Below are 55,257 nucleotides of genomic sequence, written 5' to 3'. Positions count from 1 at the left end.
GAACTCCAGGACGTCAAACAGGGAATTGCGGACCTGACGACCCAGAAAAAGCGACTGGAGATCCAGAAACGCAGGCTCGAAGAGAACGTCGAGAAACACAACAGTCAGGCCCGCGAGGCCGTCCAGCAGGACCGTGACGACCTCGCCCGCCAGGCACTCGAAAAGAAGAAATCAAAGATGTCCCAGATCGAGGAATTGGAGGGACAGATCGCCAATCTCCAGGATACACAGGACAACCTCGTCGAGAAAAAGAACAAACTCCAGGGTCGCATCGAGGAGTTCCGAACCAAAAAGGAAACCATGAAGGCGCGCTACGAGGCCGCCGAAGCCTCCACGCGCGTCTCGGAAGCGATGACCGGCGTTGGCGACGAGATGGACGATGTCGCCCGCTCTATCGAGCGCGCCGAGGAGCAGACCGACGAGATGGAGGCCCGCTCGGAAGCGATGGACGAACTGGAGGATTCGGGTGCCTTCGAGGACGCCCTCTCGGATAAGGACAGCATCGACCGCGAACTCGAAGAGCTCTCCTCAAGCCGGGAGGTCGACTCCGAACTCGACACGCTGAAAGCCGAGATGGGGAAAGCACCCGCCGAGGAAGAACCGGAGACCGACACCGAGGAGTCGACCGACCTCGACGAGGAACTGAACGCCGACGGCGACGTCGACGTGGATGCCGAACTCGAAGACGCTGAGGTCGAAGCCGAGCTGGACGAACTCAAAGACGACAAGTCGTAACGCTCGACTGGCCAGCACTGTCGACTGTCCCTCAGTCCGAAGGCTCCGGACTGTTTTGGGGGTCTCGCCCGTCGGTAGCGACACCGGATGAGCGAGTCAACGCCGAGTGATCGTCTCGAACAGCGGACTGAAGGCAGCAACTACTGGATGTCCCTGCTGATCCATGTCAACCGATGGCTTCTGGTTGCAGTCATCCTCGGCGCAGTGTTCTGTCTCCTCGTCGTTGCGAGTCAGCTTGGACTGGCTTCCCTCCGCCAGATCGCGGCCACCGAAACGGGTCTCAGATGGCTATTTTCGCCGTTCATCGGCGCGATTATCACTGGTACATCTATCGTCGTCACGATCAACCAGCTCGTGCTCTCACAGGAACTCGGTGCTGTCGGCGACCAGCGGGATCGAATGCAGGAGGCAATGGAGTTCCAAACCGATGTCGAATCGAAACTCGGGGTCGGTGTCAGTGAGCCGGAGCCCGCGGCGTTCCTCGCTGAGCTCGTCAGCGGAATCGAAGACCGAGCCACCCGACTCACCGAGGCAATGGTGGCCGACCATGATGCGGATCGTACCGAACTGGTCGAAGGGTTCGTCGACGACGTCACACGGAACGCGGAGACAGTGAGGAACGAACTCGACGGCGCACAGTTCGGGAAGTTCGATGTGATGGCCGCAGCGCTCAACTTCAACTACTCGTGGAAAATCTATGCGGCCCGCCGGATACGCCACCGACACGGCGAAGCGCTGTCAAGCGAGGCGAGCGAGGCGCTCGACGAACTGCTCTCGCTGTTGAAGTTCTTCGGCGAGGCGCGCGAACATTTCAAGACACTGTATTTTCAGTGGGAGCTGATCAATCTCTCACGGGCACTGCTCTACATCTCGGTGCCCGCACTAGCGGTAGTCGGTGTGTTTCTCATGTTCATCGACGCAACCACGCTCTACGGCACGACGCTTGGTGTCGACAATCTCGTCTGGGTGACCAGTGCTGGCTTCGCATTCAGTCTGGCACCGTTTGTCGTCTTTATCGTGTTCATTCTACGGATCGCAACGGTTGCCAAACATACCCTCGCGATGGGACCGTTCATCCTCCGAGAGACGGAGTTCGAATAGCGTCGTGTCCCACAAACGGGACGACGGCAGTGAGACGGCTCTGGCTGTCAACGTAGGACCACAGAATGCAGTGTGGACTACACAGTCGACGTCCGTCCTCCGACATCGGGCCTTCGAAACTCCGATCTGAACTGGCACAGTGATTTTAGTAGCCTGCATCTGAATACGGATGCAATGACACGGAGACTACTGGTTCCACTCGATGGCTCACCGCAGTCAAAGGAGGCACTGCGGTATGCTGTCGAGACGTTTCCGGACGCCGATTTGGTCGTCGTCCACGTGTTGAACCCTGCGGCGGGCATTAGCAATTTGGACGATCTCGTGAGCGAGACGGCCGACGTCCTCGACGAACAGGAGACGCTAGCCACCGAACTGTTCGAGACGGCCCGCGAGATCGCTGGCGAGGAGCGACTCGTCGACACCGAACTGCTGTCCGGCCGAGCCGCAAGCGAGATCGTCACATTCGCTCAAGACAACGCGGTCGACGAGATCGTCATGGGAAGCCACGGCCGGGATGGCGCGGCTAGACTTCTGTTGGGCAGCGTCGCCGAAACCGTCGTTCGACGGTCGCCGGTGCCGGTGACGGTCGTTCGGTGAGTGAACAGCTACCGACAGTAGTCGACGGCTACGAGTTTCAAAGAGACAGTTAAAACGTGACTAATCGGGTTGTCCAGAAGTCCGAGAAGGCGTGATCGAGGGCGGCCTCGGGTTTGCCGCCGGCATCAGTGCTGGCGGTGTGGTCGGCAAGATCGTCGAGCTGGGTGAGTATTGACTGCTCACCAGTGAGGATGACGCGGTCGGGGTCGACAGCGTCGATCTTGTCGGTCAGTCGCTCGCGGGCCTCGTCGAGATGGTCGTCGATCTGTTCGTTTCTGATTCTCTCGAAGCGATCCTGTGAGAAGCCGCCCTTCGAGTGGTCTGATTTGACGTTGGACTCGAAGCCCGCGTAGTCGAGGCGTTCGGTGCCCTCGTAGACACCAACCGCGAACACGTCGGCCCGAACCACGCCGAAGACGAGGGTGCCAGTCGGCCGGAACCACGCCTCGTCGACCCGGAACGAATCGTTCCAGTCGACGAACGCCTCGGGCAGCAGCGGTGGCCGAAGCGCCACCGAAATCAGTCCCGCGTCGTCAGTGTAGTAGATTGTCGGGGCGACGCCGCGAACCAGCGGTCCGCAGTCGCCAGCCACGTCGCTCACTGAGTCGGGGAGCGAGGCGTCCTCGCCCTCGATGACGGCACTCAGTGCGCCCTCGGGACCGGTCTTGAACGAGCGGAGTCGGTCGAGTATCTCGGCGAGTCGACCGCCACGGAGCGATTCGGTCCCTCGAACGGATCGGTCGGTCGCCGTCTCGCTTTGGTCGACGCGGTCTTCGAGTTCGGTAATCTTGTCTTCGAGCTGATTAACTCGCTTTTCGGCCGCCTGCCGGTCGCTGACCGCGTCGGCTCGCCGCTCGGATTCGGCCTCCAGCTGTCGCTCTAAGTGGTGTTTTTCCTCGGTCAACTCCTCGATACGTTCCTTGAGTTCGGCCCGTCCGAGCAGTGCATCAAGCATACTCCAAGGGGGTGTTCAGCGAACTTGAAACGTTGGGTCGACTGTTAGGCACCAACTAACGTCGACCGTTAGGTGCCGGCTACTGCCTGCCAGCCGGAGTAGCGAAGGAGTTCCATCGCCCGGTTGGCCTTCGCCAACAGTACCTCGCGCTTGCTCGCCGACCCCTCCTCAAGTAGCTCCGCCGGAACTGCAAGTGTTCCCGACGGGACTCCCTCGTCGCCGAGGACTGGGAAGTGTGTGTTGTCGACCTTCATGACGAGCGGCGCGTCGAGCCGCTCGACGCCCTCGCCGTCGGCATACAGCTGCTCGTTGACCGCTTCGTGGTCTTCGCGCTGGATGACCGCACGGTCGCAATCATGCGGTTCAACGTACAGTTCCCCGAGGTAGTAGCCGCCGGAAAATTGCTCGAACATACTATCCATGGTAAGATATACCATGGCCACTGATAAGCGTTGTCGCAAGTATTTATATCGGACCGCAAACTGACCGCTCGGTTACAGAACGGAACGTATAGTTAGTAAAACAGCACAAACGAGGAGTCAACGGCGAGAGCGGTGGTCGACTAGTTCCACTCGACGTCGACCGTTTCGAGGACGACCTCGTCGCGTGGCTTGTCTTTGCGGTCAGTTCGGACCGAGCCGATCTCTTCGACGGTGTCCATCCCTTCGATGACTTCGCCGAAGACGGAGTGTTTGCCGTCGAGGTGCGGGGTAGCATCAAGGGTGATGAAGAACTGCGAGCCGTTGGTGTTTGGCCCGGAGTTGGCCATCGACAGCGTGCCGGCGCTGTCGTGAGTGAGTTCGTCGTGGAACTCGTCGTCGAACTGGTAGCCGGGGCCGCCGCGGCCGGTGCCGGTTGGGTCGCCACCCTGAATCATGAAGTCCTCGATGATTCGGTGGAAGATGACGTCGTCGTACAGCGGTTCGTTTTCGACGGTGTCGCCCGATTCGGGGTCGGTCCACTCTTTCGAGCCGGTTGCGAGACCGATGAAGTTGCCGACGGTGTTGGGGGCGCGCTCTTCGAACAGTTCGACGACGATCTCGCCGTGGTTCGTCACGAGGGTTGCGGTTGGGTTTGCCATACAGATCGATTAGTCGGGACGGTGAAAACAGTGCTGTCTCGGGTTGACAGGTATGGAGTGGCAACGTGGGACAAACCGGGCGTAATTGAAAGGTGTGGAGGAAAACTGGGGTACAAGCTGTCTCGTTCGGCTGCTGGCACTGTCGACGGGGAATATCGCCGGTGTTATGCTTGCGGGATCGGTTCCTGCAAGAACGATCTAATCTCTGTTGCGACCCGTTCGGGTGCCGTCTGAGTTCCAATGTGACCGACGCCGTCGAGTTCCACGAGGCGGCTCTCCGAGAGCTGATCATCAAGCGTCCGCACGGCATCGCCGAGATGCGGCGGCCCGCGGTCGCCCGTCAGGAGGAGTGTGGGAGCCACGATGTCGACCTCACTGGGCAGTTCGTAGCCCTCGACAGCGGCGTTCTCCCGAATGACCGTGTCGACGAGATCGAAGTCGAACTTCGCGGGCCAGATCGGCAACGCCTCCGGGTCGGGGATTCCAGCACCCTCCCGATAAAAGAGTTTCATCGCCTCCTCTCGGTCACCTGCTGCAACCTGCTCTCGCATGCGAGCCGCGAGGTTGTCGCCACGATGGTCGCCGACCAGTAGCGCTGGCTCGTAGAGGATGAGTCGCTGGATGTCGGTCTCGGCGGCTGCCGCGAGGGCAACGAGACCGCCAAAAGAGTGGCCGAACACCGAGACATCGCCCTCAATGTTGTCGACCAGCGAGCGAAGATCTTGGACCTCACGGGCAAGGCTGTAGTCGTCGCCGTCGCCGCTCTCACCGCGTCCTCGTCGGTCGGGAACGATGAGTCTGAACTCCGCAGCGAGATGCGGGATGAGCGGGCCCCAACTGTGGCGTGTCGCGGAGCCACCATGGAGCAGGACGAGGGGGTGACCAGTACCATGTTCTTCGTACGCAATCCGAGTGCCGTCTGTCGACGTGACTGTCTGCATCAGGATTTACTGCTAGGGACGATAGTCGGGTAGGCGTGTCTCTCAGTCGTCCGGTAGTTTAAATAAAGAGCCGCGGTCAACGCTGGTCGCGCGACATCACAGTCGACGCTGGCTGTGTTGTTTCAGTGGTCAGTTGGGCAGTGGCGGCCACATCGGTGCGACCGTCTCTTCGATGAGTTGGGTCTGGGCCCGGCGCAGGCGTTCTGAGACCGACGACGCGGAGATGTCTAACTCGGTGGCGACGTCTTCTAGCGAGGCTCCGCGGGGGATGTCGAAGTAGCCCAGTTCGTAGGCCGTCCGAAGCGCTTCAGTTTGGCGGTCGGTGAGCCCATTACCGGGAGATTCGGGCTCTCCCTCGTGGGTGAGTCGACTGAGTCGAAACCCGGTGTTCTGCTGCCAGAAGGTTCGGAACTCGGTGAACGCCTCCCTGTTGGCGAACCACCCAGTTTGGGTCCAGCCGTTGTCGGTCACCTCGATCCGGTCGATGATCGCGTCTTCGGTGGCAAGCGCCTCTAGTTCGGAGAGGTCATCAATCTGAGCGCCGAGCTGTTCGGCCAAGCTGAGTGCTGGCTCGGCCTTGTAGCGCAGAGTATCACCTGCTTCTCCGATCAGCGTGTACGCCGCCACGTCGACGGCTTCCGAGAGAGCCGTCTCGACGGCTGGCTGTGAGCCATCAGTGACGGTGATGAGAAACTGTGGTCGATTTCCGTGGTTAAATTGAAGTGTGAGGACTACCGTCGCGGCTGGGACCGCAGCCGCAACGCTGACAAGCGGGAGCTGTTCGCACGGAATATCGAACTCGGCGACGAGCGCCATAGACGCTGTCTGCAATGGCCTCGATATATAAGAACGGACGTGATTCCGGTTGTGGCGCGAGTGGTCGACAGTGACAGTCGACGTGGTGGCACTGGTCAACGAAGTTTATGTAGCCGGACTTCGTAGGAGGTTTCCAACGAGATGGAAGAGAGCATCTCCGGATTCAAAGTACGCGGCGAGTGGGGCGAGGTCGTCGAACACGGCGAGCGCATCACTCAGTCACTCCGGGAGACGGGCACAGCCGAGGAGGGGTCGTTCGCCGAGGCGTTCGATGAGTGGAACGAGTGGCGACCCAAGGCCCACGAGCGGCTGAACAAAGACGTGAACAAGAAGACCGCAGATCAAGCCAGCGTTGCCGAAGGCGAGGGCGAGAAGGCCGGGAAGGCGGCGACCGACGACGTACGGACCGCAGGCGAGAAGCTCTCGGAGTCTTACGACAAGATGGAAGACGGCGACGACGAGGGCGCAGTCGAACGATGGCAGGACTCCATCGACTACGTGACCCGGGCGGCGGACTCGGTGAGCCGAAAGGCGATTCGGACTGTCGAAACCACAGTGTACGAAAAGGTGATGACACAGCTCGCGCCCTACTACTTCGACAACGATCTAATCAGCGCGAATATTCAGAAGACAGCCCAAGGCGACAACGGCGAAGAGGAGTTCATTTTCGAGGTGAACGTCAACGACGACGACCTCAAAGAGCAGGTCTCCCAACAGCTCGGCGAGTACGAAGACACCATCGACCGTTGGCACGTCACCACCGAGAAGGATACCGCAAACGTCGAAGCCGCCGAAGGTGTCGAGCCGCCACCTTCCGAAAGCGACGATACCAAGTCGACGACGAACTGAAATCCGAGGGACCCAACAGCCTAAGGGAGCCCCTTCCAAACACTGCACAATGACCGAGCCGTTACGCATCGACCCCGGCGAACGGACAGCCGACGAGATCGTCGACGAACTCAAAGCGGGTCGACGAATTTTGGTGACCGTCGAGATGCTTGGGCAACCCAAAGAGATCAGCCTCCGGTACGACGGCGAACTCTACTACTGTGATACGCCGACACGACTCCACAAACACAGCGACGAGAGCGAAATGCGAAACTGTGTCCAGGAGATGGGGTATGGAAAATAACCCCACAACCGGCTGCCCGAAAGCCGGATAGTTTTACTGTGGGTCACCCCTAACGAAGATTATGACGCAGTCGCCCGACATCGAAAACCTCGTCGGCAATACAGATCCGGAGTTCACCCACATTCTCTCCTGTGTCTTCGGCATCCGTGACCACGAGAGCCGAACCTATCTCACGCTGCTCGACTGCCCCGGCAGCACCGTCGAGGAACTCGCCAACACGCTCGACCGCGACCGGAGCAACGTCAACCGCTCGCTGTCGACGCTCCGCGAGAAGGGACTTGTCGACCGGGAGCGCCGCCTGCTGGACCCCGGCGGCTACGTCTATCAGTACACCGCGGTCGACCTGCCGACAGCGAAAACGATGCTCCACGAGGCCCTCGACGAGTGGGCCGAGGCAGTCCACGACTCCATCGACGGGTTCGGCGACTGAGCGTCTGGTCGCATAAGTCAGATAGCCAACATATATGTGATAGTCGACTAACTGATTCGTATGGACTCCACAGACATCATCGGTATCGGGCTGTTGTTGCTCGTCCTGTCGTTCGTTTTCGCCCTTGTTAGTTCAGGACTCCTGATTCCACTGGGGGTGCTGGTCCTGCTCGTGGGCCTCGGACTTTACGGCTTCGAACGGTATCATGAAAAGCGGATGGCCGAACTAGAGTGACGGTCCCACCGACAACCGACCCGTTTTTGAGGCCGCCACGTCAGGATTAGATAATGAGTCTTGAGCTGTCTGCACCGGCCCAACCCGCCCCGGCCTGTGCCAACGACGACGGCGTCTGGCTGGAATGTATCGAGTGTGCCGAACAGTTCGGCCCCTTCGAGGACATCCGCTACACGTGTGACGACTGCGACGGCCTCCTAGAGGTCCGGTACGCCAACCCACCGACGTTCGATGAGTTCGAAGGTCGCGGCGTCTGGCGATACAACGCTGGCCTCCCCTTCGAGGTCGGCGTCACGCTCCCCGAGGGTGACACTCCCCTCCACGAGGTGCCGCGACTCCGCGAGGATATCGGCGTCGACAAACTCCGCATCAAACACGAGGGGATGAACCCCACCGGCTCGTTCAAGGACCGCGGCATGACCGTCGGCGTCCGGGTCGCCGAAGAACTCGGCGTCGACCGCTTGGCCTGCGCCTCGACCGGCAACACCAGCGCGGCACTCGCCGCCTACGGTGCTCGCGGCGGGATGGAAACCCTCGTCCTGTTGCCCTCGGGCAAAGTTGCGGCCGGGAAGATCGCACAGGCAAGTCTGCACGGCGCACGAATTCTGGAAGTCGACGGCAACTTCGATAGCTGTCTCGACATCGTGCAGGACCTCGCGGCCCTCGGTGAGGCCTACCTGCTGAACTCGCTGAACCCCTTCCGACTTGAAGGACAGAAGACGATTGGCTTCGAGATTCTCGAAGAACATTACGAAGACTACGGCGAGTACCCCGACCGGATCGTGCTGCCGGTCGGCAACGCGGGCAACACCTCGGCGCTCTACAAGGCATTCCGCGAACTCGTCCAGAGTGGCTCACTCGACGAGGATCAGGTGCCGAAACTCACCGGCGTTCAAGCCGAGGGAGCCGCGCCGATGGTCGAAGCAGTACGCGAAGGCAACGACGAAGTTCGGCGCTGGGAGCACGTCGAGACGAAGGCGACCGCGATCCGAATCGGTAACCCGGTCAACGCACCGAAGGCACTGCCCGGAATCCGCAACACCGGTGGGACGGCGGTCGCGGTCACTGACGAGGAGATCACCGACGCACAACGCCAGCTTGCTGGCGAGGGAATCGGTGTCGAACCGGCCTCGGCGGCCTCGGTTGCTGGCCTTCGAAAACTCCGGGCGTCCGGCGAGATTGATGCCGACGAATCGGTGGTCTGTCTGACGACTGGCCACCTGCTGAAGGACCCCGATGCCGCCTTCGCCGCGGGCGACGATCCCGAGCCGGTGCCGAACGACACCGATGCTGTCTTGGAACACATCAACACGGACGCCTCGATATCCGGTCGCGTCTCCAAGCGGGTGTCGAACACGGTTGACTCGACGCTCCTCACGGTACTGGCGGGTGGCCTCGGGATCGCGTATCTTGGCTACCGGAAACTCCGTTCGAAATCCGAGTAGGTCATCACCCCGCAAACAACCGGGTATAAGATGGTAATACCGGCGTCTTGCGACAGTCTGACGCGCTTTTTTGTCCTCAGAGAAACACTCTCGGAGTATGTGGTCGTCAACACTGCCGACAGGAACCGTGCGCGAGGAGGGACTCGGGAGTCGAACCTTCCCGGAGCAGTCGACGCCACAGTCACCCCAGCGAGTCGACCAGCCTGCCCACGAAACAGCCGAGCAAAACGCGACGCTTCAGGCCGAACTCACCGCGCTCCGTGAGGAACACAAGCAGGCCGAAGCCGAGATCCAGCGGCTCGAATCACAGGTCGAGCTGCTTCGAAAACAGCTTGCCAATCAGAAGGATGCCGAGGCGGCGATGGTCGACCGATACGAACGCATTATTTCGGAACTCGAATCGGCGGCCGCAACCGCGCCGGAATCAGCTACCGCAGACAGCAATGACGACCGACGCGGTCTCCTCGGTCGACTCAAAAGCTGGTTGTAAACGCGACAGTTAGTTGTCGACACTCGGCGAACGTGAGCGCGGTGACGTTGGCGGCTGCTGTGGGCGGGACTGTGTTGGGACCCATTCCTCGTGGAGTGGGAACTGTGCGGTTCGGATAGCTCCCAGCGCGGCCTGTCCACGGTCGACGTCAGTGCCACCGAGTCGGGCGTGGTAGGCGTCCAGCGACTCACGCTCGGAAGCGATTGGGACGTACCGCACCGTCGTTCCGCGGCTATCGATATCGAGCAGGAGGTACGCCTGCGGGAACGTGCAGGTCGCTGGCGAGGTGACCTCCGTCACGGTCCCGTCACCGACCGTTGGGCTATCGTAGTGGGCGACGCCGGGGAGATGAATGTGACCAGTGACGACCAGCGGAACGCCAGCAGCCGCCAGCGTTTCCATCACCTCGTCGCCGTTCCGCATGATCGGCACACCGGACATATCGATGCCGGAGGCCACACCGGAGGCTTCGGCCTGTCGGGCCGTCGGCGGGAGATTGTGGTGTGTGAAAACAAGCGGACAGTCGGCCGTCTCGATCCGGTCGGTGAGCCATGCCAGTTGGTCGTCGGTAATGCGGCCATCGTGGCTATCTCGGAGGTCGCCGTCGGCTGTCCACGCGCTGTCGAGGGCGAAGATGTCGACGCCGCCGACCTCGATCTGGTAGGGGAGCGTCCCCGGCGTGTAGTGGTCGATAAACCGGCCACGGGAGGCCGAGCGATGGTCGTCGAACGTTTTCGGCACGTCGTGGTTGCCGGGGACCGCGAAGAAGGGTGCGTCGAGCTCCGCCAGCAGGTCGTCGACGCGGTCGAAATCCCACGGCGCGCCGTCCTTCGTGAGATCTCCGACCGAAAGGACCGCGTTCACATCGCGGCTGTTGATGTCCATGATAGTCGATTTAAATAGCGAGGCAGTTTTTTCGAACTGCTTTGGAGAGTCTGTGGCCCGCGTCGACACGTGGGGGTCCGCGACGACCGCCAGCCGTGTGGGACGCGGGGCTGTGGGGGCAGTGAGCCGGGCCATCACTGTGCTGCCGAACTGCCGAAACTGGCGACCACGCATTAGGGTCGACTCGGGAGCGAGAGCTAAAAGACGTGTCTAGGATCTGTATAGCGATCTGGGGAGTCTATATAGTCCGAATCGAGTCAGTCCGACACTGCGTGTGAGAAAACGAACTCCCGGAGCAGTTTCCCCGCAAGCGCGGCGGCTTGGCCGTCGTCGCGATCGTTGACCTCCACGACATCAAAGCCATCACAGTGCGGTGCAACCGCCCGAACCACATCCCGCATCTGCCGAGGCGTGAGTCCAAACGGTTCCATCGTTCCCGTGCCGGGCGCAAAGCCCGGATCGGCGGCATCGATGTCGACACTCAGATAGACCGACTGTTCCCCGAATCCCGGTGGATCGGCCAGCCAATCGTCGACCGATTCGGGTGCAACCACGGTCACATCGTCTTCCTCGGCTCGGTCCCACTCGGCTTCGGAGCCGGTTCGTGCACCGAGAATCACTGCTTCGTCAACAGTCTCAAGCACGCGCCGAGTCACGCAGGCGTGGCTCCATGTGTTGCCGTCGTACTCATCTCGGAGGTCTAGGTGGGCGTCGAGACAGACGAACACGTCGGGGTCGACAGCCTCGACAGCCGGGCGGCTAACCGTATGCTCGCCACCGAGCACGATGGGAATCACCTCGTCCCAGACGATATCGCGGAGCTGACCGCCGAGGTAGTCGCAGTACTCCGCAACGTCGTCCCATGGGCGGATGTCGCCCGCGTCGTGGACCCCGAGGTCGGTGAATCGCTGGTCCGTCCGGTGGTCGTAGTTATCGTAACTCTCTGCAAAACGGCGAATGCGGTCGGGACCGAAGCGGGTCCCGGCTTGAAAGGTGGTCGTGACGTCGAGGGGCGCGCCGACGACCACGTAGGAAGCAGCCTCGCGGTCGACAGTCGCGCCGGGAAACATTACACGACCTTTCGCTGGCCCTCGTACTCGAGGTATTCGATATCCATATCGCTCTCGAAGGTTTCGCCCTCCGGAATACGCATGGTGAACGTCTCGTAGGTATCGAGGTCCATCACTTGGGCGTCGTCACCGGTCACAGAGACGACCTGTCCCTGCTTTCGCTCGATGATCGGCACCCAGACCTTGGCGTCGACGGGCTGGCTGAGACTACGTTTGCGCTCGTCGAAGACGCCCTTGCCTTCGACACGGGCCTTGGCACTGCCGTGTTTGCCCGGCTTGGCCGTACTATAGTGGTTGATCTTGCACGGTGCATCGTCCATCATCACGTAGCTTCCCTCTTGGAGTTCGCGAACCTGCTTCTGTTCTCGCGGCATGAACATCCCTTCTTGAGGGGCCAGTATAAACCGTTTGGAACACGCCGACGCCGAGGGGCCCCGTCTCTCGGAGTAGTCGGGTGCTAACAGATCAGTAGTCGTCGGCTACGAGCGACTCCAGCACCGACAGCGTGCCATCGAAGTAAGAAGCCTCTGTGACGGTGTCGGCCGCCGCCAGCGCACGGTCGTCGGCGTTGGCGACTGCATACGATTCACCAGCGACCCCGAACATCGAGACGTCATTGATACTGTCACCGATGGCGACGAACTCACTTGGGTCGAGGTCCAACTGCTCGGTGACCGCGCGGAGTCCGTCGCCCTTCTCGACGCCCGGCGTTTTTAAATGGTAGGCGTAGCCGGTGTCGACGACTTCCAAGCCGAACTCGTCGGCCACCGAGCGCAGCAGTTCCTCGTCGGCGTCCAGCGAGGCGGCGATTTCGGTCTCTCGCCACCGATTCGTGGTGTCGGCCTCACCCCACCCCAAATCACCGCCCTTCGTCTCGAAGCGATCAATGGCCGCCTCGGCGGTCGACCGGTCGCCCTGAAACGACAGCTGGTCGTCAACACAGACGACGCCGCCGTTTTCGGCGATGACGCGCTCGGGGATTCCCAAAAAGTGACAGAGTGCGATTGGGTAGGGAAACGATTTGCCCGTGGCGATCACGACCGGAGCTGGCCAGTCGGGGAGCTGTTCGAACACGCGAGGATCGATCTGGTGGGTCGGCGTCGTGAGCGTGCCATCGATATCAAGCGCGAGCGGTGGAGCCATACCAAGCCTTTGTGAGAGCGATATAAAACGTCACGACAAGCAGCGGTGTCAGTTGGATAGAAAATACCTTTATGATAATAGATGATGTAATAGATGCTGAGGCATGAAGAAACTCATCAACAGTCCGGAGGCAGTCGTCGACGAAATGCTCGATGGAATGGTCGCGGCGTATCCGGAACGGCTGCGCCGGTTGGATGATATCGAAGTACTTGTCCGGGCTGACGGACCCGTTTCGGGCAAAGTTGGAATCGTCTCCGGCGGTGGGAGTGGTCACGAACCCACACACGCTGGCTTTATTGGCGACGGAATGTTGGATGGGGCGGCTGCCGGTGAGGTGTTCACTTCGCCGACTGCCGACCAGCTCAACGAGATGATCCAGGCCTGTGACTCCGGCGAAGGCGTCCTCTGTGTCGTCAAAAACTACGAAGGCGACGTGATGAACTTCGAAACAGCTGGTGAGATGGCCGAAATGGAGGACGCGGATGTCAGACAGGTGGTCGTCAACGACGACGTGGCCGTCGAAGACTCGTTATATACCAGTGGTCGACGGGGCGTTGCGGGCACGATCTTCGTTCACAAAGTTGCGGGGGCAAAAGCCGCCGAGGGCGCGGATCTCGACGAGGTCGAACGCGTCGCCAACAAGATGATCGACAACGTCGCGACAATGGGGGTCGCACTCACCTCCTGTGTCACACCCGACAAGGGTGAGCCAACGTTTGATCTACCGGAGGACGAAATCGAACTCGGAATCGGGATTCACGGCGAGCCGGGCACCGAGCGCGTCGACATGATGAGCGCCGACGAAATCACCGATCACCTCACCGAGAAGGTCCTCGAAGACCTTGATCTCGACGAGGGCCAAGAGATCATCACGATGGTCAACGGCATGGGTGGCACTCCGCAGTCCGAGCTGTTCATCCTCAACCGCAGACTCCAAGAGATCGTCGACGACCACGACCTCGAAGCGTGGGACGCGTGGGTCGGCGACTACATGACTTCCCTCGATATGATGGGAGCCTCGATCACCATCGCGGCGGTCGACGAGGAGCTCAAAGAACTCCTCACTGCCACGGCCGATACGCCCGGACTCACCGTCTGAACTCGCAATTTCGCAGTCTACTTTTTTTATAATGGTCGACGGAGAGACAGTGTAACTGATACGTATTTCCAGATTACCATTATCGTTCGACATAAATACTTTGACGTTCGGGCGACACTCATAGCATATGGTAGATGAAGAGACACAGCAGGAAGCAATTCGGGCAGCCGCAGAAGCGGTCGCCGACCGGCTTGAGGCCGAAAAAGAGTATTTGACTGAGCTGGATTCAGCGATTGGTGATGCCGACCACGGTTCGAATCTCGCCCGCGGCTTTCGGGCAGCCGCCGATGCAGTCAAAGACGACACCGAGTCGACGCCCCAAGAGTTGGTCAAAAAGATGGGCGTCACGCTGATCTCGAAGGTCGGCGGGGCCTCGGGCCCACTGTATGGAGGATCGATTATGAGCGCCAGCCAGACGCTCGACGACGGAGTGACCGCCGAAACTTCAGTTGCATTCGCGGAGGCGTATTTGGAGAAAGTCAAAGATCGGGGCGATGCACAACTCGGCGCAAAGACGATGGTCGACGCGCTGACGCCGGCGGTCCACACCTACAAAAAGTCGATTGAGGTCGACGATCTGCCACCGCTGACCGCCCTCGCAAAGTCGACCGCGGCCGCCGAACGTGGCGTGGAGTTCACCGTTCCGATCCGGGCACAGAAGGGACGAGCCTCCTATCTGGGCTGGCGGTCGGTCGGCCATCAAGACCCCGGTGCGACCTCGACGTGGTTCATTATGCAGGAGTTACTGTCGGTAGCCGACGACTACCTCGATGGCGAGACCGATGTCGACGCCCGCTCGCCGACGATTCCGGACGAAACACCCGACGCAGATGAGGACGACGCGTGATCGGACTCGTTGTCGTCTCCCACAGCGCGAAAGCCGCCGAGGGGATCTGCGAACTCGCCGCCGAGATGGGTGGCGACGCCCCACTCAAACCCGCGGGCGGCGATGACGGCGAGATCGGTACCGACGCCACACGAATCCAAGAGAAGATCGAGGCCGCCGACGACGGTGAGGGAGTCGTCGTCCTTGTCGACCTCGGCAGCGCAGTGATGAACGCCGAACTCGCTATCGAGATGGGTGACACTGAGGCGGTAATCGCCGATGCCCCGATTCTCGAAGGGACACTCAACGCGGCTGTCGAAGCCACCAGTAAAAAGGCCACCGTCGACAGCGTCGTCGAGAAGGCCGAAGAAGCACAGACCTACCGAAAGCTATCCTGAGCAGCCGCCGCCCGTTTGGAATAGGTGTCACGGTCAGCCACCAACACCATCCATATTTTATACGAATCTATCTATAATTCTTATCAGTAAACTATTCGTACTGTGACTGTAAGTATATTATATGGTTGGACAGGATTCGCTCACAGACCCACAACAACGGTCAGAGACACGGACAGAGGTTGCTGATTTTATTGCATCACAGCGACTGGACACCGACTCGGTCAGTTGGATCTCACCGACGGGAGTGGGGGAGTCCCGCGAAGAGCTACTCCAGATACCGGCCGAGACGGCTGGATTGACCGACCAGTCAGCCTGTCGGATCGGCGATATCGGCTGTGGAGCCGGTGTGCTCACCGCGGCGCTCGCTGAGCGGTATCAGTCGTCGAAAGTACTCGGTATCGAGTTTGCAGCCGGTGCATACGACGTCGCACAGGGTCGGTTTGTCGACAGCGAGAACGTCGTCGTTGTCGGTGGTGATGCCGAACGCGTACTCCCGGAGCTTCGGCCGCTGGATGTTATCTATGCAATCAATATGGTGCAGGATACGGCCGATCCACTCAGGATGATACGCGCACTAGCCGAGGCCCTGAGCGAAGACGGAATACTGATACTCACCGTGCCGGATGAGACGGCCACCGAACTGTTCCCCGAGTTCGCCGGATGGGACGAAAAACGGGAGCTGCCGTATATGGAGATGACCGACATTACCGTCGACGGCGAGCAGACGAGCTGGCATCAGTACGCGTTCCCGGAAGACCGGCTGAAAACGGTGTTCGAACAGCGTGGCCTCTCGGTTGTTCGGCAGGACACGCTTTCGGCCGACGCAGCTGGGTTGTTGTATCCGATGGAACTACTCGATGACGACGAGCGTCGAGAGTGGGCCGAATCAGTCGTCGAGGAACAGCGGGCAAACCCACAGGCAGGTCCAGAGATTCCACTCTACGTACTGGAAACCGAGTCCTAACGATGTCGCCCACACTGCACAACGAACACGTCGACCACGACACCGCTGGCGACGACATCATCACCGCCGCCGAGCTGGAAGCACGCGGCGCGGAGGCCGCGACAGACGAGACGATGCTGTTCGAAACCTCCGGAACGAACGGCGAGCCGAAACGAATTCCCTACGCCTACACACAGCTCCCGGCCCAGAAACGACACGAGGCCCACGCCTTTGAACTGGCAGGACTCCAGTCGGATGATGTCGTGATGACGTTGGCCGCCCCGCTCGACGGGATTTCGGGGTGGGCGAGTCGATCCGGCTCCCGTGAACTCGGGGCCGACGTCCTCAATCGGTCGTTCAACGATTACAAGCAAATAATCGAGTGGCAAGAGGCAACCGAGGTCACCGCGCTGTTTGCAACCCCTTTGGTCGCCCAATCGATTGGCGAGGAAATCGCCGCCAACTACGGCCTGCCCCACGAGGTGTTCCCGAACCTCCGATTGGGATTGCTGTTCGGTGATCATCTCCCGCCGCATCTCCGGACACAGCTCCGCCAGCAGTGGGGGTTCGAGGAGCTTCGCAGTCTGTACGGCTCCGTCGAGGCGGACGTGCTCGCGGTTGGAACCGACGAGACACAGAAGCTCGTACCGCTGGTGGACAAACTCGTCTTCGAGATCATCCCGGACGACGACGAGACGGGGACACCAGTCGACATCCGAGAGCTAACACGCCAGCGAACCGGCTCACTCCTTGTGTCGGACCCACACCGGGAGGGGTTTCCGTTTACCCGGTACCGAATCGGCGATATCGTCACGGTACTCCCCCAAGACAACGATATCCCCCGACTCCGCGTGCTGGGTCGGGAGGACGATACGATCAATCTCGGCGGGGCACCGCTGTACGAACAGCAGCTACAGACGGCCATCGAGGAGACGTATGGGCATGGTATCGACGAGTGGACCGCTGTCGTCTCTCGTCCCGAGATGAAACCCGCAGTCGACATCTACGTGGCTGGCGGCGACCCCACCGACGGGGCAGTGTTCCGAACGAACCTGTTCGCTCGGAGCCCACCGATAAAAGAGGCGTTTAGTGCGGTTGGTGACGGTGTGATCGAGCATATCCGCGTCCACCATGTCGACTCGGTGCCGACCGCAGTCGAGGACGCTGGCTCACTGGAAATCGAGCGGGATCTGAAAACGAACCGGATCGTCTTCGAGGATTCCTACCGGGAGTATCAGCTAAAATCCGCCAGCCGCTAGTTCACAGCCGGTCGTACACGTCGGCCCGCGTCTCGGCGTCGAGAACCGACGCAGCCAGTTGTTCGGCCGACTCGACGTCGACATCCTGGATTGCCGTTTTGACGTCCGGAATCGTGACCGCGCTCATCGAGAGCTCGTCGAGCCCAAGCCCGACGAGGAGTTCGGTGAGGTCCGGATCGCCGGCCATCTCGCCACACATGCCGACCCACGCGCCGCCCGCGTGGCCTGCGGTGACGGTGCGGTCGATGGCTCGGATCACGCCGGGAGCCAGTGGGTCCTGATAATCGTTCATCCGGTCGAGATCCCGCTGGGCGGCTTGAACGTACTGGGTGAGATCGTTGGTTCCAATCGACAGAAAGTCGACGCGCTCGGCGAAGGTGTCGGCCAGATACGTCGAGGCCGGGGTTTCGATCATCACACCGAGTTCGGGGATGGCGTAGTCGACGCCCTCACTGTCGAGGTCGTCGGCAATCTCCTCAACGCGGTCGAGTGCAGCCTCCAGTTCCTCGACCGTCGACACGAGGGGGAACATAACCGCCAGTCCCGCTCCGGCGTCGGTCGCCGCAACACGGAGTAAGGCGCGGAGCTGTGTCTCAAAGAGGTCAGCGTGTTCCTCCAACGAGAGCCGAACCCCGCGTGCGCCGAGAAAGCCGTTTTGTTCAGCGTCGATATCCAGATAGTCGATGGGTTTGTCGCCGCCGATATCCGCCGTGCGGACGACGATTCGTGGCTCATCTTCGCTGTCGGGCTTCGAGGCAGTAGCCTCGCTGTCGACACCCTCGGCGAACGTCTCACAGACCGAGTGGTAGGCCGCAAACTGTTCGGCTTCGTCGGGCGGCGACTGCCGGTCGAGAAAGCAGAACTCGGTGCGGAACAGGCCGACACCGTCGGCCCCGCGGTCGACCGCCGGTTCGGCCTCGGCCGGCGTGCCGAGATTTGCGGCGACTTCGATGGCCGTGCCGTCGGTAGTCGAGACTGACTCGCTGATAACCGGTGTTTGGGTCGACTCGGCGGCCCGCGTGCGGGTCTCTTCGTTTGGGTTGGCGATGACGGCTTCGGCCTCACCGTCGACGACGACCTGTGTGCCGTCGTCGATCTCTCGGAGAGCCTCACCGATACCGACGACCGCTGGAATCCCCAGCGAACGGGCGATGATCGCGGCGTGGGCGGTTCGACCGCCCTTGATCGTCGCAATCCCCGCAACCGCCTCCGGGTCGAGTTGGGCTGTGTCACTCGGTGTAAGGAGTTCTGCGAGGATGACCGAGCCATCCGGTAGCTCACCGAGGTCGGTTCGCTCGCTGCCGGTCAGCAGGCGGAGCAAGCGGTCCCGGATATCCCGCAGGTCGTCGGCGCGTTCGGCCATCATCCCGTCCATCCCCTCGAACTGCTCGATTGGGCCTTCGAAGGCCTGTTTGACCGCATGTGGGGCCGGAAGGCCATCGTCGACGGCGTCTTGGACGCCGGATTCGATCTGTGGATCCCGGAGGAACTGGAGATGGGCGTCGAACACCGCAGCCTCCTCGTCGCCGACACGCTCTCGTGTTTGCTCGCGTTCGGCTTTCAGTTCGGCCTCGGCGTCGTCTTGGCTCGCGTCGAACCGCTCGCGTTCAGCGGCTGGGTCGACGCTGTCGGACTGTGGTGGCTCGCCGAGGTCAGTGACGTTGGTTGGTCGGTACCACACCGCAGTGCCGATACCGACCGTTGGGGTGGCACCGATCCCCTCGAACTGTCGTTGGCTCACCGCGTTCCACCGGCCTCGTCGAGTTCGTCTTCTGGCATCGACAGAATCGCTTCGAGCGCGTCGAGAGCAGCCTCGGCATCGGGACCAGTGGCGACCAGTCGGACCTCGTCACCGCCACGGACACCGAGCCCAGTGACGCCGAGCATGCTGTCGGCCGACACTGCCGGGCGGTTGCCCTCGACAGCTTCGACAGTTATGTTGGCGTCGAACCCACCGGCGGTTTCGACGAAGGTCGCTGCTGGGCGTGCGTGAAGTCCATCATCCGGGACGACAGTCAGTGTGCGTTCCATACTAGGATGTCGTCCCCGACGGTCTTTACACTGATGCCAGTTGGAAAGTAACAGACAATTTGGAGACGGCTATCGCTGATTTTGGCTGTAGGATTCGAGCTGTCGTTCGACCCGGTCGTTGAGCCGAGCGAGTTCCTCCTCTACATCCCCGTCGACCATGTCGGGGTAGGCCTCGCCGACGAGCGTGCGGACCGTGCTGAACGGGCCGATCCGCGCGCCGTTGGTGGCGGGGCTGTCCTTGCTTGAAAGCAGTTGGTCGATAGCGACCTTGTGGCCGGGGTTCTGTCGGAACCAACCATCTCGCTCTAGCTTGTCGATACCACCCTCGTGGACCGGCAGGTAGCCGGTCTCGCGGTGCCAGTGGGCCTGCTGTTCGGGCTGGGTGAGCCACGCGAGGAACTCGCCAGCTGCATCCCGCTCGTCTTGGGTGGCCGATTCGGAGACCCACAGCGACGCGCCGCCGACAATGAGTCCCTCGCCCTGACCGGGCGTCGGGTGGCCGCTGATACCGACATCGAAGGAGGCTTCGTCGGTAATTCCGCCCACCGATGAGGAGGAGGCGATGACCATCGGCGCGGTTCCCTCGTAGAACGCCGATTTGGCCTTCCCGCGGGCCTCCATGCCGGGGTTGTGATACAGTCCCTCTCGGTCGAGGTTGGTCCACCAGGTGTAGATTTCCTTGGCCGCATCGCTGTCGAAGAAGGCCTCGTCGGGCGTTCCGGCTCGGCCGTTCTGTTTGTTGACGATCTCTTGGCCCGCGGTTGCGAACCACTGCTCGACGAACCACGAGTAGTTGGCAAAGGTGATTCCCTTCTCGGCGACGCCGTTGTCGACGATCTGTTCGGCCGCTCTGGTGACCTCGGCGAACGTTGTCGGCGGGTTGTTGGGGTCGAGTCCGGCCCGCTCGAAGGCCTGCTCGTTGTAACAGAGGATCGGCACCGAGGAGTTGAACGGCATCGAGTTCAGCGTACCGTTGGTTCGGTAGTAGCTCAACACGGGGTCGACATAGTCGCTCATCGAAACGCTACGAGGAAGGACACCCTCGACGGGGGTGAACGCCCCGCTATCGAGGGCTTGGGCGGTCCCGATCTCGTAAATTTGGGCCAGCGCCGGTCCGGACCCCTTCTCGGCGGCCGACAGCGTCGACTGGAAGGTACCGCGGTAGCTGCCTTTCGAGGTGGCGTTGATCTGGATCCCGTCGGCCTGCTCTTCGAACTCCCGGATCAGCTCTTCGAGCAGCAGCCCCTTTTCGCCACCCATCGCGTGCCAGAACTCGATGGAGGTGACGTTCGCGTCCACGGACGTCTTGGAGCGGGTATCACGGGTCTGGTAGGAGTTAACCAGTTTGTCGAGTGTGTCGACCCGTTCGTCGAGGGTCGTCACACCGGTTGAGACTTCGGCCAGCGCGGTGGTCTGCTGTTCGGCCGCCGAGGCCGCCGTCACCGACCGCTCGGCGGTCTCGTCGGAGATATCGCCCACGTCGTCGACCATCGCAGCGGCCTCCTGCAGCGAGTTCGCCTGACTGTCGGTCGCCTCGCTGATCTCTTGGACACCGACGTTGGTTTCTTCGACGTCGTCTGCGATCTCGCGGAACGTTTTGACTGCGCCCTCGATGGTGTCGACACCGGCGTCGATCCGTTCGCGGGTTTCGTGCATCTCGTCGACGGTGGTGTCGGCCTGTTCGCGGACGTTGCCAATCGATTTCTCGATGTCGCCGGCAGCCTCCTCGGCGTCCTCGGCGAGACTTTTGACCTCGTTTGCGACGACGGCGAACCCTTCGCCAGCTTCCCCGGCGCGGGCGGCCTCGATGGAGGCGTTGAGCGCGAGGATGTTGGTCTGGCTGGCGACCTCGCCGATGAACTCCGCGATGTCCTCGATCTCGCCAATTAGCTCGTCGAGTTCCTCGGTGGCCTCCAGCGTCCGGCTGGTGCGCGTATCGATCTCGTCGAGTTCGGCCAGGGCGTTTGTCGCCAGCTCGCGGCCTTTCTCGCCGCGCTGGGCGGCAGTTTCGGAGGCTTCGGCGACCTCGTTGGCCGAGGAGGCGACCTCCTCGGTGGCTGCCGACAGCGACCGGATCTCGTTGGAGAGATCGTCGACCATCTCGTGTTGTTTGGCGGTATCGTCCGAGATGCCCGACACGGAGTGACTGACCTCCTTGCTCGCGGATTTGACCTCGTCGACGCGGCCGGTCACGCGCTCGGTCGCGCCCTCGACCTGATTGCCAAACTCGTCTACGGTCTGGATCGTGTCCTCGAACTCATCGAGCATGTGGTTGAACGACCGTGCCACCTCGGCGGCGTTGTCGTCGTCGTGGTCGACGTCGAGTCGGACAGTGAGATCACCCTCGGCGCACTGTTGCATTGCCGTCGAGAGCTTCGAAGAGAGATGCTGCCAGTCGACGGCCGACGATTGAGAGCCACCGTCGTCGGACGAATACTCGGCGGCCACCGGCTCACCGCCATCGGAGGCCGCTACCTCGTTGGAGGCCGCAACCTCATTGGAGGTCGTCACCTTATCCGACGGTGTACTGTCGACTGCCGGCTGGCTGTCTTCGGTCCCACCCGACTCCGGTTCGGTCTCAGCATCCACGGCCGAATCGGTCTCGACTGCCGAACTGCCGCCCTCGTCGGGGGCCAACGGCTCGCTATCGTCGGCCGCCGTCGACTCGTCGTCGTCTCCCGGCTTCGAAAACAGCCCGAAAAAGCCGACGGCTGCGCCAGCAGCCAGTGAGAGATCCGTGAGACTACTCACACCGAGAAAAGCAACAAGAAGTCCGATACCGACACCGCCGCGCCGGATCCGATGCCGACTGACAGCGGACGGCCCAACAGTGTGAATGACTCTCAAGTGTTCGCGCATGTTGTCGAAAGTAACCCCATGGTTAAAATAAACTTGTGTGAGGGTGTCATAGAATAGTTCTCATAGCGTGATGACGGTGCTTCCTGGATTGTCTCCGCGTTCGTCGTTGGTGATCGCAATAACGAGACGAAGGCACAGCGCGAGGAACACTTGTGCTCGTGCGTGGACGCGGCCTCGGGCGCGAACGTGCCCGAGGCCGCAGTCCTTGACGGCGTCGTTGGTTCGTTCGACTCCACTCCGGCGGTTGTACGTCTCGTCTAGCGTCGATTGCTTCAGCTGAACGTCCTCGCTGTGTTCGTCGATGCGGGCTTCGACCCTGTACTCGATGTCTTTCGGATCGTCGGTGTTTCGTGCGTTGTACGGAGCGACTGGCACGACCCCTGCGGCCAGCAGGTGGTCGTGCCAGCCGAGCGTGTCGTAGGCGCTGTCTCCAAGCATCCAGATCGGTTTCTCGACGGCGAGCGCGTCACACGTGACGCGCATCGCCGTCTCCTCTGGCGCTTGCTTGCTCTCGGTGAACTCCGCGGCAATCGGGATCTTTTGCCCGGTCGAGACGATCGTACAGCCGTAGCCGTGGTAGTACTCTTCGGCGGTTGGATCGTAGCCTTTCGACGCGTCTTGGTCGGCGGGCATCGTCCTCACGTCGGTGGAATCGATGGAGTAGGTCAAGTCGAGCAGGCCGCGGCAGGCGGCCTGCTCGACGAGGCGGTCGAAGACCTCGTCGACGACGTGTTCGAGGTCGGTGAGGAAGCGATCGACCGCGTCTCTCGACGGCGGTCGATCGAAGCCACAGCTGAGCCAGACGACCGTGTTCTGGAGTTCTCGCGTGACTGGACGGATGCCGTAGACGTTCTTGTAGTAGCAGTGCAGGAACGCTCGGAAGAGTGCTGGTGGGTGATGATCTCGTGTTCGCCCCCGGCGAGCGGGGGCGAACACATCGAATTCTTCGAGAAAGTCGAACTCAAGATGCTCGAACAACGCGAGCGTCTCGGTCGCCATTACATTGAAGAACTCGTCGATAGAAGTCTCCTCTTGCAGGATGCTGGCGCTCGTAGACACAGTTCCAACATCCTGCGTCTTCGTGTGTGACGCTTTCTATGACACCCTCTTGTGTTTCAAATTATCGTATATGAAACTCCACCCATCAGTTGAGAACCATATTGTCAGTTCACAGCAGAGAGGTGGCGAAAGACGAGCGTGGGGAACCGCGGTTCGAGTCGGGAGGGTGGGCGGCCGACCTGTTTGGCGTCGTCGACTTTGAGGCGTCGGATGACACCAGCCTCGGCGAGTTCGTAGAGCACGCGTTCGATAGTCGCCCGCGAGAGGTCGACGCCGCCGTCTGCGATCTCATCGGCGGCCGCACGTACGGAGTTGCGGTCGGTTTCGGGGAGTTCGGTGAGTCGAGACAGGATCTGTTGTCGACTCTCGGGCAGCGCCAACACGCGTCCGAGAGAGACACAGGGCCGTGGGACCGCGGCCATTCCGTCAGTGAGATCGGCCGCCTCGATCCCGTCGTGGCCGTTGTCGTCGGCAATGAGTCCCGCACTGAACAGCGCCGCCAGCGCGTCGTGGGCATCGCCGTCGGCCCAGTTGGCCAGCTCCCGGAGCTGTTCGTGGCTGACGGCGGCTCTGATCAGCCCGTCGGTCTGTCGACCAGTCAGGATCTCGATGAGTGTGTGTCGACGGTAGGGATCGAACCGAACCGTTTTGGGGGCATCCAGAGCGTCGGTCTCGGCCTCCGCCGGGTCGAGCTGGCCACAGAGCACGGGCGTCACCGACGAGCCGAGGGGCTCAAACTGTTCACAGACAGTTTGGATCGACAGCGTCTCCGGTTCTTCGATGTGGTCGACCGCGACGACGACACACTGGTCGCCGTCGAGCCGGGCGGCCAACCGGCTCCGAATGGTGTCGACGCTCACGCCCTGTTTCGGGACTGGATCAGTAGCGAGACTGTTGAGCACCGCATGGAGCAGGGCAAACTCGGTTTTGGCTTGGCGGCCGTCGACGTAGACGAATGCGACGTCGGCGGTTGGTTGCGCGCGCGTGGTGGTGTATATTTGACCCGTAGAGCGACCCATCAGTCGGTCGAGACGGGCAAACACCGCGCGGATGACGGCGGATTTGCCGGTTCCTTTCGGTCCCCAGACGTAGCAATCGTCCGGTGGTCGACCGTCGAAGATCGGATCGAGGAGGTCGAGCAACTGCTCGATCACGAGTCCGCGACCGGTCGGCTCGGAGGGGTGGGCAATCGGGTTCAACGCGTCGGATTCCCGTACCAGCTGTGGTTCGTGGTCGGTCCGCTGGCGACGGAGGATCCGCTCTTCGATATTCATCTGTGGATTGTAGTGTCAAACGGCGTCGTGGCTGTGGTACTAAACGTGCGTTCGTATACTGAAAACCGCAAAAAGCGTCGGCCAACACTGTCACAAGACGAGTGTCAGCGGCTCCACCTCACCAACGCGGTGAGAAAGGAGTGGTTGGTGTAGGCTTAGCCCAGCAGTGCGGTGATTGGGGCCCAGAACGTGCCACCCAGCACACCGGCGGCGGTCAGGACTGCAGAGAGCAGCCCCGACATCAGGATACCGAACGCCGGTGGGTCAACGTGGGTCTTGCCGTGCATGTAGAACACACGGTTACAGACCTCACCCATCGTTGCGCCGAAGAGGCCGAACAGTCCACCGAAGATGAGCACGAGAGCGGGACTGTAGCCCGCTGCGGCTGCACCCAGTGCACCGACCGAGCCGGGCAGCGTGATGTGGTGAGTGACGGGGATGTTGTCGGTTCCCGCCTGCAGGAAGACCAGGCTAGCTGCGCTGAGACCGAAGCTGAGCGTGGTGCTGCCGGTCGCCTGGTAAAGGAATCCACCGAGGATACCACCGATAATACCGATCAGAGCGACGTTAGCCCACTTGTACTGCCACGGCAGCCAGATGCCGGGTGCTTCGTCCTCGTCGCGCTCCCACGGACCGACATCGAAGAGGCCGTTACCGGTGACCTCACCGATGACGCTGTAGCCGAAGGCAACACGGTGAACGATTGCCGAGATGAACACCAGCATCGCGATGTTGTCAGTCGGGAACCCGATGAAGTTCAGCAGGTTCGTCCCGACGAGGCCGAAGATACCGAAGATACCACCGACCATCAGCACGTCAATGTGGTTCGTTCCGGCGGCCCACAGGATGTTCTTTCCGTCGTCCATGTAGCCCTGCTTGGCTGCATATGCGGCCGCTGCGGCACCACCTGCGAACGAAATGTGCGGACCGAAGACCGGACCGAAGCCGACGAGTCTCGTAATCGAACTACCACTGTCGACGATCGACTCGCCGGCAATACCGAGTGCTTCACCGGCGATGACTGCGAAGCCGGTCATGATGAACGCTGGCAGTGCACCGATTGCAGCACCGAAGGCACCGCCTGCGAAGGCGGCAATCCAGAACGTTGGGTCACCGAGCTGTGTTCCGAGTACCATCGTTATTCACCACCGTCCTGTGCCCAGTCTTCAGCACGCTCGACGGCGTCCTTCCATCGGTCGTAGTTGACCTCGATGTTAGCGTCCTCGTCGACTTCGAACGAGCGGTCGATCTGCCAGTTGTTACGGAGTTCGTCAACCGTGTCCCAGTAGCCGACCGCGAGGCCAGCGGCGTAGGCCGAACCGAGCGCGGTGGTCTCGTCGACGACTGGTCGGACGATTTCGGTCCCGATGATGTTGGACTGGATCTGACAGAGGAAGTTGTTCTTGACGGCCCCACCGTCGACACGGAGGCTGGCCAGATCGATGTCTGCGTCCTCAACCATTGCCTCGGCGACGTCTTTGGTCTGGTAGGCGATGGATTCGAGGGTTGCACGAACGACGTGCTCGCGTCGGGTACCACGCGTCATGCCGACGATGGTACCACGTGCGCGCTGATCCCAGTGGGGGGCACCGAGACCGGCGAAGGCGGGCACGACGTAGACGCCGTCCGTCGAGTCGACGCTGCGTGCGAGACTCTCGGATTCGGCGGCGTCCTCGATAAGGGTCATGTCTTCGAGCCACTCGATGGCGGCACCAGTGATGAAGATCGAGCCTTCGAGGGCGTACTGAACTGGCTCACCCGAGCGCTGGAAGCCAATCGTGGTGAGGAGACCGTGTTCGGATGGAACGGCCTCGTTGCCGGTGTTCATCAGCATGAACGAACCGGTTCCGTAGGTGTTCTTGGCGTCGCCTGCGTCGAAACAGGTCTGACCGAACAGGGCGGCCTGCTGGTCACCGAGTGCGCCTGCGACAGGCACTTCGGCACCGAGGAAGCCGTCTGCGTCCGTCGACCCGTAGGTCTCGTCGTCCGACGAAGGTCGGACTTCCGGCACCATCGATTTTGGAACATTAAAGAGATCGAGGAGTTCGTCGTCCCACTCGAGCTCTCGGATGTTGTACAGCATCGTCCGCGATGCGTTGGAAACGTCCGTGATGTGGTTACCCGTAAGGTTGTAGATAACCCACGTGTCGATGGTCCCCATCAGGAGCTCACCCTGTTCGGCTCGCTCTCGAACATCCTGTGGTCGGGATCGCTGGAGTTTGATCGGATCTGCGTTGTCGAGAATCCACTCGGTCTTCGTTGCCGAGAAGTAGGCGTCACATTCGAGACCCGTTTTCTCTCGAATATCTTCGACTTTGCCCATCTCCTGGATCTCTTCGACACGGTCGGTGGTTCGTCGATCCTGCCAGACCAGCGCGTTGTGGACTGGTTTGCCGGTTTCGGCGTCCCACACGATTGTGGTCTCTCGCTGGTTGGTGACACCGATCGCGTCGAGCTGCTCGGCGTCGAGGCCTTCCTGTTCGAGAGCCGTGTTGATTACGGACTTCGTGTTCTCCCAGATCTCCATCGGGTCGTGCTCGACCCAACCGGGCTCCGGATAAATCTGCTCGTGTTTCTCATATGCGTTTGCGATGACGTTACCACCATGGTCGAAGACCATGAACCGCGTTCCTGTAGTCCCTTGATCGATGGAACCAACGTATGTTTCTGACATTATGTGTTCACCACACTCCTTGGGGGTCGATCCCCCTGGTCTAGGAACCGTTCTTTACGCCCGGTTCCCTGACCACGGGTAAACACTATGGAATAACATGATAAATGTTACTCTTGTACCCATAATTGTCCTGAATATACATGGGAGTTTGGTACGGTTTATCATGATTTGAGTGTAGATTTTGTCTCAATCTGGTTGTAGAGTATTCATGTTGAATTGTGGACATAATAACTTTACGCCTATCGGCAGAGTAGGGGTAAAGTAAAGTTACTATAGTGCAAAATCCGACTGAACGGATGAGTAACAAGCCACACGTTATCGTCATCGGAGGGGGTTCCACGGGGTGCGGGATTGCGCGCGACCTCGCAATGCGCGGCGTCGAGGTCACTCTCGTCGAACAGGGGAACCTCACTCACGGGACGACAGGACGGATGCACGGGTTGCTGCACAGCGGCGGTCGGTACGCTGTTGCTGATCAGGCCAGTGCGAAAGAGTGTATCGAAGAAAACCGCGTACTACGGGACATCGCCAGCCACTGTGTCGAGATGACCGGCGGACTGTTCGTCCAGCGGCCCGAAGACTCCGATGAGTACTTCCAGAAGAAACTGGAGGGCTGTCGGGAGTGCGACATCCCAGCAGAGGTACTTTCGGCCGAGGAGGCCCGCGAGATCGAACCCTACCTCGCCAAGGACATCAAGCGCGCGATCAAGGTACCCGACGGCGCAGTCGACCCCTTCCGGCTCTGTGTGGCCAACGCCGCCAGTGCCGAGGAACACGGCGCGCGCATCGAGACCCACGCGCCAGTCGTCGACATCCTCAAGGAGGGCGACGAGGTCGTCGGCGTCGAGGTCGAACACGAATCCGGCCCCGGCAAACGCGTCCACCGCGAGCCGGGCACGCGCGAAGAGATACATGCGGACTATGTCGTCAACGCAACCGGCGCGTGGGCCGGCCGCATCGGCCAGATGGCCGGGCTCGAACAGGAAATCGAGGTCCGACCCGGAAAAGGTGTCATGACGATTATGAACACCCGACAGGTCGACACCGCGATCAACCGCTGTAAACCAAAGGGCGACGCCGATATTATCGTCCCACACGAGACGACCGCAATTTTGGGCACCACAGACGTCGAGGTCGAAGATCCAGAGGACTACCCCGAAGAGCAGTGGGAAGTTGATCTGATGATCGACACGCTGTCGGAACTGGTGCCGATCATCGAAGAGGCCCGAACGATTCGCTCCTTTTGGGGAGTCCGACCGCTGTACGAGCCGCCGGGAACCGGAACGAGCGATTCGACCGACATTACCCGGGACTTCTTCTTGCTCGACCACGAGGAGCGCGACAGTGTCAAGAACTTTACCTCCATCGTCGGCGGGAAGTTCACCACCTACCGGATGATGGGCGAAGATATCTCCGACCACGTCTGCGAGAAGTTCGGCATCGACGCCGAATGCCGGACTGCGGATGTGCCGCTGCCGGGCAGTGAGGATTTCTCAGTTCTGCGGGACTACATGGATCAGTACGGGATTCGCTCGCCAATCGGTCGACGGAGCGCCCAGCGACTCGGCTCCCGAACCGACGAGGTACTCGACTATGACGGCCCGAACCCGGTCGTCTGTGAGTGTGAAGCAGTCACGCGCGCGGAGGTCAAAGACGGGATCAAGGGTTCAGGATCGGACCTCAACGCCACCCGGCTTCGAACGCGTGCCTCGATGGGGAACTGTCAAGGGGCCTTTTGTTGTCACCGGATGGCCGCAGAGCTGTATGACGACTACGACTCGGAGGTCGCCTACGAGGCGTGGGACGAACTGTATCAGGAGCGCTGGAAGGGTGAACGCCACGCGATGTGGGGCACCCAGCTCTCGCAGGCGGCGCTCAAATACTCGCTGCACGCGACGACGATGAACCGCGACAAGGACGCCGCGACCACGGACGCAGTCGTCGACTTTTCGGCGTTCGACAGCGGTCAGGGAACCAGTGCCTCCGGCGGCGCAGCCGGAACTGCTGCGACCGACGGCGGCCGAAAGGGGGATGACTAATGGCGATTCGTGAAGACGTGATCGTGATCGGCGGCGGGCTTGCTGGCTCGATTGCGGCCATCGAGGCCGCCGAAACCGGCGCTAGTGTCCGGCTTGTTACCTACAAAAAGAGTACCCTCCGCCACGCCAGCGGCCTGATCGACATACTGGGCTACAACGGCAGCGACGACCCGATTGCCGATCCGTTTTCGGCAGTCGACGACCTGCCCGAGGAGCATCCGTACTCGGTAGCCGGTGAGACGGCGATCCGTGACGGGCTCGACCGGTTCGACGAAATTGTCGGCGACAGCTATCAGGGCAGCCATACCGACACCAACGCCCTGATCCCGACGTTCGGCGGCGCGGTCAAACCGACTGCTCGCTACCCTTCGGCGGCTGCGGCAGGGATCGCGAGCGACGAGCGACCGATGTTGATCGTCGGCTTCGAGGAGATGACCGAGTACAACGGTGGGATGCTCGCCGACCACTTAGAGGATGCAGGCGTCCCCTTCGATGCCGAGGGTGTCGAATGCAACTTCCCCGGCAGCTACGCCAACGATTCGCGGGTGACGCGGCTGGCCAAACGACTCGATGGCAACGAAGACGTCGAGTACGAGGGTCGGACAATGGGTGCCCGCGAGGCGCTCGCCGAGCAGGTCAAACCACACCTCGGTGATGCCGAACGCGTCGGTCTCCCGGCGTTCCTCGGCGACGAACACACCGCAGACGTGCGAACCGACCTCGAACGCCATCTCGGCGTCGACGTCTTCGAGATCCCGATGGGGCCACCGAGCTACCCCGGGATGCGGCTCGCAGACAGATTGAAGGAAGCAGTCGACGAGGCGGGCGTCCGTATTTCGTCCGGCAACCCCGTCGTCGACTACGAGGTCGAGGATGGCGAACTGACGGCGGTTATCGTCGACAGCAAGGGCCGAGAGGTGCCATTCCACGCCGACGAGTTCGTGCTGGCGACGGGCGGACTGGTCGGCAAGGGAATCGACTCAGGACGCGAGGAGGGTGTGACCGAGCCGATTTTCGACTGTCACATTCCCCATCCGGAGGACCGCTACGACTGGTTCGACAAGCAAGCCTTCGCCGACCAGCCGTTTGCCCACTTCGGCGTTCGGGTCGACGAGACGATGCGACCACTGACCGCCGACGAGGCCCCGGAGTTCACGAACCTCCGGGCGGCGGGTGCAGTGATCGGCGGTGCCGATACGGTTGCGGAAAAATCACAGAGCGGTGTCTCGCTGGCAACTGCGGTGGTTGCTGGTGAACGGGCTGGCGAGCAGGCGGCAAAACACGAGGTACACCAATGAGCGACGCAGAACAAGCAAGCGATTTCGATCCGACGACGCAAGTAGATGAGTTCGAGCCGGTCGACGTCTTCCCCTCTTCGGAGGATATGGACCTTCGACCCGGAGCCGACAACTGTTACAAATGCACGAGCTGTGATACGTCGTGTCCAGTTGCCGAAGTCGACGAGGACTTCCCCGGCCCCAAATTCCAGGGCCCAGAACAGTGGCGGCTCAAACGCGGCGAGGACGTCGACATCGACGATTCGATCCTCTCGTGTTCGAACTGTATGCGGTGTGACGACGCCTGTCCGTCGAGCGTCCCACTGAGCCAGATGCACAACACCGCACGCGGGGAGTACGTCGAGGAACACATGGACAAGAAGTCCATCGAGTATCTCCGCAACCGAATGCTCTCGAACTACCGGACGTTGGCCTCCATCGGGAGCAAGGTCCCACGGCTCGCGAACTTCGTGATGGGACTGGGCATCACCAGCGTCCTCGGCGAGAAGATCATGAGTATTCCCAGCGAGCGCGACGTGCCGGAGTTTGCTACCGAGACCTTCCGCCAGTGGTTCAAGAAGCGCGGCGGCTCGAAGGTCACGAACCCGGACAAACAGGTCGCCTACTTCCACGGTTGCTACTCGAACTACAACACGCCCGAGGTCGGCAAGGCGATGGTTCGCGTCTTCGAATCCTTCGACTACGAGGTGCTGGTGCCCAAACAGCAGTGTTCCGGCACCCCGATGTTCGCCAACGGGATGCTGAAAGACGCCCGCCGCGAGGCCGAAGTCAACGTCCGCGAACTGGGCAAGGCAATCGAGAACGGCGCGGACGTGGTTGCCTCCTGTACCTCCTGTTCGATGGCACTCCGCCAAGAGTACCCCGAACTGTTCGACATCGAGGGGATCGAAGATCTCTCGGAACATACCTACGAGGCCATGGAGTTCCTCCGGATTCACGAGGATCTGGGCGCGGCCATCCGCGAGAGCGAAGTCGACCCACAGTCGTTTGCCTACCACGCGCCGTGTCACGCCCGGAACCAGGGCCTCGACCGGCAGGCAGTCGAACTGTTCCGTGAACTCGACGGTGCCCACATCGAGGACGTCGGCGAATCCTGCTCCGGTATCTCGGGGACCTACGGTTGGAAGTCCGAGAAGTACGAAACCTCGATGAAGATCGGCGCGGAGATGTTCGATCACATGGAACACGCAGAAGGAGAGGTTGGCATGACCGAGTGTCCGACCTGTGCGATGCAGATGAACCACGGCACGGGTTACGAGATCCGACACCCCCTCGAACTACTCGAAAAGGCCGTCGCCTGAGACACGTCGAGTAATCGATAACTCATCCCACGCTGAACGGTGGAAGTTGGTAGGCTGACGGTATTCGCTTTGTGGGACGTGCTACGGCTGTATTCGGTTTTCTTACCGAGGTCGACAGACGGTACCACGAGTAGTGGATCGACTGATAAGAGAGCGACAGCCAACCGAAGAGTAATACTCTCAAACTACCCGTTGGTAATGGTATCCCTACCTATCTGGTAGGAATTACTATTTGTGTGATAGTCTCTTATCGCATATGGTTTTACACCAGAGTGAAGACGGTGCTGGCGACTCATCGGGCCGCAGTCGACGGTCGTATCTGAGGCTACTCGGTGGGCTAGCTGCGGTCGGAAGCCTCGGAACGCCGGCCGCAGCGACACCAGCGACGGTCGACCTCGGCGAGCAGGGACTGACTACCGGCGAGCTAATCGACCCCTACCTAAACGAACAGTTCGTCGACGGCGCGACAGTCCACATTCCGGCGGGCAGCTACGAATGGGACGGCGAGGGGTTCGAGGGAGCAACAGAGAACGCAGCCGTTGTCGGACAGGGCGATGTTAGTCTCGAACTAACGGGCGATTCGTTCCGGAACAACGTCCGGGCCGAGTCAGGAACGGTCGAACTGCGAAACTTCACCGTTCGAGGCAAACCGAGCGAGAAATCACATTTCCGGTTGGAGACCGACGAGGGGGCAACAGTCATCGTCGACAGCCTCTCGTTTCCCGACGGTGCAGTCGACGAAAGTGAGTGTCGACCCTTCTACGTGCCACGGGACCACGCCGGAACGGTCGATATCCGCAACTGCTCTTTCAGTGGCTTTTCGGACAACGGAATCTACGCCTCCTCGCCGGGGTACGACGACGGGGAAGACGGTCGCGTACTGATCGAAAACTGTGTCGCACACAACACCAACATCGCAGCGATTCGAGTTGGCTCCAGCGGGAGTGTCGTCCGGAACTGTCTCATCGTCAACGATGGCCCAGCACCGAAAAGCGAAACTGAGCAGCGAAACATGCGGGGGATTCGGGTTCGGAATCCCGGCGATGATATTCGCATCGAGGACTGTGAGATCATCATGCGCCACGATGCGGCTGGCGCGCCGATACAGATCCACGAGGAGGCCGAGGGCGGAAGCGGTGTTATCCGGAATGTGACGATCAGAAACGACACGGAGTCCGAATCTATCGATGTCGGAGAGGATGCGGCCGCCGACTGGGAGGATTCGGATATCGAAATCATGGGTACGGGCGATCTGAGCTATCCCGAAGCCTTCGAGTCGGTCTGTGTGGGCGAGGGGTGCGAGCAGCCAGCGACGAATGTCGACGCACGGAAGTCGGAGATTCTATCAGCAGAAATTACGCCATCGCTTAGATAGTCTCGTAAAACAATCGTTCAAAAAACAAGTGCGTTTTTGGTTATTCAGTGTGTAGTTGTACCATACCTCAGGATTTTCACACGGCAGCCTGCACAGATGCGGCTGTGGAGGTGGCGTCGTGACTCCGGGGTGTGAACTCATGACACACCAAACAACCGTACTAGTCATCGGTGGTGGCGGTACAGGCGTCGGAACCGCACGCGATCTCGCGATGCGTGGCGTCGACGTCACCCTCGTAGAGCGGAGTGGTCTCGCAGGTGGCACCACTGGCCGCTCCCACGGCCTGCTCCACAGTGGCGCACGCTACGCCGAGTCCGACCCCGAGGGCGCAGCCGAATGTATCGAGGAAAACCAAATCATCCGTGAGATCGCCGGAGAGTGTATCGGCGACAGCGGCGGTATCTTCGTCCAACTCAGCGAGGACGACCCCGAGTACTTCGAGGCCAAACTCGAAGGCTGTCAGGAACACGGCATCCCCGCAGAGGTCATCGATGGCGACGAGGCCCGCGACCGCGTCCCCGAACTCTCCGAGGACGTCGTCCGCGCAATGGTCGTTCCCGACGGCGTAATCTATCCATCGCGGCTCGTGGCGGCCAATGCTGCCAGTGCTGAAAACCACGGTGCGACCGTCCTGACACATGCCCCAGTCGAGGGGATCACTGTCAGCGACGGCGCGGTTTCGAGTGTCGAGATCGGCGGCGAGGTCAACGAGACCATCGAAGCCGACTACGTCATCAACGCGACCGGCGCGTGGGCCGGCGAATGTGCCGCACTCGCTGGCGTCGACGTCGAGATGCAGCCCACCAAGGGCGTGATGGTCAGCGTCGACTACGAGGGACTTGAACCAGTCATCAACCGATGCCGGGTCCCCGACGACGGCGACATCATCATTCCCCACCAGACGCAGGTCGTGCTGGGCACCACAAGCGTGGCAGTCGACGACCCCGACGAGTTCGATGAAGAACAGTGGGAGGTTCAAAAGATGTTCGAGGAGTGTGCAGACATGATGCCGGCAATCGAAGGCCGCGATATTGATCGTACGTGGTGGGGTGTCCGGCCGCTGTACGCGCCCGACGAAGCAGGTCGCGGAAGCAAGGATTCGGGCAAAGGCAACGAGCGCGGGATCTCGCGCGGCTTCTTCCTGCTCGACCACGAGCAAGACGGCGTCGAGAACTTCGCCAGCGTCGTCGGCGGCAAGCTGACAACCTACCGAATGATGGCCGAGGCGACGGCCGACCACGTCGCCGACGTGCTGGGAGTCGAGGGAGAGTCCACAACCGCGACTGAGCAGCTTCCGGGTGCCGACGACCCCGAAGAACTCGATAGCCTCGTCGCGAAGTACAGGGCCCGCCAGCCGACAGATCAGGATGTCATCAGCGATCTCGGCGAACAAGCCGCAGACGACTAACCGCGTAGCACCGCCAGCAACTGCCACGGAACCAACTATTTGTCGTCATCCACTGTACAGCCGGCCAGATGATCACCCAGTGCGAGCAACTGGAGCGGTCGGCGGCTTACACTGCGTTGGCCGACAACGTGTGCCCTCGACGAGGTCGACACACTGATCGAACGGGACGAACGTAATCGATCTGTAGGTCGGCGTTCCGGAGGAGTCTGCTCACTCCGAGTAGACACCTTAACATAGCGAGACCGTTCTCGTTGCAGTATGGTCGATCCCACGTCCGATATTGGCGAGGATGTTACGGAGGAAAACGCGCCGGAATGTGAGCAGTGCAGCAGCAAAATCATCCAGTCGACGAGCCACCGCGTCGTCAGCGAAATCGAAGACGGTCGCGCCGTCCACCACCATTTCTGTAGCGACGACTGCCACGACGAGTGGCTGGCGGCGTAGGCACTGCCTACCGGTCGACAATCACTGTTTTCGACGCCGAGCGGCCGCGCTTCGGAGCCCGCTCGCCCTGTTCGCGTAGCGCCACTCGGGGTGGGAGAATCGAAGCCGACCACCCACATCGTCGGGGAGAGTTTTTACCACCGGCCGCGCTACGCTGTGGTATGATATCGCTTGAGGATGCAGTCACCGCACGCCTCGAATCCCACGGTGCGCGCTTCGAGGTGCTCGTCGACCCGGATGCCGCACTGGCAATCAAACGCGAGGAGTTCGACGGCGAACTCGAGGACGTAATCGCCGCCGAGGACGTCTTCGAGAACGCCTCGCGCGGCGACCGCCCGGCCGAGACCGATCTCGAAGAAGTGTTCGGAACCACCGATCCCATGGAGGTCATCCCGGAAGTAATCACACGCGGGGAGATCCAGATCACTGCCGACCAGCGCCGTGAGATGCAAGAACAGAAGCGCAAACAGCTCATCACGACGATCACGCGCAACGCGGTCAACCCACAGATGGACGACGCCCCCCATCCGCCCGAGCGGATCGAGCGCGCGCTCGAAGAGGCCGGATTCCGGATCGATCCGATGGAGCCGGTCTCGGCGCAGGTCGACGAGGCACTCGAAGATCTCCGACCGGTGTTGCCGATCCGGTTCGACGAGGTGACGATTGCGGCCCAACTGCCCGCCGAGTATGCGGGGAGTGCACAAGCAAAAGTCCGCCAGTACGGCGAACTCGAACGCGAGGAGTGGCAGGCCGACGGCTCGTGGGTCGGCGTCGTTACCTTCCCCGCCGGCCTCCAAAACGAGTTTTATGAGCTCGTCAACGAGGAAACCAGCGGGCAGGGCGAAACGCGGATCATCAAGGACGAAGACGACATCAAAACACGATAACGGTGAGCCGGATCGCCGAGGGATTCTTGACTGTGGCGGGCCAACCCTACTCATGGAAGTGGTTCACACTGTACAGTAATCACAGTCGACCGTCACGACTGCAGTCGACCAACGAGGAGCCACGATGAAAGCAATCGTCGCCAAACGGGTCGAAAGCGGCACGCCGGACCTCTCCGAGCTTCGGGAGCTGGCCGCAGCCGCGGGCTACACCGTCGTCGGCGAACTCACACAGACACGCACAGAGGACCCCGCCTACTGCTTTGGAGAGGGAAAAGTCGAGGAACTCGCCGGACTCGTCAGGCGACTGGACGCCGACACGGTAATTATCGACAACGAGGTCGGGCCGTTCCAGATGTTCAACATCGGCCAAACCCTGCCTGCGGAGGTCGACGTCCTCGACCGCTTTACGCTCATCCTCGACATCTTCGGCCAGCGGGCCAACACTCGGAAGGCCCAACTACAGGTCGAACTCGCCGAACTCCGGTACGAACTGCCGCGGGCGGCGGCGAAAGCCAGCCTCGCCAAACGCGACGAGCGCCCCGGCTTCATGGGGCTCGGTGAGTACGACGAGAGCCGCGAACGCGACATCAAATCCCAGATCTCCAACATCAAAGACGAGTTGGACGCAATCGCCGACAAAGAGGCCAAACGCCGGGACGAACGCCGGGAGTCGGGGTTCGATCTCGTCGCGCTGGCGGGCTATACGAACGCCGGGAAGTCGACGCTCCTCCGCCAACTTGCCGCGGAACTCGACGTCGACGAGAACGTCGACAAACACCCGGATCTCGATTCGGTCGCTGAATCACAGGACATGCTGTTTACGACACTCGGCACGACAACGCGCCGCGCCGAGTTGGACCGCCGAGAGATCCTGTTGACCGACACGGTCGGCTTTATTTCGAATCTCCCACACTGGCTGGTCGAATCCTTCCAGTCGACTCTTGAGTCCGTGTACCGAGCCGATCTCGTCCTGCTGGTGGTCGACGCCAGCGAGCCGGTCAAGGAGATGCGCGAAAAGCTCGTTACCTCGCGAGACACACTCCACGAGCGCAACGAAGCCCCGATTCTCACTGTCTTCAACAAGGTCGACCTGCTCTCCGCCGAGGAACTCGACGAGAAAAAGTCAGCCTTGTCGGGCATCGCGCCGAACCCGATTCCGGTCTCGGGCCGCACCGGCAAGAACATCGAGACGCTCCGGCGGCGCGTCGAGGCCGAACTGCCCGACTGGAAACACGAACGCCTGCTGGTGCCGATCACAGATGAGACGATGAGCCTCGTGTCGTGGGTTCACGACCACGCCCACGTGGAGACCGAATCCTACGAGGCCGATCAAGTCCTGCTTGAGTTCGATGCTCGCCCCTCGATCATCGAGCAGGCCCGAGCGAAGGCCGCCGCGCTCAGTCCGGTCGAGTCGACCTGAGATCGGTCTCTCGGGTGGATACCGGGTTTGTGACAGTCACCGAATTCGACGGCTCTGTAGCTTTTTGCGGCCTGCTCGGCGAGTCGACGTATGACCTCCACGGATGACAAACCACCAGTGACCGTTCTCAGTGGTGTTCTGGGTGCGGGAAAGACGACGCTTGTCAATCACCTACTCAAAAATAACCGAGGGAACGAGCTTGCAGTCATCGTCAACGACATGGGCGAGGTCAACGTCGACGCCGACCTGATCGAGCGAGAGAATCCCGATACGGGACTCGTTGAGCTTTCGAATGGCTGTATCTGTTGTCGACTACAGGGAGATCTGGTCGCGCAAATGGTCGATCTCACCGAGAACCGCGATGTTGATGCCCTCGTCATCGAAGCCTCAGGGATCTCCGAGCCGACGCCGATTGCCCGGACGCTCACCCAGCCACGGGAGGACGGTCCTGATCCGACCGCGGCGTTCCGACTCGATATGATGGTGACGGTGTGTGACGCCCACGGCTTCTGGAAGGAGTTTGACGCAGGTACATCGCTGCCTGCTGGTGCCGACGAACCGGACCCCGACCGACCGCTTGCCGATGTCCTCGTCCAGTCCGTCGAGTTCTGTGACGTCCTCCTGCTCAACAAATGCGATATGGTGCCCGACGACGAACTTGACAGAATCGTCGACGTCGTCAGTGAACTCAATCCGCGGGCGACGATCCGGCGGACCGAGTATTCCGAGGTCGACCCCTCGCTGGTGATCGACACCGGTCGATTTGATTTCGAGGAGGCCCGCCGATCTGCGGGGTGGAAACAGGAACTCCGGGAGCACAAACAGCGCGAGGGCGGCGACAGTGCGGCCGCAACCCACAGCCATAGCCACACTCACGACGAGCAGAGCGCAGCCGACACCCACGGCGTTGAATCGTTCGTCTACACCCGCGAGCGACCGTTCGATCCGGCGCAGTTCGCCGCGACGCTCTACGAGCGGGACGACGGCATCATCCGCGCCAAGGGGCTCTGCAATCTCGCAGGCACTGAGAACGTCATCGGGATGAGCCGGGCCGGTCGATCTATTCAGGCAGGGCCCATCGGTGAGTGGGACGCCGAGGATACCCGCCAAACGGAACTCGTGTTTATCGGAACCGAGTTCGATGCGGACGAAATCACCGACCGCCTCGATGAGTGTCTCGTCGACCGGGAGTCGACTGTCGACAGCCAGACAACTGTCGATCAGGATGTCGACTCGCTGTTTCCGCTCCGGATCGATCCGGACGACAAGGCGGAGCTGCGTGAGTAACTGGCTGGTCGACGCAGTCAGACAGCGAGATCTTCCCGGAGTTCGTCGAACTCCTCGCTGAAGCCGTAGTTCGAGCGGTCGCCCCGGAGGTCTGCCATTGCGGTCTGATAGACGTCATCGTGCTCCAACAGCTCCGTCCAGCCGTCGGTCATGGCGTAGTTACAGTACTTACACATTGTGTCGACGTAGCACGGTACCGCTATTGATTGTTTCGCGGCCGCGGCCAGCAGGCCAAACCTCATCTAGTCATCGTAATGAAAACAACCGGTACATTCATCCGATGTGGCGGGAAGAATCGATGATGGTAACCGGGCACACGGTGCGAATCGAACAGCAGCTATCGCTCAGGAAGCACCTATGGTCGACACAGGTGACGAAATGCTGACTGGCAACTGCGAACGCTGTGAGTGGTACGTCGTCAAGGATTCCTATCCTGCGTTAGTCAAAGCCTACCAGCAACATCTCCGGGGCAAACACCCCACACTCTGGCTCCGGCGGTAGTATAAAAAAAGAACATTTGGGCGAAGGAAAGCAGGTCGACCGCTTATGGTTCGAGCAGGACTTTCGTCACACCCTCTTCGCGGTTGTCGAAGGCTTCGTACATATCGGGCGCTTCGTCCAGTCCAACGCGGTGGGAGACGACCCAGCTTGGGTCGGCTTTGCCTGAGATGATCATATCTCGAAGCTCACGGTTGTAGGCTTTGACGTTACACTGGCCGGTCCCCAGTTTGATGCCTTTCTCGAACAGTTTCCCGAAGTCGATGCCGAGTCGACCCTGTGCGGCCATCTCGTCGGGCGCACCGGGGTCAGACGGCACATAGAGGCCGGGAATACCGAGCTGTCCAGTCGGTCGAACCACCTGAATCAACTGGTTGAGAACGACCGCCGGGTTCTCGCGGGCCGGGTCGTAGGCGTCGTCCGAGGGGTCGGTCTCGGGATCGATGGCCTGGTAACCGACGGCGTCGACACCTTTGTCGACCATATCGCCGTGTTCGTCGATGATCTGTTCGACGGGGTCGCCCTCTTCGAAGTTGATCGCTGTCGCGTTACAGTGATCCTCGGCGAGTTCGAGCCGCGAGGGGACACGGTCGACGACGTAGATCTCGCTTGCCCCCTGCAGGTCGGCGCTGTAGGCGGCCATGAGGCCGACCGGTCCGCCGCCGAAGACAGCTACCGAGTCGCCGGGTTCGAGGTTCGCAAGCCGGGTACCGTGCCAGCCCGTCGGGAAGATGTCCGCCAACAGCGAAAACGAGTCCTCGTGTTCGTCGCCCTTCGGCAGTTTGAGTGCGTTGAAGTCGGCGTACGGAACACGGAGTTTCTCGGCCTGTCCGCCCTTATACGGTCCCATGGCCACGTAGCCATAGGCACCCCCCGCAAAGCCGGGGTTGACGTTGGTACAGAAGCCCGTCTTGCCGTTTTCACAGTTCTTACAGAAGCCACAGGCGACGTTGAACGGAGCGACGATCCGGTCGCCCTCTTCGAGTGTGCTGACCGCATCGCCGACCTCGGTCACGACACCCATGTTTTCGTGCCCGAAGACGATTCCCTCCTCGGCGGAGGTTCGACCTTCGTACATGTGGAGATCCGACCCACAGATACAGCTCGTCGTGATGTCGATCACAACATCGTTTTCGTGTTCGATTTGTGGTTCGTCGACCGCTTCGATGGCTACATCGTGTGGTCCTTGGTAGACCACAGCTTGCATTGACATTTGATAACACCTTCTCCGCAGTCCGTACCGTGGTTCGCTGGTTGTGAATAGTTTTCTTCATATTCTGAGATTGTAAAATAATCCTGTGCCAACAGGCGCAGCCCAGACGGTAATGATTAGTAATAGCCTACCAGCGTTAACAGCCGAATACCGAACAGTCAGTGGCAACCGGTTCGGTCACATCGACAGGAGTGATCCAAGACGGCTCAGATCTGCCGTTTCTGTTTGTCGACCACGTGAACGTCCGCAATCGCAGTCGAGGGATACTGCCCATTGCTATCTTTCTCGGCGGCTTTGCACATATCCCAGACGACGTTGAGCCCCGTCGTCACACCTTCAAGCGCCTCCATCTCACAGCCGGTTTTGCCGGTCGTCTCGACTGTAACTGTGAGCTCGATCCGATCTGCCTCAACCGTAAACTCGGTCTCAACGTTCGTGATCGGAATTTGGTGACACATCGGAATCGTCTCCCACGTGTGTTTGACCGCCTGAATCGCACCGATCCGTGCGGTCGCAAGGACGTCGCCTTTGCCGAGTTCGTCGGCTTTGATGGCCTCGACTGTAGAGGCCGACAGATTGATCGTCCCGGTGGCGACCGCCCGGCGGTTGGTGTCGGGTTTGCTGCCGACGTCGACCATCTGGACCGATCCCTCATCGTCGGTATGCGTTAGCTCCTCGGCTGCTTCAGAGTCCTCACTCATCGGTTGTGAACGGCTCGGGGAGCCAGTCGATTAGGTCCGTCGCTACGAGGCCGTACGCCGCGTCCTCGAAGGCCAGATCACCGGCCCGACCGTTTAGATACGCACCGACGGCAGCCGAAGTCCGTGGCTCACGATTGGTGAACAGCGAGCCGACGACGCCCGCCAACACGTCGCCGGTGCCGCCGACGGTCATCCCGGGGTTGCCGGTCCGGCTCACGCGCGTCTCCTCGCTGTCGGCGATGATGTCGTAGGCACCTTTGACCAGCAGCGTCTGACCGATTTCGGTGGCGAACTCGGTGACCAACTCGGCCCGTCGCTCCCAGTCGTCGTCGGTCTCGCCGCCCATTTTGACGAGTTCACCCTGATGAGGAGTACAGATCAAGCTCGCATCGGTGTCGACCTCGGGCACAACTGACAACGCGTCGGCATCGATAACCCCGCGACCGGAAAACGATTCGAGAAACGACTCGACGGCCGCGAGCGTCTCCTCGTGGCTCCCAAGCCCGGGGCCACAGATCACGGCATCCATCTCGCCTGCGAGGTCAAGGATCGCGTCGACTGCCTCGGGAGTCAGTCGCTGGCCGTCGAAGGGGTGGACGATCAGGTTCTCGCTGTACCCCTGAATCTCCTCGGCAACCGTTTCCGGACAGCTCACATGGACGAGATCAGCACCCGCCCGGAGCGCGGCCTGTGCAGCCAGTGCAGGTGCGCCGGTGTAGGGACCACCGCCGATAACGAGGAGTTCGCCGTGGTCGCCCTTGTGGCTCTCGGCGGCCCGCTTGCGGCCCCGAACGTCGCCAGGGCCGACGAACAGTTCGGCGGCTTCGGGAATCCCGATGTCGGCGACCGTGAGCTGCGTATCGAGCGATTCGAGACCGCGTTTGGTGTCGTGAAAGGTGACGACGTGGTCGGCCTCAACGGCGACACCATCAGCGGCCCCGGTGTCGGCGTCGACCCCAGATGGAACGTCGACCGAAACAACTGGCGTATCGGTGGCGTTGATCGCGCGGGCAGCACTCGCTTCGGGTTCGCGGAGCGCGCCAGTGACGCCCGTTCCAAGCATCGCGTCGACGATGCAGTCGGCGGCTTCGAGATCCAACCCATCGAGATAGCTGGTGTCGGTAATGGTCGTCGTCGACAGATCGGCAGCCTGCAGAGCGTCCCAGTTTTCGCGGGCGATCTGGGTACCGATGGCATCAGGTCGACCCAAGAGGGCGGTTTCGATATCATATTCGCTGAGGAATCGAGCGGTGACGAAGGCGTCGCCGCCGTTGTTGCCGCGGCCACAGACGAGGACGATTCGACTTCCGGGGTCGGCTTCGGAGCGAACGACGCGTGCGACGGCGTTGCCGCTGGACTCCATCAACTGTTTTCGGGGGATACCGAGGGCGGCGGCGTTGACGTCGACGGCCGCCATACGGTCGGAACTGATCATGGGCGGAGTTGGCTGGCCGCGTGGTTAATACTGGGGGCAACTGACTGAGTGCTGTAGTAAGCGGTGTCTAACACCAATTAAAAGCGTACTACCGCGAGGCCGTGACGAAATACGTCTCCGGCCGCTCGACAGCCCGGTCGACGCTGAATCCTGCTTCCGTGAGTGCCTCCGTCACGGCCGCCATCGGATGCCGCTCGTCGACTGGTGGTCCGGCCTTGCCGCGACCCGTGGCCGACCAGTCGACCACGACGACTGGACTCCCCGGTCGAAGCACCCGGTAAAGGTCGGCCAGCGTCTCCGCAAGCGGAAGTTCGTGAGCCGTCATCGTCGAGATCGCAGCATCAGCTGATTGGTCGGTAAACGGAAGTTCGGCAGTCGAGCTCTCGACACAGTCGACGTTGTCGGGCACGCCTTTCTCGCGGTAGAGTTCGTGCATTGCTGGCTGGATGTCGACCGCCGACACGCGGTCGAAAAACGGGGCAAGATCGGTGGTGTAGAAGCCGGTGCCGCTTCCCAAATCGAGTAGGTGATCTTCGTCGACGCCCAGAGCCCCAAGCAGTTCCTCGCGGGAACAGAAGCGGTAGCGACTCACGTCCTCTAAGCGGTCGGCCTCGGCCGGATCGAATGTGTGGAATCCCATCTGTTTACAGTCGGGTTTCGGCGGCAGTATCCTAAAGGATGCGCTGAACAGTGACGACCGGTCGACGATCTGTTCGTGCGACCGGATACTGACGTCGCAATAGCTGTTTATTGAGGTTGGCACTGTATTACATAGCATGTCACAGACACCAACCGACGAGCGGCGCGCCGAATCGCTTGATCCGGATGCGCAGGGCGTTCTCGACACTCTCGGCGAGATGGGCGAGCCGGATCTCTCTCAGATGTCACCCGAACAGGCGCGAGCAACTCTCGGCGACCTCTTCACACCGACTGTCGACCCCGAACCAGTCGACTCAGTCGAAGAACGAAAGATCCGCGCCCCAGCACGAGATATCCGCGTGCGGATCTACGATCCCGAACCGGATGCAGCGCTGCCAGCGACGGTCTACTTCCACGGCGGCGGCTGGGTCGCCGGGAACCTCGATACTCACGACGGGGTCGCCCGCTCGCTGGCCACCGAGGGCGAGTGTATGGTCGTCTCGGTCGACTATCGCAAAGCGCCGGAACACCCCTTCCCCGCGGCTGTCGAGGACGCATACCATGCGACCAAGTGGACTGCCGACCATATCGCCGGAGAGAACGGTCTCGCGGTCGCCGGTGAGAGCGCGGGTGGGAATCTTGCGACAGTCGTCGCACAGATGGCCGTCGAAAAAGAGGTCGGCACACCAGAGATCGATCACCAACTGCTGTTCTACCCGGTAACGAACCACGCCTTCGAGACCCCATCCTACGAGGAAAACGGCGATGGCTACTTCCTCACCGCACGCGGAATGGTCTGGTTTTGGAACCACTACCTCCAGAGCGACGTCGACGGCGCAAACCTTCGGGCTTCACCGCTTCGGACACCCCAGCGAATCCTATCCCAACTGCCCGATGCAACCATCGTCACCTGTGGCTACGACCCGCTGCGTGACGAGCAGTTCGCCTACAGCGAGGCCCTCGAAAACGCCGCCGTCGACGTCGAGCATCTCCACTACAGCGATATGATCCACGACTTCGCGAACATGCGTCGACTGTCCGATCCGTTCGAGGGAATCGAGGCAGCAGTCGACGTGCGTTCACGTGCCGGTGAGGCACTGCAGGATGCCTTCGAATAACGACAGAAACCGGTGTACGGAACGAAAGACACTGAGAAAGACGTGAAGCCTAGGCCGGAATTTGAATCCGGGCTCTCGTCCTTACCAAGGACGCGCTTTACCGCTAAGCTACCCAGGCACGCAATCAATCGTTGGCCGGATATGCTTTTACGCGTTTCGATTTGACGGCGCTGCCGGGCGATTTTCTACCCCTCGCTCGCCGAGGAGGGTACGGCCCCGTCGACTCCGTTCGACAACTCAGTCAGTCGACTCACAGTCAACTCCGAGAGCACGATCCCGGCGGCCGACAGCTCCTCGCCGTCGGCACGGGCGAGATCGGCCGCAAACGAGAGGACAGCCTCCGAGGGGTTGGTGTCGACCGCCGTCAACCCCGCCCGGACCGCCAGCGCGAAGATGTCGGCTTCCAGATTCCGGTCGAGGGTGTCGACATCGGCATCCGGTCGACCGCGCAAGGTCTGATCACGGCCGAACGACTGGACGGTGGTGACCGCGGCCGCGGAGGCTTCGGTCTGCGCCAAGAGGTAGAAGCCACGCGAGACGAACACGTCAGCAGCGAGTATATCGATATCCGCATCGATCTCGTCCGTTTCGGTGTCAGTCCATGGCTCGGCGTGGGCTATCGACCGCGTGAGTCGAAGCCCTTCATAAATGAGTTGGACGCCAGCACTCCGTTCGGCCAGCGAGTCGAGGTCGACCTCCGGATCACTTGCCTGAGCACTCAGGAAGACGAGCACACCGGGAGCCATCGACGAATCCGCGAGTCGGTCGTACAACACCTGACGGAGGTGTTGTGGCTCAATATCGGCCACTACCTCCCGTGTCTCGGCCCGAGCCCGCGCGGCAGTATCCATCTATTATTGATAGAATCGCAGCGAACAAAGACCTTTGGAAACGGCCTACAGATCCAGCGGCTCGGGTGCTGGCGGCATCGACCGCTTGTGTTGGCTCCCGGCAACCAATTCTTCGATTCGCTCAACCTCCTCGCGGCTGACACCATCCAGCGCACGCACGGTGGCGGCCGTCGACAGCGGGCCGTCGATATGGAGCGCGAGGATCGCGTCGACCCGGTCGTAGCCGACTCCCATCTCCGACTCGTCGGTCTGACCTTCCCACATACCTGCGGTCGGTGTCTGCATCACCAGATCGTGAGGGACGCCGATATGGGCGGCTAGCTGGCGGACCTGCTGTTTGTAAAGCCCCCCAATAGGGTTGCAGTCGACGGCCTGATCACCATATTTTGTAAAGTAGCCGGTCATCGCTTCGGCACGGTTGCCAGTCCCGAGAACAACCCGGTTTTCAGCGTTTGCGACGAAATAATTCAGGACGGCTCGGGTCCGGACGTAGACGTTGCCGGTCGCCAACTGGCTGTCGGCTGCCTCGGGGACGGCGTCGAAGAACTGCTCGGCGATGGGCTGGATCTCGATCACGTCGTACTCGATGCCGAGGTCCTCGGCAACGCGCTCGGCATCACTCATGTTCTCAGGGTCGTTGACCTCACTCGGCATGACGAGTCCGTGCAAGCCATCGGCACCCAGCGCGTCGACCGCGAGATAGGCAGTCGTCGTCGAGTCGATCCCACCCGAGAGGCCGAGTGTGGCACCCTCCGCGCCAGCAGCGTCGACGGTCTCACGAATGAACGAGACGAGGTGGTCGTGAGTTCGATCCAGCTCCGACTCCGAGAGTCGGAGATCCAACGGGGCATCATCTGAAAGAATATTGGCGTGACTGCTCATATCTATACCTTGGCCGGGATCGACTAATAGGCTCGTATTCGGCCATCCTTGTCGACGTATGTCCAGTTTAGAGCCGGTCAGCGTTCAGATACGGTCGCAGTACGACAGTTGAAGCGTCGACTAGCCGAACTGGGAGTTCGACAACTACTCCGGCATGCCGGAGAGCGTGTCGAACCGCTCATAGGTGAGTTCAATCGATTCGATTGCCATTCCGTTTGCGCCGCCGGTGAGATCCGGGCCGCTCCATTTGATCGGGTAGGCATTAGTGAACTCCCACCCCCACGCGCTTTCACCTTTGAAGCCGGATTTGAGTTTGAGCACGAGCGTTCGCCGCTTGATCGTCCCGCTCATCACCTCATGGAGCCAGTTCCAGAAGGTCGTGTCCTTGGTCAACCCGCGCTGCAAGACGAGGTTGGCGTGCGCAAACTGGCCGGGCAACTGGTGGACGTGGTCGTTGACCCCGCCCTCTTGATAGCTGACGGTATCGAGTTCCATCGTCAGTCCCGACACCTCCGAGAAGCCAGCGACGGGCTTGCCGTCGACTTCGAGTTCGAAATTATACTGCGAATATGGGTTTTCGGTTCCCATCAGCGATCACCCCTCGAACTCCGGGTTGACCAACTCGATGCCGCCGCTGTCGGCGGCTGATCTACCACCGGCATCTCGGTTGAGTTTCTCATTGATCGCGCTGATCTCATCGCACCACCGGTGTCGTTCCCAGTGGGGCATCCGCAGGACCTCATCGTGGCTCCAGTTGAAATGGTAGGCCACGAAGGCAACCTCTTCGTACAGTTCGTCGGGATCGTACAGCGGGGTTAGCTGGTCGTGTTTCCCGGCATCGCCTCACCGTCGTCGACCGCATCCATCCCGGTCGGCTCTAGGCCGCTTGCCTCACCGGGAACGGCTGACTGGGCGTCATCGGGCGTGTTGATCTGCTCGTAGAGCGACTGGAGGAACTCTAAGTCAGTAACGAACAGCGATTCGATCACATCGGGGTCGACTGTCTCTAGATCGCCGAGTTCGGTGACGACCCGCGACAGCAGGACGACGGTCAGATACGAGGAGTTCGACTGGACGCGCGGATCTTTCAGCGGTTTGATCTCGTCTGCAGCGGTTGCTAGTCGCATCCGACCCTCCTTGTGGAGGGTTCCGTCGTCGTCGACGTACCCCTGCGGCAGGGTGAACTCGTGTTCAGTCTGCAGCGCAGAGTCGGTCATCTGCGACCCTCCGTGGTGCCGCAGGAGACGACCACTCGCTCGGGCTGTCGCTGAGCACGGCCCGTGTGGAGATATCCCTGCTCGTCAACCCGGCTCTCGTCACCGAAGTGGTGGGTCGACACCGTATATCGGTCGCTGTAGGGTTTACTATCGGTCATACGTCTTTTCGCACCATCTCGTCGAAGGTGATAATGTAGGTCTCGGTGGCAACGTTGTCGCCACCGCCAGCTCCTGAATTGAGCGCTGGTGGCTGGTACTCCTTGGGCCAGGCCTTCGTGAAGTTCCACCGCAGGTGCGACTCGCCCTGTTCGTCTTGGAGAATGACTGCGATCTCCTTGCGGGCCTCGTCGAGATTGCCGTCGACGACGGTCTGCCGCCAGTCGAACATATCGCTGTTTTCCTGTTTGGAACCGCGTTCGAGGATTAGATCGTCGTAGACGGTCTTGCCGCCGAGAGCGCGGTCGTGGGTCGGGTCGTTTCCTTCACGATACTCAACCTGTTCGGTTCGCTCGGTCGGAATCTCGACGCGGCGGAAGCCGCCGATCTGAATCCCATCGAGTTCGATCCGAAACCGGTTTGCTCTGAGTGGTCCGTGTCTATCTGGCATTGGTATTAGGCGTCAGCCGTCCATTGGCCGATTCTGAAGATAACGAACTCGGCGGGTTTGACCGGCGAAATGCCGATCTCCACGATGAGTCGTCCATTATCAATGTCGTCCTGAGTCATCGTCTCCTCGCCACATTTGACGTAAAACGCTTCGTCAGCAGTCGACCCCTGCAGGCCGCCGTCACGCCAGACGGTCGTCAGGAAGTTCTCGACTGATTGGCGGACGCGGGCCCAGAGATCCTTGTCGTTGGACTCGAAGACTGCCCACTCGGTGCCTTCCTCAATGGACTGTTCGACGTAGAGGAAGAGTCGACGGACGTTGATGTACTTCCACGAGGGGTCGCTTGAACAGGTCCGGGCACCCCAGAGCTGGATGCCACGACCCTGGAAGCTCCGAATACAGTTGATCCCCTTCGGATTCAGGAGATCCTGTTCGTCTTTCGTAATCTCGTGTTGGAGTTCGACTGCACCGCGAACGGGCTCGTTTGCGGGCGCGGCATGGACGCCGTGAGTCGCGTCGCTGCGGGCGATGATCCCGGCGACGTGGCCACCCGGTGGAACGAGCTTCTCGCGGTTGGTGAAGGGGTCCGACACTTTGATCCACGGATAGTAGTAGCCCGCATACGAGGAGTCGACGGGTGTCTCCATATCCGAGACTGCGCCGGCGACCTGCGGGGCCTGCAGGATCGCAAACCGGTCGCCTTTGTTCTCACAGTGGGCAACCACAGCGTCAGTCAGTCCGGTGATCTTGTTCTCGTCGGGAACACAGACCAGCGAGATATCGTCGTGCTGTGTGAGACCGGCAAGCCCGGTTCGCATCCCGGGCTGGTCGACGCCCTCGTAATCGGAAAGCGAGACTTCGTCACTATCTGGTTTCGAGGAGAGATCCGAGGCGACATCGACCTCAACCTCCTGCTCGCCGTCGCGGATCGCTTCGAGATCTTCTTTCAGATCGGCCTTCAGCTGACTGCTGTCGACGCTCTCGAAGGGTTCGCTGAGATCCTGTAGTTCGTCCTTGTTTTTCTCATCGAGGTCCTCTGGGATTTGAACGGTCTGCTGGCCGCCGTCGGTCGCTGCCGACGCCGAGTCACTGGCCGTCGAGAGCCACGTCAGTCCCGCAACCGGCTGACCGTCTGCGAGGTACTCTGCGTCGACGAGCACCGAACCAGCGAGCTGTTTCTCGTAGAACTGGCTGGATTCGGGATCAGCCGACAGATCCTCGAAGGTATGGTCGATATCCGGTGCTGGGCTCGGCTCCTCGGCGGCAGGCTGGTCGACACTCTCGATATCGGTCGACCAGTAGCGAACGGTGAGATCGAAGAAATCGTCGTGGCCGTCCGAGACGATGACGGCCATGCTGTTGGCCCAGTCGCCGGGACCGTTGGCCGACACCTCGAGAACTGACTCCGCGTTGTCGTCAGCAAGTTTCGCGGTTGCAATATCGTCGTGATCAGCAGCGGTGACGCGACCGACGTAACACCGACTGCCGCCGTTTTTAAAGTAGCCGTCGACGGCGGCATCGAGATCAGACGAGGCGGGACTCGCACCGAAGGTGCGTTTGAACTGTCCGAAACTCGTAATCAGTGTTGGTTCAACCGGACCACGCTCCGTCTCGCCGAGGAAGCCAGCAGTGCTCGTGCTTGCTCCCTCTACGGATTTGGTCCCGGTGTCTACTTCCTCTACGTACACTCCAGGGGATTGGTATTCTGGCATTTGTATTCCGTTGTGGAATTCTGGTTTGCCGCACTGTCTGTCTGAAACGGTACATAATATACGGTTGTCGCTTTGACATATATAGTTACGTAATTTACAATTCTGCAGTGGCTGAATGCAACAGATCGAGGTCGACAGCGGCCTCCGCAACGCCGTCGAGTCCAACAGCGACGTCTTCGACGGGCTGATCGGCTTCGAGCGCCTCCCGAAGCTCCGCAACCGCGTCGAGATAGCGGTCGACCGTCGACTCGCTGGTGATGCCGGAAAGCTGGTCGCCGAACGCAGCGAGCGAGGGATACAGTTCGCGGAGCGTCGAGAGATACTGATCGGTATCAGTGTAGCTCTCGGCGCGACTCGCGTCGTCGACCTGCTGGGCAATCTCGCGGGCCGTCTTACTGACTGGGCCGCTGTGGTCAGCGAACATCTCGGCGGTCGACCGAAAGAGACGGGCGGTGGTGTCGAGCGTCTTCCGCAGTAGATGGGTTGTGGCAGTCTGCTGGCGGCGTTTCACGTCGGCCAGTTCGGACTGGAGGTAGTCGACGCGTTCGTGAATACCGTCTACCTCCGCGGGATCAAGCTGTGGCTCGGGTGGCTCCGCCTCAACCTCGGTTTGATGTGGGTTCTCAGTGTCGGCAATGTGCTCGATAAGCGTGGCATACAGCAGGTCGTGATCGTAGGCGTACTCCGGCTGTGGCGCAGTCTGAGAACGAACCCAACTGCCGTCGGCCTCTCGTTCGAAGCCGCCGAGATACACCGCTGTCTCACCGTCGACATCGTCGGACCGATACTTCTCGTGGTAGCCAGCGGCGATCCGGTCGGCGACCGTTCTCGGATCATCAGCACTGGTGTTGGCCGCGAGATCGACCATCGGAATCGACTCCTGATCCGGTGGAGACTCCCGGTAGATGAGTTCGAATACCTCGACGTGGCGATTCGCTTCCGTCTCGGAGGGAGGGCCGTCGGCGTCAGGAACGGGTACGGATTCGAGGGCGACTTCGTCGAACCGAACGAACAGATGGATCTCCTCGCCCTCAGGAGCCGGGACCGATTTCGTCGTCGGGCTGTCGACCACAATGGGTCGACCCACGCCATCGATGGCGACGCCTGAATCAACCGAGATAGCGAGTTCACCGTCGGTCGACTCGACGGAGCGGACCCCCAGCCCGCGAACGATGCCCGACCCAGTCGTGTGACGGGTCACCAACTCTAGCCGTTCGGCGTGGTACTGCTGTTCGGTCCGCATATCCCCCGCCGTCATCAGCTTCCCATCAAAAAACCGGTTTTTCTCGAACTGATTCGTTCCCGTCGTGTCGGTCTGCTCGCTGTCGTGGACCATGAAATGACAACCTACTGTACTGTGCCGAACAATCGTATTTAGATCTACGTTTTATTCGACAGATCGCGGCTGAAATCAGTCGAGAACAGCGGTGTTACCGAGCGGTGTCTCACCGAGTTCCAACTGTCGCTCCGAAAGTCGGGTGTTAGAGCCGAGGAAGCTGTCGGCACCGAGTGTAAACGCCGGTTCTAGTTCGACGAGTGAGCCTTGGACGTGGGCTGGCGTTTCCTCGCGGATGATCGCTTCGACCGCCTCGCGGTGGTCAGGTTCATCAAACGGTCCGGCGTAGACCGCCACGGATCGCTGGGTGGGCAGGTGTGTCTTATAGGCGTCTCTGTGGACTGTCGACTCGATGGCGTCGAGATCCTGTGGTTCGAGAATACAGAGCCCGTGGTCGACGCCGGACAGATCGGCAGTGCTGGGCCCCGACGATCCACTGGGCACCATCCAGTCGGCCGGGGGCGTTTTCGGCGGCGAGAGGTGGCGCAGATAGATGCCGAGCATCTCGCGGAGTCCGTCTCTGGTGGCCCGCTTGCTGTGCAGTTCGGGACCAGCCGCCAGTAGTTCGCGGGTCGCCGCAATCGGCCACTCGGTCGGCGTGTCGACGCCGATCCACTCGGCGAGCCACGGGAGCCCCTCGGCTGGCACGGCCGCCGGGTCGAGATACTGCGTAACCGATTCGACTTCCCGTTCGATATCGGAAAACAGGACATCGAACACGGACAATAGCTGTTCGAGGAACGTCCCAGAGGTCTCGTCGGTCCGATACAGCTCGGGGAGATACTGAAGCGACGACTGTCGCGGCCAGAACGCCCGCACGGAGTTGACGCGAGGAGAGGCCGTCGGCGTCCCGAGGAGTTCGAGCCGAACGGTGAGATACTGGCCGGTTGCCTCGGACAGCAACACGTCGGTCGACGTCGACTCGACGGTCTGCCACTGGCCCGAAAGGGCGGTCTCGGCCGCATCCAGCGCGGTATCGAGACATTTCTCGGCATCTCCAACCGTTAGCTCGTCGCTCAGAGCGGCCAGTCCGGCCGGTTCGTACGAGAGCAACTCCCAGACGGTATCGATCCCGTGGTCGACCAACAGCGACTGGCCGAGACCGGTCGCACTCGACAGCGGTTCGTCCAGCGGAGAGGGATCGTCACTGGCGAGATACGATAGCCGGAGCCGTGTGCTCGCGGTCGGTGCTTCGCGGTCGACCGTCAATCGGTGCCACTGGATCGGCGATCCGGCGTCGAACTGCCGGTAGGCACAGCCGCGATAGCGGTCGCCCGCCCCGCGAGTGTAGGTCTCGGTCGGAACAAGTCTGCAACAGCGGTTGGCGTCGCCGACCACAGCATACGAGGTGCCATCGCTGTTTGCGACCGGGGTTCGAAACACACGACAGCCGCCATCGAGTCGGGTTCGCTCCCGAAGCGTCGACGTTTCGGGGTCGAGGTCACCAACGACCGTCTGGTCATCGAGTTCAGTCTGTCCCGTCACCAACAGCGGCGCGTCGACCGCAGTTCCAAGCCGTGTCGGCGTCACTGGCTCACCGTCGACCGTCTCGAACTCCGAGAGCGGAAACAGACCGGGATCACATTCGCCGTCGGGAGCGAGTTTCCGAATCCGGCGCTGCCGCCCCGCCAGAATCCGGCCAGCGAGGAGTTCGCCCGTCGCGGCCTGTTTTTCGACCTCCTTGTGGGTGGCTTGAGCTTCGAGAACGTAGATCGACCCACGCTCGTCGACTGTCATATCGAGCGGCCGCGAAAGCGAATCACAGACGGTTGCAGTGGTGCTATCGGTCTGCAACGCCTGAACCGACTCGGATGCAGTATCGAGCAAATAGAGCGACCCACCGGCGGCCGCAATGGTCACCGGCTCCGAAACGTCGGTCTCGATGGTTCCAATCGGCTGCTGGAGACGCGTGGATATCACTGCCAGAGTCCCAGTTTCGTCGACTACAGAGAGCCGACCGTCACTCACACAGATCGCTCGCGGCGCAGCTAGATCGCTGCCCTCGGCCGACCAGAGACGGTGTTCGACCGACCGTTGGTCGTCGTGGCGGTAGACCGCGGCCGACGACCGGAGCGTGTAGTAGACGCCGTCAGCGTCGACCGCGATATCAATCGTCGACGATTCGAGCCGGTCGACTGTCAACAATGGCTCGGCTGCGAGCTCGATACCGCCACCGCTAACAGCGGTATTTCGACCAGCCCACTGTCGCCAGTCGGTCGTAGTTAGCGTCGTGGCTGCGGAAAACTCCATAGCTATCTCCTCCCCCTCGACCCGCGAACGGTGGTATCGATCTGGAGATTCTCGATGTAGAACAGTGTCTCCTCGTCGATCCGAACAGTCCCGTCAGGCGTTACTGAGCCGCCACCCACCGTCCGAACCGAACACTCCTCGACGTGATCGACTGCCGGGAGGTCGACGAGCTGGTCTCGAAGTTCGGCCGTCGTGACTGACCGACCGAACGGCCAGCCATCCCCCTCGAAGCCACGAATAGGATCGAGATAGGCTTCGAGATGGGTTTCGATGGCTGCCTGACCGCCGCCAGTCTCGTATCTATCAGTGACAGTTACTGAAACGGTGAGATTCAACCCGACGTATGTCGGTGGGTCCACGGTGACACGGTCGGTCACCAGCCGGCGGTGGTCGAGCTGTTGCTGGACGGCTCGACGGAACCCGTCGCTCGGTGTGGGTCGGGTCACGTCCGGCGGCGCGTACGGAACGACGACGACCGAGATCGGGGATCGATCCGTGTCGGGCAGACGGACCGTCGACCGAGCGATCCGGAGGCCGGGGGTCCGTTCGGCGAGCGTCGTATAATCCGATTCAGTCACTGCTCGGGACGGAGTTTGGCGGTCACGGGTATAGCGGTCGACGGCTGCTGTGATTGATTCGGCCTCACGACCGCCTGTTGCGGCCGATTTGGGAGTGACGTCGACCGACGCCAGTGTGCTGTCGCCAAGCGGCTGGTCGCCATCGCTGAACCACCAGCGAGCGGTCTCCGGCACGTTTCCATCGGGACCGCCGCCCGAGACGTAGGATGCGGTGACATCGGCGTCGACCGGCGGTCTCGCGCCACGTTCGGCGTCGCCGAACGTGAGTTCGCCCACCGCTTGATCGAGCACGTAGTGGCGGTCAGCGGGTCCGGAGGCATCGAGGTCCCTGACTTCGGTCCATTCCTCGCCGTCGACTGTCACTGTTGCCGACAAAACGGGGGCATGGTCGAACCCGTAGGTTCGGGGAGCGAGGTCGGTCGACCCCTCGGTTGGCTCTAGGCGTTCCTCGTGGCGTCGACGGTGGCTTGCTTCGACAACGTTCAGCTCGACAGTGTTGAACTGTGGCGGGATCTCGTAGCCTGCGGTCTCGACGCGACACCGGAGCCAGATCAGTCCCGGCTGGTGGCCGAAGAGACCACGGTCCTCGCAGCCCCACGCTGTCGGCTCCCACGTCTCGGGGCGCTCGAGCCTCACGAACCCCGTTTCGTAGCAGCTGGTTGTGGTATCGGTGACGACAGTCAGTGGTTCCCACGCTGCATCGGTGTCACCCTCGCTCCCGTCAGGATACCGTCGACAGTACTCCCAAACGAGTTCCACCGACGGATCAAACGTGACTGCAGAACCATCAGTATATATCGTGGTATCGTCCGACGTGGGGTCCGGGAGATCGGCATCGTCGAAGTCGACGAACAGCGAGAGCTCCCCGACCGATTCGAACGGGTCGCCATCGAAGCCGAGCACGAGCGCCGAGCCGGGGGTCGGCTCGTCGCCGAACGCGCGGTAGCTGAGACCGTCGGTCTCGTTGGCGTTCGTCGTCGTTTCGTGACCACGGTCGTGGTCGACGACGACTGCGGCGAGGTCCGCGTCAGTCACCGTCGTCGCGTGGTCAGTTGTGAACACTTTGTGGCTCCCCGAGCCGTCGTCGACCGTAAGTTGGGTTCCCGCAGGGAGCCGACCTGACTGCCCACCGGCAGTCGACAGATCAAGCCGAACCGACGCTGGCTGCGGTGGCGTCGGCCGCACACCCAGCAGCTGGAGATACTTTTTGCGGTGAGAGTCCGTGATCTGGTCCAACTCGTAGCTGTGGGTTTCGGTGAGCCACGCCAGCAGTTCGATGATCGT

57 protein-coding genes and 1 tRNA gene (2 of these 58 cut by a window edge) are annotated in these 55,257 nt (G+C 61.1%); 25 read left to right on the top strand and 33 right to left on the bottom strand.

From position 1 onward, the window contains the following. From HALTADL_RS11125 to HALTADL_RS11115, 3 genes are all read left to right on the top strand, one after another. Positions 1–735, top strand: partial view of a PspA/IM30 family protein gene (locus HALTADL_RS11125; protein WP_089673699.1) — the 3' portion only. It extends 114 nt beyond the left edge of the window; the window shows 735 of its 849 coding nt (coding positions 115–849); its start codon lies beyond the left edge, outside the window; it ends in the stop codon at positions 733–735. An 87-nt stretch (positions 736–822) separates the two neighbouring features. Beyond that, complete coding sequence (locus HALTADL_RS11120; protein ID WP_089673698.1) at positions 823–1,836, top strand: hypothetical protein; 1,014 nt, start codon at positions 823–825, stop codon at positions 1,834–1,836. Between the two features lie 174 nt (positions 1,837–2,010). Further along, a complete protein-coding gene (locus HALTADL_RS11115) occupies positions 2,011–2,433 on the top strand; it encodes a universal stress protein (RefSeq protein WP_089673697.1) in 423 nt (140 codons plus the stop codon). 49 nt (positions 2,434–2,482) lie between these two features. Here HALTADL_RS11115 and HALTADL_RS11110 read toward each other — a convergent pair whose 3' ends face one another. The 5 genes from HALTADL_RS11110 to HALTADL_RS11090 all read right to left on the bottom strand — a co-directional run bounded on the left by HALTADL_RS11110 (position 2,483) and on the right by HALTADL_RS11090 (position 6,226). Continuing rightward, the gene (locus tag HALTADL_RS11110) at positions 2,483–3,388 is read right to left on the bottom strand and encodes a Vms1/Ankzf1 family peptidyl-tRNA hydrolase (protein WP_089673696.1); all 906 of its coding nucleotides are present in this window, start codon (positions 3,386–3,388) and stop codon (positions 2,483–2,485) included. A 68-nt stretch (positions 3,389–3,456) separates the two neighbouring features. Beyond that, complete coding sequence (locus HALTADL_RS11105; protein WP_089673703.1) at positions 3,457–3,801, bottom strand: DUF5802 family protein; 345 nt, start codon at positions 3,799–3,801, stop codon at positions 3,457–3,459. A gap of 149 nt (positions 3,802–3,950) precedes the next feature. After that, positions 3,951–4,469 carry a peptidylprolyl isomerase gene (locus tag HALTADL_RS11100; RefSeq protein ID WP_089673695.1) on the bottom strand — a complete coding sequence of 173 codons (519 nt, stop codon included), beginning with the start codon at positions 4,467–4,469 and terminating at the stop codon, positions 3,951–3,953. Between the two features lie 164 nt (positions 4,470–4,633). After that, complete coding sequence (locus HALTADL_RS11095) at positions 4,634–5,410, bottom strand: alpha/beta fold hydrolase (protein ID WP_089673694.1); 777 nt, start codon at positions 5,408–5,410, stop codon at positions 4,634–4,636. Positions 5,411–5,539: 129 nt separating this feature from the next. Beyond that, on the bottom strand, positions 5,540–6,226 hold the full coding sequence (locus HALTADL_RS11090; protein WP_089673693.1) for a helix-turn-helix domain-containing protein: 687 nt from the start codon (positions 6,224–6,226) through the stop codon (positions 5,540–5,542). A gap of 141 nt (positions 6,227–6,367) precedes the next feature. Between HALTADL_RS11090 and HALTADL_RS11085 the strand changes: the two genes are divergently transcribed. The 6 genes from HALTADL_RS11085 (at position 6,368) to HALTADL_RS11065 (ending at position 9,957) form a co-directional block, all read left to right on the top strand. After that, entirely contained in the window at positions 6,368–7,075 is a 708-nt protein-coding gene (locus tag HALTADL_RS11085) for a DUF5828 family protein (protein WP_089673692.1), read from the top strand. A 49-nt stretch (positions 7,076–7,124) separates the two neighbouring features. Then, positions 7,125–7,358 (top strand): hypothetical protein, encoded by a 234-nt coding sequence (locus tag HALTADL_RS11080; RefSeq protein WP_089673691.1) that lies wholly within the window; start codon positions 7,125–7,127, stop codon positions 7,356–7,358. A 61-nt stretch (positions 7,359–7,419) separates the two neighbouring features. Continuing rightward, complete coding sequence (locus HALTADL_RS11075; protein ID WP_089673690.1) at positions 7,420–7,788, top strand: helix-turn-helix domain-containing protein; 369 nt, start codon at positions 7,420–7,422, stop codon at positions 7,786–7,788. A gap of 60 nt (positions 7,789–7,848) precedes the next feature. Continuing rightward, complete coding sequence (locus HALTADL_RS17390) at positions 7,849–8,022, top strand: hypothetical protein (RefSeq protein ID WP_162551719.1); 174 nt, start codon at positions 7,849–7,851, stop codon at positions 8,020–8,022. 53 nt (positions 8,023–8,075) lie between these two features. Then, a complete protein-coding gene (gene thrC, locus HALTADL_RS11070; RefSeq protein WP_089673689.1) occupies positions 8,076–9,467 on the top strand; it encodes a threonine synthase in 1,392 nt (463 codons plus the stop codon). Between the two features lie 97 nt (positions 9,468–9,564). Continuing rightward, on the top strand, positions 9,565–9,957 hold the full coding sequence (locus HALTADL_RS11065) for a hypothetical protein (protein WP_089673688.1): 393 nt from the start codon (positions 9,565–9,567) through the stop codon (positions 9,955–9,957). Between the two features lie 9 nt (positions 9,958–9,966). Here HALTADL_RS11065 and HALTADL_RS11060 read toward each other — a convergent pair whose 3' ends face one another. The 4 genes from HALTADL_RS11060 to HALTADL_RS11045 form a co-directional block, all read right to left on the bottom strand. Then, on the bottom strand, positions 9,967–11,016 hold the full coding sequence (locus HALTADL_RS11060) for a metallophosphoesterase family protein (protein ID WP_089673687.1): 1,050 nt from the start codon (positions 11,014–11,016) through the stop codon (positions 9,967–9,969). Positions 11,017–11,099: 83 nt separating this feature from the next. Next, positions 11,100–11,912, bottom strand: a complete 813-nt coding sequence (gene speB, locus HALTADL_RS11055; protein ID WP_089673686.1) for an agmatinase — start codon at positions 11,910–11,912, stop codon at positions 11,100–11,102. Then, positions 11,912–12,286 (bottom strand): translation initiation factor IF-5A, encoded by a 375-nt coding sequence (locus HALTADL_RS11050; RefSeq protein ID WP_089673702.1) that lies wholly within the window; start codon positions 12,284–12,286, stop codon positions 11,912–11,914. The genes speB and HALTADL_RS11050 overlap by 1 nt, the downstream gene beginning before the upstream one ends. A 91-nt stretch (positions 12,287–12,377) precedes the next feature. Continuing rightward, positions 12,378–13,055 (bottom strand): phosphoglycolate phosphatase, encoded by a 678-nt coding sequence (locus tag HALTADL_RS11045; RefSeq protein WP_089673685.1) that lies wholly within the window; start codon positions 13,053–13,055, stop codon positions 12,378–12,380. Between the two features lie 103 nt (positions 13,056–13,158). Here HALTADL_RS11045 and dhaK point away from each other — a divergent pair, with 103 nt between their 5' ends. The 5 genes from dhaK to HALTADL_RS11020 all read left to right on the top strand — a co-directional run bounded on the left by dhaK (position 13,159) and on the right by HALTADL_RS11020 (position 17,580). Continuing rightward, positions 13,159–14,154 carry a dihydroxyacetone kinase subunit DhaK gene (gene dhaK, locus HALTADL_RS11040; RefSeq protein WP_089673684.1) on the top strand — a complete coding sequence of 332 codons (996 nt, stop codon included), beginning with the start codon at positions 13,159–13,161 and terminating at the stop codon, positions 14,152–14,154. A gap of 127 nt (positions 14,155–14,281) precedes the next feature. Further along, positions 14,282–15,001: a dihydroxyacetone kinase subunit DhaL gene (dhaL, locus tag HALTADL_RS11035; RefSeq protein ID WP_089673683.1), complete on the top strand. Its 720-nt coding sequence runs from the start codon at positions 14,282–14,284 to the stop codon at positions 14,999–15,001. Beyond that, positions 14,998–15,378: a dihydroxyacetone kinase phosphoryl donor subunit DhaM gene (gene dhaM / locus HALTADL_RS11030; protein ID WP_089673682.1), complete on the top strand. Its 381-nt coding sequence runs from the start codon at positions 14,998–15,000 to the stop codon at positions 15,376–15,378. The genes dhaL and dhaM overlap by 4 nt, the downstream gene beginning before the upstream one ends. A 121-nt stretch (positions 15,379–15,499) precedes the next feature. Further along, positions 15,500–16,342, top strand: a complete 843-nt coding sequence (locus HALTADL_RS11025; protein ID WP_089673681.1) for a class I SAM-dependent methyltransferase — start codon at positions 15,500–15,502, stop codon at positions 16,340–16,342. 2 nt (positions 16,343–16,344) lie between these two features. Beyond that, the gene (locus HALTADL_RS11020; RefSeq protein ID WP_089673680.1) at positions 16,345–17,580 is read left to right on the top strand and encodes an AMP-binding protein; all 1,236 of its coding nucleotides are present in this window, start codon (positions 16,345–16,347) and stop codon (positions 17,578–17,580) included. A gap of 1 nt (position 17,581) precedes the next feature. On the opposite strand, the gene ptsP is transcribed toward HALTADL_RS11020, so the two are convergent. The 7 genes from ptsP to glpK form a co-directional block, all read right to left on the bottom strand. Then, positions 17,582–19,321, bottom strand: a complete 1,740-nt coding sequence (ptsP, locus tag HALTADL_RS11015; RefSeq protein WP_089673679.1) for a phosphoenolpyruvate--protein phosphotransferase — start codon at positions 19,319–19,321, stop codon at positions 17,582–17,584. After that, positions 19,318–19,611, bottom strand: coding sequence for an HPr family phosphocarrier protein (locus HALTADL_RS11010; RefSeq protein WP_089673678.1), 294 nt, complete (start codon positions 19,609–19,611; stop codon positions 19,318–19,320). Before HALTADL_RS11010 ends, ptsP begins: the two co-directional genes overlap by 4 nt. Before the next feature lie 69 nt (positions 19,612–19,680). Further along, complete coding sequence (locus tag HALTADL_RS11005; protein WP_162551718.1) at positions 19,681–22,362, bottom strand: extracellular solute-binding protein; 2,682 nt, start codon at positions 22,360–22,362, stop codon at positions 19,681–19,683. Positions 22,363–22,530: 168 nt separating this feature from the next. Beyond that, positions 22,531–23,469 (bottom strand): transposase, encoded by a 939-nt coding sequence (locus HALTADL_RS11000; RefSeq protein WP_015911568.1) that lies wholly within the window; start codon positions 23,467–23,469, stop codon positions 22,531–22,533. 164 nt (positions 23,470–23,633) lie between these two features. Next, entirely contained in the window at positions 23,634–24,803 is a 1,170-nt protein-coding gene (locus tag HALTADL_RS10995; protein WP_089672952.1) for a Cdc6/Cdc18 family protein, read from the bottom strand. Between the two features lie 155 nt (positions 24,804–24,958). Beyond that, complete coding sequence (locus HALTADL_RS10990; RefSeq protein ID WP_089672951.1) at positions 24,959–25,939, bottom strand: hypothetical protein; 981 nt, start codon at positions 25,937–25,939, stop codon at positions 24,959–24,961. Between the two features lie 2 nt (positions 25,940–25,941). After that, positions 25,942–27,480: a glycerol kinase GlpK gene (gene glpK / locus HALTADL_RS10985; protein ID WP_089672950.1), complete on the bottom strand. Its 1,539-nt coding sequence runs from the start codon at positions 27,478–27,480 to the stop codon at positions 25,942–25,944. Positions 27,481–27,773: 293 nt separating this feature from the next. Here glpK and glpA point away from each other — a divergent pair, with 293 nt between their 5' ends. The 9 genes from glpA to HALTADL_RS10940 all read left to right on the top strand — a co-directional run bounded on the left by glpA (position 27,774) and on the right by HALTADL_RS10940 (position 38,936). After that, positions 27,774–29,516, top strand: a complete 1,743-nt coding sequence (gene glpA / locus HALTADL_RS10980) for an anaerobic glycerol-3-phosphate dehydrogenase subunit GlpA (protein WP_089672949.1) — start codon at positions 27,774–27,776, stop codon at positions 29,514–29,516. Beyond that, positions 29,516–30,814, top strand: coding sequence for a glycerol-3-phosphate dehydrogenase subunit GlpB (gene glpB / locus HALTADL_RS10975; RefSeq protein WP_089672948.1), 1,299 nt, complete (start codon positions 29,516–29,518; stop codon positions 30,812–30,814). The genes glpA and glpB overlap by 1 nt, the downstream gene beginning before the upstream one ends. Beyond that, positions 30,811–32,115, top strand: coding sequence for an anaerobic glycerol-3-phosphate dehydrogenase subunit C (locus tag HALTADL_RS10970; protein WP_089672947.1), 1,305 nt, complete (start codon positions 30,811–30,813; stop codon positions 32,113–32,115). The genes glpB and HALTADL_RS10970 overlap by 4 nt, the downstream gene beginning before the upstream one ends. Before the next feature lie 256 nt (positions 32,116–32,371). Continuing rightward, a complete protein-coding gene (locus tag HALTADL_RS10965; RefSeq protein ID WP_089672946.1) occupies positions 32,372–33,490 on the top strand; it encodes a right-handed parallel beta-helix repeat-containing protein in 1,119 nt (372 codons plus the stop codon). Between the two features lie 139 nt (positions 33,491–33,629). Beyond that, the gene (locus HALTADL_RS10960; RefSeq protein ID WP_089672955.1) at positions 33,630–34,898 is read left to right on the top strand and encodes an FAD-dependent oxidoreductase; all 1,269 of its coding nucleotides are present in this window, start codon (positions 33,630–33,632) and stop codon (positions 34,896–34,898) included. A gap of 258 nt (positions 34,899–35,156) precedes the next feature. Continuing rightward, positions 35,157–35,342 (top strand): DUF7576 family protein, encoded by a 186-nt coding sequence (locus tag HALTADL_RS10955; RefSeq protein ID WP_089672945.1) that lies wholly within the window; start codon positions 35,157–35,159, stop codon positions 35,340–35,342. 161 nt (positions 35,343–35,503) lie between these two features. Then, on the top strand, positions 35,504–36,229 hold the full coding sequence (locus tag HALTADL_RS10950) for a ribosome assembly factor SBDS (RefSeq protein WP_089672944.1): 726 nt from the start codon (positions 35,504–35,506) through the stop codon (positions 36,227–36,229). A gap of 124 nt (positions 36,230–36,353) precedes the next feature. Then, positions 36,354–37,649: a GTPase HflX gene (gene hflX / locus HALTADL_RS10945; protein ID WP_089672943.1), complete on the top strand. Its 1,296-nt coding sequence runs from the start codon at positions 36,354–36,356 to the stop codon at positions 37,647–37,649. Between the two features lie 90 nt (positions 37,650–37,739). Further along, a complete protein-coding gene (locus HALTADL_RS10940) occupies positions 37,740–38,936 on the top strand; it encodes a CobW family GTP-binding protein (protein WP_089672942.1) in 1,197 nt (398 codons plus the stop codon). Between the two features lie 17 nt (positions 38,937–38,953). On the opposite strand, the gene HALTADL_RS17785 is transcribed toward HALTADL_RS10940, so the two are convergent. Next, a complete protein-coding gene (locus HALTADL_RS17785) occupies positions 38,954–39,112 on the bottom strand; it encodes a hypothetical protein (RefSeq protein WP_177171932.1) in 159 nt (52 codons plus the stop codon). A 181-nt stretch (positions 39,113–39,293) separates the two neighbouring features. On the opposite strand from HALTADL_RS17785, the gene HALTADL_RS17780 reads away from it, so the two are divergent. Continuing rightward, positions 39,294–39,437, top strand: a complete 144-nt coding sequence (locus tag HALTADL_RS17780) for a hypothetical protein (RefSeq protein WP_177171931.1) — start codon at positions 39,294–39,296, stop codon at positions 39,435–39,437. Positions 39,438–39,480: 43 nt separating this feature from the next. Here the strand turns inward: HALTADL_RS17780 and HALTADL_RS10935 are convergent, their stop codons facing one another. From HALTADL_RS10935 to HALTADL_RS10920, 4 genes are all read right to left on the bottom strand, one after another. Next, positions 39,481–40,641 carry a glutathione-independent formaldehyde dehydrogenase gene (locus HALTADL_RS10935; protein ID WP_089672941.1) on the bottom strand — a complete coding sequence of 387 codons (1,161 nt, stop codon included), beginning with the start codon at positions 40,639–40,641 and terminating at the stop codon, positions 39,481–39,483. Between the two features lie 212 nt (positions 40,642–40,853). Then, complete coding sequence (moaC, locus tag HALTADL_RS10930; RefSeq protein ID WP_089672940.1) at positions 40,854–41,348, bottom strand: cyclic pyranopterin monophosphate synthase MoaC; 495 nt, start codon at positions 41,346–41,348, stop codon at positions 40,854–40,856. Then, positions 41,341–42,783, bottom strand: coding sequence for an NAD(P)H-hydrate dehydratase (locus HALTADL_RS10925; RefSeq protein ID WP_089672939.1), 1,443 nt, complete (start codon positions 42,781–42,783; stop codon positions 41,341–41,343). The genes moaC and HALTADL_RS10925 overlap by 8 nt, the downstream gene beginning before the upstream one ends. A gap of 88 nt (positions 42,784–42,871) precedes the next feature. Next, a complete protein-coding gene (locus HALTADL_RS10920) occupies positions 42,872–43,423 on the bottom strand; it encodes a class I SAM-dependent methyltransferase (protein ID WP_089672938.1) in 552 nt (183 codons plus the stop codon). Positions 43,424–43,559: 136 nt separating this feature from the next. Between HALTADL_RS10920 and HALTADL_RS10915 the strand changes: the two genes are divergently transcribed. Continuing rightward, entirely contained in the window at positions 43,560–44,540 is a 981-nt protein-coding gene (locus tag HALTADL_RS10915; protein ID WP_089672937.1) for an alpha/beta hydrolase, read from the top strand. 46 nt (positions 44,541–44,586) lie between these two features. Here the strand turns inward: HALTADL_RS10915 and HALTADL_RS10910 are convergent. The 12 genes from HALTADL_RS10910 to HALTADL_RS10865 all read right to left on the bottom strand — a co-directional run. Next, a tRNA-Thr gene (locus tag HALTADL_RS10910) sits at positions 44,587–44,658 on the bottom strand. Positions 44,659–44,725: 67 nt separating this feature from the next. Then, positions 44,726–45,391 carry a DUF7114 family protein gene (locus tag HALTADL_RS10905; RefSeq protein ID WP_089672936.1) on the bottom strand — a complete coding sequence of 222 codons (666 nt, stop codon included), beginning with the start codon at positions 45,389–45,391 and terminating at the stop codon, positions 44,726–44,728. A gap of 45 nt (positions 45,392–45,436) precedes the next feature. Then, positions 45,437–46,273, bottom strand: coding sequence for an NAD+ synthase (locus HALTADL_RS10900; protein WP_089672935.1), 837 nt, complete (start codon positions 46,271–46,273; stop codon positions 45,437–45,439). Between the two features lie 144 nt (positions 46,274–46,417). Further along, positions 46,418–46,861 (bottom strand): phage tail protein, encoded by a 444-nt coding sequence (locus HALTADL_RS10895; protein WP_089672934.1) that lies wholly within the window; start codon positions 46,859–46,861, stop codon positions 46,418–46,420. A gap of 6 nt (positions 46,862–46,867) precedes the next feature. Beyond that, positions 46,868–47,083, bottom strand: a complete 216-nt coding sequence (locus HALTADL_RS17385) for a DUF6760 family protein (protein ID WP_321166915.1) — start codon at positions 47,081–47,083, stop codon at positions 46,868–46,870. Positions 47,084–47,088: 5 nt separating this feature from the next. Further along, on the bottom strand, positions 47,089–47,490 hold the full coding sequence (locus HALTADL_RS10890; RefSeq protein ID WP_245708424.1) for a hypothetical protein: 402 nt from the start codon (positions 47,488–47,490) through the stop codon (positions 47,089–47,091). Next, positions 47,487–47,648, bottom strand: a complete 162-nt coding sequence (locus HALTADL_RS17380; RefSeq protein ID WP_162551716.1) for a hypothetical protein — start codon at positions 47,646–47,648, stop codon at positions 47,487–47,489. Before HALTADL_RS17380 ends, HALTADL_RS10890 begins: the two co-directional genes overlap by 4 nt. After that, positions 47,645–48,097, bottom strand: a complete 453-nt coding sequence (locus HALTADL_RS10885) for a phage tail protein (RefSeq protein WP_089672933.1) — start codon at positions 48,095–48,097, stop codon at positions 47,645–47,647. Before HALTADL_RS10885 ends, HALTADL_RS17380 begins: the two co-directional genes overlap by 4 nt. 5 nt (positions 48,098–48,102) lie before the next feature. After that, on the bottom strand, positions 48,103–49,809 hold the full coding sequence (locus HALTADL_RS10880) for a phage tail sheath family protein (RefSeq protein ID WP_089672932.1): 1,707 nt from the start codon (positions 49,807–49,809) through the stop codon (positions 48,103–48,105). Between the two features lie 94 nt (positions 49,810–49,903). Next, the gene (locus HALTADL_RS10875) at positions 49,904–51,145 is read right to left on the bottom strand and encodes a hypothetical protein (RefSeq protein ID WP_089672931.1); all 1,242 of its coding nucleotides are present in this window, start codon (positions 51,143–51,145) and stop codon (positions 49,904–49,906) included. Positions 51,146–51,220: 75 nt separating this feature from the next. Beyond that, positions 51,221–53,395, bottom strand: coding sequence for a phage tail protein (locus HALTADL_RS10870; RefSeq protein ID WP_089672930.1), 2,175 nt, complete (start codon positions 53,393–53,395; stop codon positions 51,221–51,223). 2 nt (positions 53,396–53,397) lie between these two features. Next, positions 53,398–55,257: the 3' portion of a putative baseplate assembly protein gene (locus HALTADL_RS10865; RefSeq protein WP_089672929.1), read on the bottom strand. 123 nt of this gene lie beyond the right edge of the window; the window shows 1,860 of its 1,983 coding nt (coding positions 124–1,983); its start codon lies off the right edge, out of view — the gene reads right to left on this strand; its stop codon occupies positions 53,398–53,400.

The organism is Halohasta litchfieldiae (assembly GCF_002788215.1).
Lineage (GTDB): Archaea > Halobacteriota > Halobacteria > Halobacteriales > Haloferacaceae > Halohasta > Halohasta litchfieldiae.
This window is presented reverse-complemented; position numbering and strand designations above follow the sequence as displayed.

What these genes read in the sequence shown, in the direction of transcription:
- HALTADL_RS11010 (WP_089673678.1), bottom strand. Translation starts at nt 19,611, where the DNA reads ATGGAACGCACACTGACTGTCGTCCCGGATGATGGACTTCACGCACGC.
- HALTADL_RS11045 (WP_089673685.1), bottom strand. Translation starts at nt 13,055, where the DNA reads ATGGCTCCACCGCTCGCGCTTGATATCGATGGCACGCTCACGACGCCG.
- HALTADL_RS10995 (WP_089672952.1), bottom strand. Translation starts at nt 24,803, where the DNA reads ATGAATATCGAAGAGCGGATCCTCCGTCGCCAGCGGACCGACCACGAA.
- HALTADL_RS10905 (WP_089672936.1), bottom strand. Translation starts at nt 45,391, where the DNA reads ATGGATACTGCCGCGCGGGCTCGGGCCGAGACACGGGAGGTAGTGGCC.
- HALTADL_RS17785 (WP_177171932.1), bottom strand. Translation starts at nt 39,112, where the DNA reads ATGTGTAAGTACTGTAACTACGCCATGACCGACGGCTGGACGGAGCTG.
- HALTADL_RS10900 (WP_089672935.1), bottom strand. Translation starts at nt 46,273, where the DNA reads ATGAGCAGTCACGCCAATATTCTTTCAGATGATGCCCCGTTGGATCTC.
- HALTADL_RS10990 (WP_089672951.1), bottom strand. Translation starts at nt 25,939, where the DNA reads ATGGTACTCGGAACACAGCTCGGTGACCCAACGTTCTGGATTGCCGCC.
- HALTADL_RS11020 (WP_089673680.1), top strand. Translation starts at nt 16,345, where the DNA reads ATGTCGCCCACACTGCACAACGAACACGTCGACCACGACACCGCTGGC.
- HALTADL_RS10880 (WP_089672932.1), bottom strand. Translation starts at nt 49,809, where the DNA reads ATGCCAGAATACCAATCCCCTGGAGTGTACGTAGAGGAAGTAGACACC.
- HALTADL_RS11090 (WP_089673693.1), bottom strand. Translation starts at nt 6,226, where the DNA reads ATGGCGCTCGTCGCCGAGTTCGATATTCCGTGCGAACAGCTCCCGCTT.
- HALTADL_RS10950 (WP_089672944.1), top strand. Translation starts at nt 35,504, where the DNA reads ATGATATCGCTTGAGGATGCAGTCACCGCACGCCTCGAATCCCACGGT.
- HALTADL_RS10915 (WP_089672937.1), top strand. Translation starts at nt 43,560, where the DNA reads ATGTCACAGACACCAACCGACGAGCGGCGCGCCGAATCGCTTGATCCG.
- thrC (WP_089673689.1), top strand. Translation starts at nt 8,076, where the DNA reads ATGAGTCTTGAGCTGTCTGCACCGGCCCAACCCGCCCCGGCCTGTGCC.
- HALTADL_RS10890 (WP_245708424.1), bottom strand. Translation starts at nt 47,490, where the DNA reads ATGACCGACTCTGCGCTGCAGACTGAACACGAGTTCACCCTGCCGCAG.
- moaC (WP_089672940.1), bottom strand. Translation starts at nt 41,348, where the DNA reads ATGAGTGAGGACTCTGAAGCAGCCGAGGAGCTAACGCATACCGACGAT.
- HALTADL_RS17380 (WP_162551716.1), bottom strand. Translation starts at nt 47,648, where the DNA reads ATGACCGATAGTAAACCCTACAGCGACCGATATACGGTGTCGACCCAC.
- HALTADL_RS17390 (WP_162551719.1), top strand. Translation starts at nt 7,849, where the DNA reads ATGGACTCCACAGACATCATCGGTATCGGGCTGTTGTTGCTCGTCCTG.
- HALTADL_RS11115 (WP_089673697.1), top strand. Translation starts at nt 2,011, where the DNA reads ATGACACGGAGACTACTGGTTCCACTCGATGGCTCACCGCAGTCAAAG.
- HALTADL_RS11110 (WP_089673696.1), bottom strand. Translation starts at nt 3,388, where the DNA reads ATGCTTGATGCACTGCTCGGACGGGCCGAACTCAAGGAACGTATCGAG.
- HALTADL_RS10870 (WP_089672930.1), bottom strand. Translation starts at nt 53,395, where the DNA reads ATGGAGTTTTCCGCAGCCACGACGCTAACTACGACCGACTGGCGACAG.
- dhaK (WP_089673684.1), top strand. Translation starts at nt 13,159, where the DNA reads ATGAAGAAACTCATCAACAGTCCGGAGGCAGTCGTCGACGAAATGCTC.
- HALTADL_RS17780 (WP_177171931.1), top strand. Translation starts at nt 39,294, where the DNA reads ATGGTCGACACAGGTGACGAAATGCTGACTGGCAACTGCGAACGCTGT.
- HALTADL_RS11075 (WP_089673690.1), top strand. Translation starts at nt 7,420, where the DNA reads ATGACGCAGTCGCCCGACATCGAAAACCTCGTCGGCAATACAGATCCG.
- HALTADL_RS10970 (WP_089672947.1), top strand. Translation starts at nt 30,811, where the DNA reads ATGAGCGACGCAGAACAAGCAAGCGATTTCGATCCGACGACGCAAGTA.
- HALTADL_RS11050 (WP_089673702.1), bottom strand. Translation starts at nt 12,286, where the DNA reads ATGCCGCGAGAACAGAAGCAGGTTCGCGAACTCCAAGAGGGAAGCTAC.
- HALTADL_RS11085 (WP_089673692.1), top strand. Translation starts at nt 6,368, where the DNA reads ATGGAAGAGAGCATCTCCGGATTCAAAGTACGCGGCGAGTGGGGCGAG.
- HALTADL_RS11095 (WP_089673694.1), bottom strand. Translation starts at nt 5,410, where the DNA reads ATGCAGACAGTCACGTCGACAGACGGCACTCGGATTGCGTACGAAGAA.
- speB (WP_089673686.1), bottom strand. Translation starts at nt 11,912, where the DNA reads ATGTTTCCCGGCGCGACTGTCGACCGCGAGGCTGCTTCCTACGTGGTC.
- HALTADL_RS11100 (WP_089673695.1), bottom strand. Translation starts at nt 4,469, where the DNA reads ATGGCAAACCCAACCGCAACCCTCGTGACGAACCACGGCGAGATCGTC.
- HALTADL_RS10885 (WP_089672933.1), bottom strand. Translation starts at nt 48,097, where the DNA reads ATGCCAGATAGACACGGACCACTCAGAGCAAACCGGTTTCGGATCGAA.
- HALTADL_RS11025 (WP_089673681.1), top strand. Translation starts at nt 15,500, where the DNA reads ATGGTTGGACAGGATTCGCTCACAGACCCACAACAACGGTCAGAGACA.
- HALTADL_RS10940 (WP_089672942.1), top strand. Translation starts at nt 37,740, where the DNA reads ATGACCTCCACGGATGACAAACCACCAGTGACCGTTCTCAGTGGTGTT.
- HALTADL_RS10875 (WP_089672931.1), bottom strand. Translation starts at nt 51,145, where the DNA reads ATGGTCCACGACAGCGAGCAGACCGACACGACGGGAACGAATCAGTTC.
- HALTADL_RS11120 (WP_089673698.1), top strand. Translation starts at nt 823, where the DNA reads ATGAGCGAGTCAACGCCGAGTGATCGTCTCGAACAGCGGACTGAAGGC.
- HALTADL_RS11000 (WP_015911568.1), bottom strand. Translation starts at nt 23,469, where the DNA reads ATGGCGACCGAGACGCTCGCGTTGTTCGAGCATCTTGAGTTCGACTTT.
- HALTADL_RS10960 (WP_089672955.1), top strand. Translation starts at nt 33,630, where the DNA reads ATGACACACCAAACAACCGTACTAGTCATCGGTGGTGGCGGTACAGGC.
- HALTADL_RS10925 (WP_089672939.1), bottom strand. Translation starts at nt 42,783, where the DNA reads ATGATCAGTTCCGACCGTATGGCGGCCGTCGACGTCAACGCCGCCGCC.
- HALTADL_RS11105 (WP_089673703.1), bottom strand. Translation starts at nt 3,801, where the DNA reads ATGTTCGAGCAATTTTCCGGCGGCTACTACCTCGGGGAACTGTACGTT.
- HALTADL_RS11060 (WP_089673687.1), bottom strand. Translation starts at nt 11,016, where the DNA reads ATGCGTGGTCGCCAGTTTCGGCAGTTCGGCAGCACAGTGATGGCCCGG.
- glpA (WP_089672949.1), top strand. Translation starts at nt 27,774, where the DNA reads ATGAGTAACAAGCCACACGTTATCGTCATCGGAGGGGGTTCCACGGGG.
- HALTADL_RS11080 (WP_089673691.1), top strand. Translation starts at nt 7,125, where the DNA reads ATGACCGAGCCGTTACGCATCGACCCCGGCGAACGGACAGCCGACGAG.
- HALTADL_RS10965 (WP_089672946.1), top strand. Translation starts at nt 32,372, where the DNA reads ATGGTTTTACACCAGAGTGAAGACGGTGCTGGCGACTCATCGGGCCGC.
- HALTADL_RS10895 (WP_089672934.1), bottom strand. Translation starts at nt 46,861, where the DNA reads ATGGGAACCGAAAACCCATATTCGCAGTATAATTTCGAACTCGAAGTC.
- HALTADL_RS10920 (WP_089672938.1), bottom strand. Translation starts at nt 43,423, where the DNA reads ATGGGATTCCACACATTCGATCCGGCCGAGGCCGACCGCTTAGAGGAC.
- HALTADL_RS10955 (WP_089672945.1), top strand. Translation starts at nt 35,157, where the DNA reads ATGGTCGATCCCACGTCCGATATTGGCGAGGATGTTACGGAGGAAAAC.
- glpB (WP_089672948.1), top strand. Translation starts at nt 29,516, where the DNA reads ATGGCGATTCGTGAAGACGTGATCGTGATCGGCGGCGGGCTTGCTGGC.
- HALTADL_RS11065 (WP_089673688.1), top strand. Translation starts at nt 9,565, where the DNA reads ATGTGGTCGTCAACACTGCCGACAGGAACCGTGCGCGAGGAGGGACTC.
- HALTADL_RS10935 (WP_089672941.1), bottom strand. Translation starts at nt 40,641, where the DNA reads ATGCAAGCTGTGGTCTACCAAGGACCACACGATGTAGCCATCGAAGCG.
- dhaL (WP_089673683.1), top strand. Translation starts at nt 14,282, where the DNA reads ATGGTAGATGAAGAGACACAGCAGGAAGCAATTCGGGCAGCCGCAGAA.
- hflX (WP_089672943.1), top strand. Translation starts at nt 36,354, where the DNA reads ATGAAAGCAATCGTCGCCAAACGGGTCGAAAGCGGCACGCCGGACCTC.